Below are 57,671 nucleotides of genomic sequence, written 5' to 3'. Positions count from 1 at the left end.
TCGGCTTGGAAATCGCGGCTGTACCACTCCCGAAAGCGGGCAATAATATCGGCCATTACTTCGTCCATGTCCACGGCCAGGCGCGGTTTCTTGTTCATATAAAAGTGAGGATGCGGGAGCGCCGGCGGGTATTGTGCCACGTGCTGCCTGGTAAGCTAGAATAGGGCGTTAGGCACCCGTCAGTTCGCGCTCAATCTCTTCCAGCGACTTGCCTTTGGTTTCGGGTATGCGGGCGCGTACAAACAGGAAGTACACCAAGCACAACACCGCGTGCAACCCGAACGTGAAGGGCAGGCCCAGCGAGTCTTTCAGGACGGGAAAGGAGGTCGTGGTGAAGAAATTGGTCACCCACAGGGCCAGCGTGGCCAGTGCCATGGCGTTGCCCCGGATGCGGTTTGGAAAAATTTCCGACAGGGCCACCCAGGTCACCGGGCCCAGCGTGGCCGCATAGATGGCAATGAAGGCCAGCACGAAGCCGAGCACCCACGCGCCGGGCAGCCGCCAGTAGAACGCGGCCGCCAGCGCCAGCGCATCGAGACAGAGCAGGGCGGCGCCGGCTTGCAGCAGGCGTTTGCGCCCGATGCGGTCGATGGTGCCGATGGCGATGAAGGTGAACACGAAGTTGATGACCCCGATGATGATGGACTGCAAAAAGGCCGAGTCCCGGCCCATGCCCGCCTGCTGAAACAGCACCGGCGCGTACGAAAACAGGGAGTTTTGCCCCACGGCCTGAGAAAAAACCGCCACCACCACCCCAATAAACACCACCGGCCACAGCTCCCGGCTGAACAGGGAACCGACCGATTCGGTGGTAAGGTGCGCGAAGCTGGCCTCGATTTGGGCGGCCTCGGCCTGCGCGTATTCGGAGCCGCCGATGCGCGTGAGCAGCCGCTCGGCCTCGGCCGGGCGCTGCTTGCCAATGAGCCAGCGGGGGCTTTCGGCCACCAGAAACAGGCCGCCGAAAAACAGCAGCGCGGGCACGGCCTGCGAGGAAAACATCCATCGCCAGTTGTCGGGGCCGCTGTTGAGCAGCAAGTAATTGGACAGGTAGGCCAGCAAAATCCCGCTCACGATGGACAACTGGTAGAACGACACCAGCCGGCCGCGCAGCGGCGCGGGCGAGATTTCGGCCACGTACATGGGGCAGACCAGCGCCGCCGCGCCCACGGCCACTCCGCTCAGTATCCGAAACGCCACGAAGGCCGCAAAGCTGCCGGCCCAGCCTGTGCCGGCGCCCGTGAGGGCAAAGAGCAGGGCGCAGCCCATGAGCAGCTTTTTGCGGCCCAGCGTGTCGCTGAGCTTGCCGCCCACGAGGGCACCGAGGGCCGCGCCCAGGTTGATGCAGCCCACGGCCCAGCCGGTTTGCCAGCCGCTGAGTGCAAAGGCCTGGGTGAAAAACGGCACCGTGCCCGAAATAATGACCATATCGAACCCAAACAACACGCCGCCCAGCGCGGCAATGCCGCCGAGCAGGTACACGTACGCGCGGTTCAGGGAGGCAACCCGTGCGCTATCAACCGCCGAAACAGGAACAACCAGAGCCATGGGGGTGGGATTTTTGGGGGAGGATAATGAGAGTGGGGCCGGGCGGATAAGAACAGTCCTGCTGAGCTGGTCGAAGCGTTTCTACCGCGCAAGTATGCATTTACTAGTGCGGTAGAGACGCTTCGGCTGCGCGAACGCCGGCTGAGCAGGGCGTGCTGTTCAGCCGCTATTTCAACGCCACGTCGGCTTCTTTGCGCAGGAAGTCGGCGCCGTCTTCGGCCATGCCGTGCGCTTCGCGGCGCAGCAGGGCGTCGTCGGGCACGGTTTCAAGGGGCGTGATGCTGGAGTTGGAGGAGGCCGAGTCGTTGTAGCCGATGTTGGAGGCGCGGTTATAGCACGAAATCATCGACCAGCGCGGTTGGTCCGACAGGTTGGCTTCAGAGCGGTGCAGGATATTGCTGTGGAAGAAGAGCACGTCGCCGGCTTGCAGCTCCACGTACACCAGCGGCATGGTTTGCAGGGCCAGGTCCACGTAGCGCTGCGAGGCGCCCACCTGCTCACCGGCGAAGCCGTGCTCGACGCGGCCCATCTTGTGCGAGCCGGGCACCACCTGCAGGCAACCGTTGGCGCGGTTGGCTTCCGTAATGGCCACCATCACCGACATCATCTGTTCGGGCAGCAAAAACTCATTTTTGTACCAGTAGCCATAGTCCTGGTGCCACTCCCAGGCGCCGCCCACGCGGGGCTCCTTCTGCATGAGCTTGGAGTGGAAATGGCACACCGGGGCGTCGCCGTCGAGCAGGGCGTCCACGGCATCGACCAGGCTTTGGCGACGGGTGAGCAGGCCGTACACGTCGTCGCCGGGCTTGTACCAAAGCGAGAGCTTGCTCCGCTTACCGGTGCTGTCGTTCACGTTGATGGCGTGTTTGCTCATCGCACTGTCTTCCAAGGCCACACCGTGCAGCTTGTCGATTTCGGCAGGGCTCAGAAAGTTGCGCACAATCAGGTAGCCGTCCTGGTGGTACTGCTGGATTTGTTCCGGGGATAGTGCGGGAGTTGTCATGGCGAGAAGTGTTTATGAATGAGAAAAAGAAATGAGAGTGAAGGTCTGGTTCACTTGGTGTCCTCACAGCTGAAGCAGGGTTGTTCGTTTGGTGGGCTCAGCCAGCACAAACGCTTCGCTTAATGGCATTTTCGGGTGCGTGAGTCTGATGCAAATGTCTGGGGTTTGCATACACGGTAGATAAAGTATATTCGCCTAAATATGGACTATTCTGCTTATGGCGTATGAAGGAGGAAACGCACAAGAGCCGGGGCTTTGCCGGGGAGCGCATCATCGAAATTCCGGGCCAAACCGAAGAGAAGTGCTGGCAGCTGCCCGTTATCAATGGGTTATTTCTGACAAAAATCGGCTTCTATCCCAAAGCCCAACACCATTACTATCAGAGGCCCTCAGGCTTCAACCAAGCCATTTTACTTTACTGCACCGACGGGCAGGGCTGGATACAGCTCCCCCAGGGCCGGGTGGAGTTGCGCGCCGATGAGGTCTTCATTATTCGCGCGGGCGTGCCCCACGCCTACGGGGCCGACGCGCACAACTCATGGACAATACACTGGCTGCACCTGAGCGGCCACCAGTCCGATGCCTTGGCGGAGGCCCTGATGGCGGAGGCGCGAAGTCCGGCCCTGGGCTTGCCAGTGCCCTTCGCCGCCGAGCGCATGGCGCTGTTCGACCGGATTTACGAGACGCTGCTCAAAGGCTACAGCCCCGCCAACCTGCTGTTTGCCAACCTCAGCCTGGCTTATTTCCTGGCATCCTTCGTGCAGCCCGACAGCTTCCGGCCCTCGCGCGAACCCCTGGGCCCGGTGAGTGCCACCGGCAAGGCCATCACGTTCATGCAAGCCAACCTGTCGCGGGCCCTCACCGTGGCGGGCATTGCCGAAGCGGCGCACCTGTCAGTGGCGTTTTTCTCGCGCAAGTTTAAGCAGGACACCGGCTACGCGCCCATCGAGTATTTCAACCACCTGCGCATTCAGCGGGCGTGCCAGTTGCTGCATTTCAGCCAATTGCGGGTCAATGAAGTGGCCGCCGAGCTGGGCATCGACGACCCGCTGTATTTCTCGCGGCTGTTTCGCAAGCAGATGGGCGTGTCGCCCGCCGCCTACCGCCGGGGTGAGGCCCTGCTGCACGCCGCACCGCGCGGCTAGCCGTAGCGCGCTTTCAACAGGTTTAGCATGAACACATTGATGTCCCACTGGCTGGCTACTGGCTGCTGGGTGTAGGGCAGCAGCGGCAGGTAGGGCGCCGGGCCAAACTCGGTGGTGATGGTGAGCGGCGTGCCGGCCGCGCGGTGGCGGGCCACCACCTGGTCCCACCAGGCCAGGTGAGCGGCCAGGGCCGGGGCCCATTCCGGGGCGCGCGGGTCGCTCACCTGGGGCCCTTCGGGGTGGCCCACCCGGCTGTGCAGGTGGCCGGTGCGGCTCAGGGCCAGCCTCACGGCTTCGGGCTGGTCTTCGAGCAAGGATTCGTGCACGTTGCACCAGTGCGAGATGTCGAGCGTGAGGCGCAGTTCGGGCAGGGCCGTTAGGTACTGCTGGCACACGTGGGCGGCAAACAGCGCCTTGCCCCGGTGGGTTTCGTGCAGGATGGGCACGCCCGTTTCGGTCGAGATGCGCGCGGCCAACTCAAAAAGCTGCGTGTTGTTCGCCGTCGTGAAGAAGTCCTTGCCCGTCTGGCAATTGATGAAAATGGGGCGGGCAGCCGCGAGGTGGCGCAGGTATTTTTCGTAGCTGCGCGCGTGCTCGGCCGGGTCACGCTCCAGCGACTGGTAGTACTGGCCAATCAGCTCCAGGCCGTGGTCGCGTAGCGTGGCCAGCATCTCGCGGCAAGCGGGGGCCTGGAGGGGCAGCGCCATTTCTACGCCGTCGTAGCCGCTGGCCCGCACATTGCGGCAAAAAGTGTCGAAGGGCAGCGAGTTGCCCCATTCAGGCGCGTAAAATTTCAGGGTCATTCGTTTCGTAGTGGCAGTTCATGAAAAGCTGTTTGTCCGCAAGGGTCACCGGTCCTTTTGCCTCGCTTAGGCGCTGCCGCGCGCTGGAGCGCCAGCATTGGGGTGGCATAGTGGCGGCCTAGTTCGCTGGCTGAGGCCGCGTCGAAATGCAGCTTGTCGCCTTTGTCGGCGAGGCCTTCCGAGCTGACCAGGGCAGCATGCGGCACCAAGAGCAGCAGTTGCGGCAGCTGCGAGTTGAGGAGTAGGTTGGCTTCCCGGAAGCGGCCCAACCAGGCTCAATACCCAACAGGCCAGCAGGCTGCGGAAGATGCTATTATTTCTTGCGCAGTGTGAGTACCAGCGCATCATTAGCTCTGATGGATAGCGGCGCACCGGACGGCCTGGGACCATACAAGCTGTCCGTGATTTTCCATCCCTCGCGCAGCCGGGCGGTGGTCACGACATCGGCCGGGTTGTAATTGATGAGAACCACCACTTTCTCGGTGGCGCTGAGCGCATGCTCGGTCACGCCGATGGATGGGTTGGCCTGCGTGAGCACCCGCTCGGCGAGCTGCGGGCGAGCTATTTCGTGGTAAATGTTGGCGTAGGAGGGCTGGCCGGGGTCGAAAGCACCGGGCTGGCCCGCCAGGTTTTGCTCCAGTGGGAAGGTGAGCAGGTAGATACGGCCTTTGCCATAGGCGGTTTGCAGCAGCACCGGGTTGCCGTCAGCCTCGCGGGCCAGTACGGCGGCCTGCTTAGGGTTGATGCTAAGCTTGCGCTCGGCGGCGGCACTAAATTTTAGGCTGTCGCCGAGCAGCTTGGCAACGAATCTGACGTTATCGCGCCGCTTGGTGTTGGTGCGCACCTCCACGCCCAGCGGCTTGTTGAACGTGGGCAGGTAGGCGTCGTCGAGCGACAAGTACAGCGTGGCCCCGCCCTTCACCTTAGCCAGCAGCTTCAACCAATAGTCTTTGCGAAACGGGTCGATGCCCTTCAGCGACGGCAGCAGGTAAAGCGGCGCGTCGGGCAACTCCTGCCCGGCTTTGCTGAACCGGAAGTCGAAGCCGGCCTGCTTGGCCAGCACGAAGCTAGAGTAAGCCACGCCCCAGGTGTCTTGGCCTTCGGTAAGGATGCAGACGGCCTCGGTTTTGCGCGGTGGCAGGGCCAGGAATGGCAATTTGCCAACGAAATTGCTGAACGCTTTCAGCTCGCCCAGCACCGGTTTGGGAGTACGGTCTTCCCTGATGAGCCCGAGCTCGCCTTCCACGGAGGCGTAGTTGTAGGGCGGGTAGGCGAAGCTGAGCTGGTCGTAGGCGCACCACCAGAGCGTGCCCATGCAGTCGTGGACCCAATTCGAAAACAGGGCGGTGCGGGCGAAGGCAGCTTTCTCCTTTTCGCCGCCGGTCATGGGGCCCATCACGCCAGTTTCCTCGGTGAGAGCTGGCTTGCCGCCCAGGTCGCCGTAGAGTCGGGTTTCGGCCGCCGCGTGCAGGATGGTGCGCATCGTGTTGATACCGTCCTGACTAGCGTATTTGGTCCAGAGCGAGTAGGGGTGAGTGGTTAGTACGTCGGTAGTGGCGGCCTGGTCCTCGATGCGCCAGGAGGCGTTGTCCTCGGCGCTGAGGCTGTGCATACCCGAGACCAGGGGCCGGGTCTGGTCCTCGCTTCTGATGGCCCCGGCCAGCACCGCCGACCACACGTAGGCCTGGTGGTGATTGTCAACTTTGCCCATTGCGTTGCACTCGTTGCCAAAGTCCCAGGCCACGATGGCGGGCTGATTTTTAAGCCGACGCACGAACGTAGTGATGAACTTCTGCTGCCACGCCAGTGCCTCCGGGTCAGTGATGACATTGCGGCCTTCCAGCGCCGGCGGCACGTAAAGCTGGCCGCTCATCCAGCCCGTTATCAGGCCCACGACTAGCTTGAGGTTGTACTTCTGGGCCAGCGTCGCCAATACCTCGAAGTGTTGCAGCTGCTCTTCGCTCATGCCCGCGGCCCCCACGCCGGCCGGGGGTAGGGGCTGACCATTGGCCCAGGCAATGTACTTGACGCCTCCCTCGTTGGCGTATACCTTGTGAATGGGCTGAAAATCGGGCCACAGCGGAAACACTCGCAGCACCCGAATGCCATTTTCCGACAGCTGCTTGAAGTCCTGCTCAATCACCTCCGGGCGCCAGTTGCGCCACATGTGCGTACCCGCGTGCGAGGCCCAGTAGTTGCAACCCACTGCAAAAGTGCCCGGCTGCGTCAGCAGCTTCTGCTGCGCCGAAGCAGGGCGACTTAATAGCAGCAAGCAGCCGATAGCCAAATACTTAATTCGGGATGCTAGGAATCTGACTGCTGGCATGTTGTGTAAAAAAGCCGGGGTGGGAACGGAGAAGCTGCGGAGTGCAGTGGAAGCTAGCGTTTCAGGGCTTTGGGGGTGCCGGTGAGGCGCAGCGCCTGCGTGAGAACCTGCCCGGTTCGCGCGCTTTTAGTGGGCTGCCGGCCACCGACCGAAATCGTAAAGGCGTCGGGGTTGAGCACCCGCTGGCCGGCGTCGTCGATGGTCGAAAAGTCGGCCGCCGCGAGCTGGAAGGTGACGGTGCGCAACTCGCCCGGCTTGAGCGTCACGCGCCGGAAGCCTTTGAGCGTGCGCAACTCGGGCTGGTTTTTGCTAGTCGTGTTGGCCAGGTAAAGCTGCACGATTTCGTCGCCCGCCCGCGCGCCGGAGTTGCGGACCGTGGCACTCACTGTCACGGGCTGGCCAAGGGCCGCCGCGGCGGCCACTTTCAGGCCGGAGTAAGTAAAGCTGCTGTAACTCAGGCCGTAGCCGAACTCGTAGAGCGGCTGGCCGGCGAAGTAGCGGTAGGTGCGGCCCTGCATGGAGTAGTTGTCGAAAGCCGGCAGCTGCGTTTCCGAAGTGTAAAAAGTCACCGGCAGGCGGCCGGAGGGATTCACGGCGCCGGTCAGCACGTCGGCCAGCGCGTTGCCAGCCTGCTGCCCGCCGTACCAGGCCTCCACGATGGCCGGTAGGTGCTCGTTTTCCCAGTTCACGGCCACGGCGCTGCCGTTGAGCAGCACCAGCACCACGGGTTTACCCAGCGCTTGCACGGCTTTGATTAAGGCCAACTGGGTGTCCGGGAGCTTGAGTTTGGTGCGGTCGCCCTCGAAAAAGCCGTCCACGGCAAACCCTTTCATGGCCTCGCCCTCGATGCGGGGCGAGAGGCCCATGCACAGCACCACGGCATTGGCTTGCTTGCAGACTTCCACGGCCTGGGCCTGCAAGTCCTGGCCCGGCACTTCCCACTTGAGCTTGACCAGGGGCGCGGCCTTGGAGCTGGCAAAGCGCAGCTCCAGCTTGTAGGTTTTGCCGGCTTCAAGGGTCAGAACTTTGTAGCGCAACTGGGCTTCGTGCTCGTCGTTGATGTCCACCACCGCGCTGTCGTTGAGCAGCAGCTGGCCTTGGTCGTAGCCGTACACGCCCAAACTGTAGCGCCCCGACACGGGAGCCTTGAGGTAGCCGCGCCAGCGCACGCTGAAGTTCTGCCGGTCGAAGCCTTTGACCGGCAAGTCGTTAATCCAGTAGAAGTCAACGGTCTTGTCTACCCGGCTGAGGGTAGGTTGGCCCTCGAACTTGTTGTTGGGAAAGTACTCGGCGGTGAGGCCGTGCACGTTGGCGGCGGCCGTGGTGAACAGGTAGTCGGTGGGCACTAGGTTCAGCGAGGGCACCTCGGCCGTGTGGCGGCTGCCTTTGGCGTAGAGAATTTTGGTATTAGGCAGGCGGGTGCGCAGGCCGGCCAGCGGCGTCACCACCCGCGAGGGAAAGCCGTGGTAGTTGGCCAGCGGCACTTCCTCGTCGTCCGCGTTTGGGCCCACCACGGCCAGAGTTTTGATAGTTTTGGCCAGCGGCAGCGTGTTGTTCTCGTTTTTCAGCAGCACGATGGACTTCTGCGCCGTTTCCAGCGCCAGCCCCACGTGCGCCGCCGACTCCACCGTCGAGTAAGGAATGCGGGTGTAGGCATTCTCCTTGGGGTCGTCGAAGAAGCCGAGCTTGAAGCGGGCCGTGAACAGGCGCTCAAGCGCCACGTCCAGCTCGGCCTCGGTCACCAGCTTCTGCGCCAGGGCTTTATCGAGGGCGTTGAAGGTGCTGCCGCACTCCAGGTCCACGCCGGCCTTGATGGCCAGCGCGACGGCCTGCTCGGGAGTGGGCACCACCTCGTGCGTGCCCTTTTTGTGGAACATGCCCACCGCCCCGCAGTCCGTCACGATAAAGCCGTTGAAGCCCCACTGCTGGCGCAGCACGTCGTGCAGTAGGAAAGTACTGCCGCAGCAGGGCTCGCCGCGAAAGCGATTGTAGGCGCACATCACCGAGTAGGCTTTAGCGTCCTGAATGCAGGTTTTGAAGGCCGGCGTGTACGTCTGGTAGAAGTCCCGGTCGCTGACCACGGCGTCGAACCGGCTGCGCGAGGCCTCTGGGCCGCTGTGCACGGCAAAGTGCTTGACAGTGGCAATGGCCTTGAAATATTTCGGGTTGTCGCCCTGAATGCCCCGGATAAAGGCCCCGGCCAGTTGGCCCGTCAAGTAGGGGTCCTCGCCGTAGGTTTCCATGCCGCGGCCCCAGCGCGGGTCGCGGAAGATGTTGATGTTGGGCGTCCAGAAGTTCAGGCCCTGGTAGATGCCCCGTTTGTCGGCGCGGGAAAACTGCTCGTACTTGGCCCGCGCCTCGTCGGAAATGGCGGCGGCCACGCGCCCGGCCAGGGCGGGGTCGAAAGTGGCCGCCAGGGCGATGCTTTGCGGGAAGACAGTGGCTTTACCGGCGCGGGCCACGCCGTGCAGGCACTCGTTCCACCAGTTGTAGGCCGGCACCTTAAGCCCCGCGCTGTCGATGGCCGTGCTGGTGTACATAAGCAGCTTGATTTTCTGCTTCAGCGTGAGGCGGCTCACCAGGTCTGTCACCCGTTCCTCGGTACTGAACTTCGGATTCAGATATTTTGGTGAGTCAATGGGCGGGCAGTAGGCCGAGGCCATGAATACGCCAAGGAGCACAGCCAAGCAGCGCAGCGGATGAAGCAGTTTCATAGCAGTGAGGAAAGAGGCAGCCGGTTCAACCAGTCAAAGTTGCCGACGGAGGCTTGGCAGTGACTTGCAGTAGGATGCAAGCCCGCTATGGGTTGTCTTGGCTACTGCTCGTAAGCGCCCCGGTCGCGCCCCGCGCCCTGAGGCCGCTTCCTGCCGGTGAGGTCGGTGGGCTGGGGCAGTTCGTTGCCGCCCGAGTCCCGGGCCGCACTGCCGGGCACCAGCCGGAAATCAGCTTTGCTTAAATCAATCTGGGCATTTATAAACTTAGGGTCGGCCACGAGGTCGTGGGGGCCGGTCATCACCTGCTGGGCGTCGGGGTAGAGGTTGTAGTCCCAGCGCACATTGATATTGCGGTTATTACTGGTGACTTTGCCGCTGGCCTTGGGCACGATGATGTTGTTGAGAATTATCACGTCCTCGGACCGGTTGGCAAACAGCTCCTCGTAGCCAACCACCTGCCCGTTCCAGTAGGTGGTGTTGTTAATGATGTCGACGTGCTTGGTACGGAAGGTGTGAATGCCCGAGCCGCCGTTGTGGGCGCTCACGTTGTTGGCAATCAGGGCCCGGCCCTTCCATTCCGGCCGCTTGAACTGGGGGGCCTCAGGCTTAGGGATGGCGTTCACCGGGGCGTCGCCGTTGGGGTTGGTAGCAGCTTCGGGCTTCACGACGGCGTCGCCATTGGGATTGGTAGCGCCGGGCGAGGCCGTGGGTTGGTCCGTCACATCAAGCAGAATGCCGTTACCGTCGCTGAGTTTGCCAATTCTATCCCACGGCACCATGGTCTTGTTGTTCCACACTTGATTGCGCTGGATGACGATGTGGTAACCCGGGGCGTCGTCGAAGGCCCAATTATTGAGCAGCGTGATGCCCGAGCCGCCGTAGCGCATAAACCAGGCGTTGTCGTACACCTGGCAGTCCTCGATGGTGAGGTAATCGATTTCCAGCCCCGTGATGCCGCCGCCGGCACATTTGGCTACCACGCAGCGGCGAATAATGGCGTGGTGGGGCTTGGCCTCGGGACTGGCTTTACGGCCGTCAAAACAGATGCCGTTGGTGTTGAAATAGGGGTTGGCTTTAGGGTTTTTGGAATCAGCCAAGGCGTCTTCCAGCTTGATGGCGTCGTTGTTGCCGCGTATAGTCAGGCCCTCAAATACCTGATACGAAGCCCGGATTTGAATGCCGGTCCAGCCGACGGGTCGGATTTCGGGGCGCTGGCCGGGAGCGGCTTTCCAGGTAATCCAGGCGTCGGGTTGTCCGGAGCGCTCCACCGACACCACGGCCCCACCGTCGCCGATGTTATCATTGGTGTAAGTACCGTTACCGATGAGCACCACGTCGCCGGGGTTCACCACATTGGCAGCCTTTTGCAGGCTGCGGAAGGCCGTTTTCTGGCTCTTGCCGTCGTTATTATCACTGCCGGTGCCGGCCACATACCAGGTTGCGGCAGCTGCCGGCCTGAGCAGGAAAAATAGGAATAGAAAAAAGAGATGTTTCATCGTGAGTGGTCCGGAAGCAAAATCGAGGAAGCAATACATTACAGCATGGGTACCAGGCTTTTGTCGGCAATTAAAATGGGAGAGTCGTAAATAGGAATACCGGTGAACGTGTACACCTCGCCGGCTTTTTTCCACTGAGTGGCCGGAATTTCATATACCCCGCCCGTGAGGATGTCCACGTACACAGGCTGGTTGAAATTGCCATTGCGCAGGGTCAGGGTGCGGAGCCGGGTTTTGTTGGACTCGCTGGGAATGTAGTCGTCGGCCCAGATGGTGAAAACCTGCTTCTGTGTGCTAGCATGCCGGTAGCCATACACGGCCACGCCGCGGTCGGTATCCAGGTTGTACACCACATCCTGCGCATTCTGAGGGGCATAATCCAGGTTGTGCCGGAATTCCACCTTCGCGATGCGCCGCAGGGAATGGTCGAAGACGGCGGTGACGTGCTGGATGGCGTAATAAGCCATTTTAGGTCTGGTGACCCGCTTGGTAGAATCTGACTTGAGAAGGCCCTTGTAGTTGAGTCGGTTAATGGGGCCGTTGGTATAGGCCATCTCAACGATGCCGAATACGCTCGACTCAATGTCGTGCCCTAGGTCGCCGAGCATGCGGCGGGTGTCCCACTTGGCTTGGGTCAGCTCGCTCCAGTCGTAATCCCACAGGGCTCCGCGCCCGCTGCCGCCGGCCGAGGGGCAGCCGTTTTCGCCCTGCCGCAGGGGCATGATGGGGGCGTACCTGTGCAGGATTTCGCGTAGCGCCAGCACCTTGGGGTAGTGGGAGTCGGGGTTGTAGGTGTAGTCGTGGTAGGTGATGTTGTCGAAAAGTTTGAGTTTGCCTTTCTGGGCCATAATCTTAAAAAATGCCTCGGCGTAGGCCAGGTCGATGTGGCCGAGGGCCAGGCCCGACACCTTGGCGGCGGGCTGCACGCGCTTGATGATGTCGATGGTGCGGATGTGCAGAGCCGCGCACTTGGCGGGCGTGTTGTCCAGGTTGTCACCAAAGTTGGGCTCGTTCCAAATTTCCCAGTCCGTTACCTTGCCCTTGTAGCGGGTCACCAAGGCTTCTACCCACTGGTCCCAGGCGGCCAGGGCCTCGGGCGAGGTGGGTACGCCCGCACCTAGATTGGAGCCGCCGCCGCCGGGGTAGAGGTGGTTGCCGTAGGAGATTTGGAGCCATGGCCGCAGGCCCCGCCCAGTAGCGTCATTGATGATGTTATCCAGCCAAGTGAAGTCGTATTGGCCCTTTACTTTCTCGGTTTTGTCCCAGCCGGCCTGCATGCGCAGGCGCTTGATACCCAGGGGCGCGAGGTAAGTTTTGTACTGCTCGTAGTCGGCAAAGTCGCGGTCTAGGGTTTCGCAACCCAGCAGCCAGTTCGAAGACTGGATAACGTTAGCGGGGCGCGGCTTCACCGTGCCCAGGCGGGGCAGGTCTATCACCAGGTCTGTCTTTATTTCGCTACTGTGGGCGACGAGTTGCTGTGCCCTCCCGCGGAGGCTGCCGACGGCCAGCAGTATGAGTAACACGCTCCAGTTCAGCCAGCTTCTTTTCATGCAGTCGAATAGGTCGGTGCCTAGGGTAAAAGTTTGAAGAATGTATGCACAAGCTAGGCCTGCCCAACAACGCCACTGCAGGGTTGCAAGGGCCAGCAAAGTCCCACCAAAGCTGCCCCTTTGCAACCTGCTCCGCCGGCTGATTCGCTCCGACCCGCTACAGAGGTTTTTGGTGCGGCAGCGCTGCTGGGCAGGCCTAGCCTGAGCATCTAGTAACCGCGTTAATAGCCGGGATTTTGTGAAAGCTTAGCGTTCAGGTCAGTCTCGCGCTGAGGCACCGGATACAGGTTCTGAAAGGGTTGGATGGTAAAGCCCTTGGCCTGCATCACAGGTACGTAGCGGTTAGTGCGGATGAGGTCGGGCCAGCGTTGGTTCTCGAAGGCCAGTTCCACGCGGCGCTCCTGCTCGATGGCGAGCTTGGTATCGGCCTGCGTTAGGGTGAGGGACTTAGCAGGTAGGCTGACCCGGGTCCGGATGCGGTTGAGTTGAGCAATGGCAGCGCTGGTCTGGCCTTGCTCGTTGAGGGCCTCTGCGTAAAGCAGGATTACATCGGCCAGACGCAGGATGGGGAAGTCTACATCGGCGTCGCCGTTTACTGCGCCCTGCTGGCGGAATTTAACCACGTAGCGACCCGGGGCACTAGCGGTATTGCTGAGTGGGTAAGTTTCCAGCAAGGAGGCTGCTTTGCGCGGGTCACCCGTTTCAAAGGCGTTGGTTAGGTCAGCCGTGGGCGTATTGAAGCCGCCGCCACCGCCGCCGTTGGTGCCCAGCATAAAGCCCGAGCCGACGGGCGCCCAGTTTGACCATACGTCGCTGCCCTGCGTAACGCCCACGCCCCCGGAGGAACCTACGGCACTGGCCCCCTGCGCTAGCAAGCCTGACTTGTACTGCACCGCAAAAAGATACTCGGTGTTGGCCGTGTAGGTAGTAGTCGCCGCAAACACGGCAGGGAAACTGGCCATCAGCGACCTTCCCGAATTGGCATTGACATCCTGCAGCACCGGCAAGGCTTTGGTGTAATCCCGCATTTGCATGTACACCTTGCCCAGCAGGGCTTTGGCGGCCCATTGCGAGGCCCGTCCGGCTTCGGTAGCGGGAATGGCAGCAATGGTCGGCAGCTTGGCCGCCGCAATAGTCAGGTCGTCGATGATAAGCCGGTAAACATCCGCCTGCGGTGAGCGGGGTACGTTAGCCGTGGCATCGGGGCCGGCCACCGGCTCGGTAATAAGCTGCACGTCGCCGAAGAGCCGCACCAAGTTGAAGTAGTACAGGGCCCGCAAGAACCGGGCTTCCCCCTCGAAACGGTCTTTATCAACCTGCGTAAGGGTGGCGTCCGGCAGTTTTTGAATGATTGGGTTAAGCCGCCCGATGGCGAGGTAGTGGTCACGCCAAGCGTCCTGAACAGCCGTATTACTTTTTGTAAAGAATAAGTCGTCAATCTCGAAGATAGAGTTATTGACGGGCTGGCGAGTTGCGCCGAAAGTGGTGTTGTCGGAGGCAATTTCTTCCAGCACCATCAACGCGCCCGAGCCGCTGGCGTAAACGCCAGGCAGTTTCAGACCGGCGTAGCCGCCAAGCAATGCATTGTAAAAATCCGACCGAGTTTGATAGAAAACAGTGGTGGTGCGGGTTGACTCCGGCAGCTGGTCCAGAAAGCTGCTGCAGGAAGTCAGGCTCAGGCCGAGGCCCAGGGTTAGGGTAAAATAGTATTTCGAGTTCATCGGAGTAAGGATTAGAAGGTGGCGTTGAGGCCGACGGTGATGACACGGGACACGGGGTAGGTGCCGAAATCGACGCCCAGTGCCCGCTGGTCATTGCCGGCGTTACCCACTTCGGGGTCATAGCCAGGGTAATCCGAGAAGGTGAACAGGTTAGTGCCGGTTACATTCAGGCGCACAGACTGCATGCCCAGGCGCTTGACCACGGCCGGCGGCACCGTGAAATTGAGCACCACGTTGCGGATGCGCAGGTACGAACCATCGAATACGTAGAGGTCGCTGAACAACGTGTTGTTGTTACGGCCACCGCGAATGGCGCGGCCCCAGTGGCCATCACCGGGCTGCTCTGGGCTGCGCCAGCGCCGGTCGTTTACGTAAGTGGTGTTGTTAACTGTGCCCGTATTGTTAAAGGCGAAGAGGGCGTTGTAAATCTTGTTGCCAACCACCGCGTTGGTAAAGATGTCCAACGAGAAAGCCTTGTAAGTGAAGTTGTTGTTGAAGCCCAGCGTGTACTTGGGCAGTGGGCTACCCAACACGGCTCGGTCATCGTCGTTTACCGTACCGTCGTTATTTGTGTCGGCCCATTTCACGTCGCCAGCGCGGGCGAAGGGCTGCTTGCCGTACTCCGAGGCTTCCTTGTCACTTTGAAACACGCCAATGGCTTGCCGTCCGTAGAAGGAGCCAATAGGCTGCCCAACCTGCGTAATGTTGGTATTGCCGCGGCCGCCGGTGTTACCGAAAATCTTGTCGGCGTCGGTGCTCATCTCCAGCACGCGGTTCTGGTTGAAGGAAATGTTAAAGTTGGTACTCCAACCGAAGTTGGGCGACACAATATTTTGGGTGCCTAGCGCAAACTCCAGTCCCCGGTTACGCACGGCGCCCAGATTCACGGTGGCCGTGGTCAGGCCCGTAGCCGCGGGCGTTTGAATTTCGAACAGCATGTCGCGGTTCACCCGGTTGTAAGCATCGGCAGTCAGCGTGATGCGGTTCTTAAACAGGGCTATGTCGAGGCCCAAGTTGAGCTGCTCCATGGCTTCCCAAGCCAAGTTGGGGTTAGCAAACGAGTTGGGACTCAAGCCTGTGGCGTTTGCGTCGCCAATAATGTAGTTGGTCGAAGTCAACTGCGACAGGAAGCGGTAGTTGCCAATGTTATTATTACCCGTCAAACCGTAGCCTACTCTAAACTTAAGGTCATTAATAGCGGGCACAACCTTCATGAAATTCTCTTCGGTGAGGCGATAAGCAAACGAGGCCGAAGGAAAATTGCCCCAGCGATTGTTGGGTCCAAACTTCGAAGAGCCGTCGCGCCGGATGGTGGCCGTGAACAGAAAGCGCCGGTACAGCGTATAGTTGACCCGCGCTAGGTAGGACATGAGCGTTTCGCGACCAATGGTTTCGCCACCGCCGTTCACCGTGCCGCCGTTGATGTTGGGCAGCAAATCGTTGGCAAAATTGGCCGCGCTGGCGGCCAGCCGGTTGGTGTAGAACTTTTGGAAGGTGACGCCCGCTACCACATTCAGCACGTGGTTGTCCGAGAAAGCCTTGTTATAGGTCAGGGTATTTTCGTTGGCCCAACTGGTATTCAGTTGGTTATAAGCGTTGGCCGAAGCCGCCTGGGTGTAGTTGCTGCCGCCGGCCAGGGTGGAGGGCACAAACACGCGGTACTGGTTCTGAAAAATGTCACCACCGATAGTGGTGCGCAGCTTCAGGTCGCGCAGGATGTCGTACTCGATGTACGAGTTGGCCAGCATGCGGAAGCTGTTGTTGGTATTGTTGTACTCGTCGGCAATGCGCAGTGGGTTCTTGATGTCAATCTGGTTATCACCGTCCTGATAAGTATAATTGCCGTCGGCATCACGGGGCTGCAAGTGGGGCGAAATGCCCATGGCGGCCTGAATCACACCATAAGCGGCGTAGTGCTCAGCAGTTTGCAGGCGCTTTTGAGTGGAGTAGGTTGGCAGCAGGCTAACGCCCACTTTGATTTTGTCGTTGAGGCGCGAATCCAGGTTAGCTTTAAAGTTGAAGCGCCGCAGATACGTATTGATGACCGTACCCTCCTGACTGAAAAACCCACCGCTGACGCTGTACTTTAACGCATCGGTGCCGCCGCTGAGCGTCGCTTTGTAGTTGGAGATGGGCGCGGTCCGGAAAATCTGGTCTTGCCAATCCGTTCCTTCGCCCAAGGCCGCAGGGTTCGATAAGGCCGCTGGAATGTCGTAGTTACCGCCAGGGCGCACAGCGTTGCTGTCGGTAATCCGAGGCGTGAAAGTGGGGGTGCTTGGCGTATTGTCGAGGTAGCCCGCGTTGCGGCCGTCAATGGTGTATTGCGCAAACTCTTGCGCGTTCATCATCTCGATGCGCTTGACCACCTGCTGCACCCCGCCATAAATTTCCAATCCTACCCGAGACTTGCCCAACTTGCCACGCTTGGTCGTGATAAGAATGACACCGTTGGAGCCGCGCGAACCGTAAATGGCCGTAGCCGAGGCGTCCTTGAGCACGTCTAGCGACTCGATGTCGCGGGGGTCGAGGGCGTTGAGCGGGTTGGAACCGTCGGCGTTGCTCACGGGGAAGCCGTCAATCACAACAAGCGGCTGTGCCCCGCCGGTGATGGAACTCACGCCGCGGATAAGGATATTGGGGCTGCCGCCGGGCTCGCCCGAGGTAGTGGCAATCTGCACGCCCGCTACTTTGCCCTGTAGCGCCTGGTCCACGCTGGACACGGGTAATTTTTCAATTTCATCGGCTTTCACACTTGCGACCGAGCCGGTCAGGTCCTTACGGTTCTGGGTACCGTAGCCCACCACTACCACCTCGTCCAGGGCCTTGTTATCGGCGGTCAGTTTCACATTCAGGGTGGTTCCGCTCACGGCTACTTCCCGGCCCTTGAAGCCGACGGAGCTGAACACCAGCACCGCATTATCGGGCACGGTCAGCGTGAATCGGCCATCTGTATCAGTGGCAGTCCCATTACTAGTACCTTTCACCAGCACAGTTACGCCGGGCAAGCCTTCGCCTTCCTCCTCGCTCGTCACCCGTCCCGTGACGGTAATGTCAGCAGTGGAGCGAGTCTGTACTGTGAATGGCGGCCGGAAAATCGCTCCCTGTGCGGAGCTTAGGCTCAGTGCCGGTAGCAAGAGCAACGGTCCGGCTGCTCGACGAAGCAAGAGAAATTGTAATGGTGCAGACATGGTGGGACTTGTTAAGTGGTAAAAGTGAGGTAGTTATTTCAGCCGGCCATTGTGCTTTAAGGTAGCTGGAAGCGATTGAGCTATTCTATAATTGATAAGCCGGTTGCTTGCGCAGCTTGTCGTAGCGGAGTAGGGCTTCCAGGTAGTAGTAGTCGGCGTAGACCAAGGGCACATCCACTTCGGATTTGCCCGGCTTATTTCCCACCGAGTGTTTGAGCAGAAAGTTGTTGTTCTCGCCCAGCTTGGCCCGGTACGCCGGGCTGCTTAAGCTGGTGAGCATGGCCACAGCCGCTTGGTAATAGGGCTTGCCATCCTTACCCAGATAGGTACACAGTTCCAGCAGGCCCGAAGCGGCTACTGCCCCGGCGGAAGCGTCGCGCTCCTCTTTGGGAATACCCGGGGCGTTGAAATCCCAGTAGGGAATCTTATCAACGGGCAGATTCGGATGCTTTAGGTAGAAATCGGCAATGCGGCGGGCGTGTTGTAAATACTTAGGGTTTTTGGTTTCGCGGTACATCACCGTGTAGCCGTACATCCCCCAGGCCTGCCCCCGGGCCCAAGCCGACGCATCGGCCGCGCCCTGGGCGGTGATGCGGGCCAGCACCTTACCTCTCGGCGCGTAGCACACCACGTGATAGGAGCTATGATTGGGCCGGAAGTGGTTTTTGAGCGTGTTGTTGGCGTGCGAGACACAGAGGTTGTAGAGCTTTCTATCGCCCGACACCTTCGCGGCCCAGAATAGGAGTTCCAGGTTCATCATGTTGTCGATGATGACCGGGTAGTTATAGCCTTTGAACTCGTTCCAACTCTTAATTACCCCGTACTCGGGGTGGAAGCGCGTGGCCAGTGACTTGGCTCCGGTAAGCAGAATGGGTCGGTAGGCCGGGTTTTTGGTGAGCCGGTAGCCGTTGCCCAGCGGGCAATAGAGCATGAAGCCTAGGTCGTGGGTTTCGGTGTTGTGCTGCTGCCCGGCCACGGCCATGCTCCAGCGGTCGGCGGCGGCTTTCCACTTCGGGTCTTTTGTTTGTTCGAACAAGTACCAGAGCGAGCCCCCGAAAAAGCCGCTGCACCACCACGAAGCGTCCCGGTTGCCCATCGAGCCGTCGGGGTTGCTGGATTGGGGAAACTGCTTCGTATCGGAGTGGGTTTGCAGCATCAGTTCGTACTGCTGGGCCGCTAAAGCAAATTCTTTTGTCACGTCAAGCGACGCGGCCGGGCGCACTGACTGGCTTTGCGCCAGCAAAGGCCCGACCAGCAACAACAGAAACAAAAGGCTGAACTGTTTATACATACAAGGTGCTTGTCAACAAAGGGTAGCGTTTAATTCAAATCAGCAAACCAAGTAGAATGCAGTCGGGAGTGCGGGTTGGTTTCGAGGATAATAGACGAAGCTATTGTGCGTTGGCGGGCCACTTCGGTACCCTCAGCACAAGCCCGGTTCAAGCATTCAACTGGTGGCTGGTCTTGGACCCAGCTAGCTAGCAGTCCCGCCAGAAAACCGGCACCATAGCTCTCCAAGTCTTTGATGGTGGCATCGAAATCTGCGCTGTGCCACCAAGTCCCGCCTTGATAAAGCGAGGCGCTAATCGTCCCGCGGGTTAGGCACACTGCTTGCAAACCGTACTTTTTAGCTAGCCAAGGCACAGCTACCTCGGCAGGGGCGGGTTGGCCCTGCCAGGCCATGATTTCAGCTAACTCAGCTTCATTCAGCTTGACCAAGTCAGCCTGTTTCAGCAAGTACTTGACTACCTCGTGAGAGCAATGGGCGGCATGCAGGTTTACGTCCAGCACCTTAAAAGGCGCGTGTGGCAAAAGCCGGTACAATGTTTCGCGGCTCACCGGGCTGCGGGCCGCCAGCGTACCGTACACTAACATCTGACTCTGGGCCACGGCCTTGCACAAGTCCTCCGTGTAGGGCATGTAGTCCCATGCCAGAGGCTGCACAATCTTATGACGTTTTACCCCGTCGGCCGGCTCGGGCGACTTCACAAATCCGGTCAGGTGAGTAGCACTAAGTTGCACTAAAGCCGGGTCGAGGCCGTAGGCTGTCAGTACCGCCAGGAGTTTATGGCCCAACTCATCATCGCCCACGCGGGTGATGAGCTGCACGGGCTGCCCCAGTTGCTGCAGGTGCAACGCTACCCGGCACGGCATGCCACCGGGCCGGTGGCCGCCGGCCAACAGGTCCCAGAGGGCTTCTCCAAAGCAGACGATGGCAGCAGATGAAATCATGAGTGGCAGCGGATTTCAACAAAGGTCTGTTGTCCACTAGCGTCTGTGCGCGCTGTTTTCGCACAAAATCCATCACTATTCCTTCACCTGCAATATTTATTATAACAAACTAATTTTCAATATTTAACCACACGGCTTGCGTTGGCAAACAAGGCCGTTTTATCAATTTTGTATCACTTATCCCAAATTTGTGCGCGCATGATGGACGCTGCTCGGCCCGAGGGTCGGGGAAATGAGCGGGAGAGCAATTTCCCTTATAGACAGTTTGCTATCCAAGGCTTTAATAGAGTAAGGCAAGTAACCGCTCACCCACTCTAATTTTGTTGAATTCACTGCACGAATTCAGTACTTACAGGCCTCAGGGGTAGAGTTTGCTTTGCAAGGAATTTTTCCAACATACGAAGGCGCTATGGATGTGGCGCTGACACGCGCTTAGCTCTCGGCAGTGGGCTGTAGCGCTCGAAATTCTGAAGGCGACACCTGGTATTTAGCGCGAAAAGTTGCGGCGAAATAAGAAGGGGATGAGAAGCCGAGTTCATACCCTACTTCCGCAATAGTTAGCGAGTCATCCAGCAGCAGCTGGCGGGCCTTAGTTAGGCGAATGTTCTGAATGTGCTCGGTGAGGCCCGTGCCCAACAGCGCCTTAACCTTGCGGTAAAGCTGCATGCGCGACAGGTTCAGGCTGCGGCCCACGTCATCCACGCTTAGCTCGGGCCGGCTTAAGTTGGCTTCGATAATCGCCGTCAAATCAGTTAGGAAGCGCTGGTCGGGGCGGGTAGGGGCCACCGTCGTTTTGTCGAGATTCAGTTCCCGGCGGAAGTGTTCGCGCTGCCGGGCGCGGTTGGCCAGCAGCGTGCGAATGCTTTCCAGTAAGAAGGCCGGGTTGAAGGGCTTGGTCAGGTAAAGGTCGGCGCCGGCCTGCACCCCTTCGAGCTGCTGCTCAGGAGCCCCACGGGCCGTGAGCAGCACCACGGGAATATGTGAGGTGCGCCAGTCTTCACGCAGGCGCGCCACTACTTCCAGCCCGGTCAGGCCTGGCATCATCACGTCGCACACCACTAGGTCTGGAATCAGGGCAGTGGCCATCTCAACACCCGTGGTGCCGTTGGTGGCAGCCTGCACCTGAAATGCGGGCCGCAGCTTACGCACCAGAAAATCATTCACTTCCGGATTATCTTCAATGACCAGCACCAGCGTATCACTGGCGGACGCATCGACGGTGGGCGCGGCTTCGGTGGGCTGTTCGAACACATCGACCGCGAGCCGGCGCTGCCTTGGCAGCGGGGACTGGTCGGCCTCGGCCGCCAATAGGGGAATAAGGGGCGCGTGCAGCGCTAGGGGCAATTCGCAGGGCAGAGTTAACTCGAACGTGGTGCCCTGTCCGGGTTCGCTTTGCACCGTGAGTTGGCCGTGGTGCAGCCGGGCAAGCCCCAGGGCCAGTGCCAAGCCCATACCCGACCCTTGAGCAGTGCCATCGGCTTGTCCCTGGTAGAACCATTCGAATATATGCGCTTGGTCGCGAGGGCTAATGCCGGGCCCAGTATCGGCTACGCTGATGCGTACCATGCGACCGGCGGCCTTATCTTCGGGTAGCAAGCGCACCACAATCTCGCCGCTTTCCGGAGTGAATTTAAGGGCGTTAGAGAGCAGGTTGAACAGAATTTTATCTAATACGTTCGGGTCGAACCATGCGCTAACTACCGTTGCGGCCGGCAGCCAGTGCAGCCGAATGCCTCGCAATATGGCGGGACGTTCAAACACGTCCACGATTTCGCCCACGAACTCCACCAGGTTGCCTTCCGAGGCCTGGACATTCATTTTGCCTACTTCGATACGGCGGAAATCCATGAGCTGATTGACCAGCTTGAGCAGGCGCTGTGTGTTACGGTGCACCAACCCCAGGTCGTGCCGCTGGGCCGCCGTAAAGCCGGATTTGGTGGCCATCAACTCGTCAATGGGCCCCTGAATGAGAGTAAGCGGCGTACGCAGCTCGTGCGAGAAATTGGTGAAAAAGCGCAGTTTTGCTTCAGTATCCGCCTGAGCCTGAGTAGCCAGGGCTTCAAGTTGATTACGTTGCCGCCGGATTTCTTCGTTTTGCGCAGTCAGTTGCTCATTGATGTGCACATTTCGCTCGTTCTGCGTTTTGAGTTCTTCGTTGATGCGCGCGTTTTCCTCGTTTTGCGCAATCAGCTGCTCATTAATGCGCACGTTCTCTTCATTTTGGGCCTTTAGTTGCGCGTTAATTGATGTATTTTCCTCGTTGCGCTGCGCCAGTTGCTGGTTCAGGTGACGCTGCTGGCGGCCCGACTGCCATGCTTTGGCGGCGAATCCGGCCATGGCCAGCAAGGCTACGAGCAGCCCGATTAGCAAGTTGCGCTGCGTGACATAGTTGGCCTGCAGGTCGTCCATAAGCGTCAATTGGCGCTCGATGTCTTGTTGTTGGCTGGCCAGCCGGTCGGCCTGCTGGCGCATCATGGCCACGTTGGTGGAATCTATAACCGTAATGCCAAGCAAGTTCTCGCGTTCATACGATTCCTTGTTGAGGATGCGCAAAGCCAAGCGCATGGCCTCGGCGCCGCCCGGCAGGTTGCTAATAGAAGCTGCCAGTACTCCGTCCTGCACCAAGCCGATGCCTTCGCCCGGACCGGGCAACCCGTTGACGCCAATGATGCGAATTTGCTTTTCCCTTCCCAGTTCTTTGCACACCCGGTAGGCATCTAGCGCAAGCAAGTCGCTATGCGCAAAAATTAAGTTTGTTTCGGGGTGGGCGCGAAGCAGGGCTTGCAGTTCGGCTTTGGCCGTGAATGATAGCCAATCGCTGGCCACTTTTCCCACCAACTTCATTCCCGGGTATTCTGCCAAACCCTGCGCAAATCCCTCGTGTCGCTTGATGGCGGTTTGATTCCCCAGCCAGCCCTGAAGTTCCACTACCTGGCCTCGTTGGCGCAGCAAACCGGCCGCGCAACGGGCCGCTGAAAGCCCTATTTCCGAGTTAGAGCTGCCCACGTAAGCTGTATAGCGGCGCGAATCAACTGGCTGATTCAGAATGACTACGGGTAAGCCGCGGTCATAAATTTCTTCCACCGCCGCAGCCACCGTAAGTAATTTGGTTTCGCAGGGCGTAACGATGAGCAGGTCGGTTTCCTTTTTGGTAAGCGCTAGAATTTGAGCCTGTTGAAGCTTGATATCGTTTTGAGCATCCAGGGTTGTGAACTGAACTTCCGGGTGAAAGCTTAGCTCGCGCCGCATACCCTCGAGCATCGCCTCGCGCCATTTTCCCACCGAATTGCACTGCGCGAACACAATGCGGTAGGACTTAGCGGACTGTGTGGGGGAACTACAGCCCGCCAGCAGCAACCAAGGCAGCAGCCAATACCCAAACACACGCAGCCATTGGCTCATTGGTATAATATGAAGAGAAGAGGACACAGCCAAAATAACCATAGAGGCAGTGCGGTCAGTAAGATAACTGCTTCACTTCGCGAAGCGGAGTATCTTTTTTTCTGCCTCATAATGAAGAGTATAGTTTATAGGCCTTCCGTTACAAGCAAGTCCTTAATAGGGCTGATATAGTTGAAAACTCAAATTTAATCAAAATAATCTTCAACTAAGCCGGCCTCTCGAATCAGCGGTGAGTGAGCGGATACTTTCGTTAAGCATCGAGTTAACGTGCAGAATCTCTTCTAGCGCAAGCAAAGAACGGGGGCGTCAGAACTCTTGTCTTCAATCGGCCCAAACTGGCCAGGCCGCCAAAGCCATTTAGCGCAGCAATTGCATTAGTCCCGAAGAGAAAAGCAATTGCTTTTCTCACAAAAGCAAGCAGAATTACTCGCTATCATTGTTCATCGCAACTAATTGATTGTTAAAGAGTGATGAGTGGGGCGAACGGTTAAAAAGCTCAATAATATCACTTTTGCATCAAGTATCCCAAAAATGCGCGCAGCCAAAGGGTAGTTGTCGGCATTCAGGCGCTGAAGGCAGTTTTTAAGCCTGTTTTATCTTCTCTACTTTCGCAGGGCAAGCTAGCACAAGCAGCAAGAAAGCTGGTCTGGCTGAGTAAAGGAAGCTTTACCCCTGCTTCACCCGCGGCCGCTGTTTCGGCTATTGCCAGTCCTTATGGTAGGGGTGTTCGCCCGATAACTGAGGCAGTACCGACCTATTGAACCTAATTCCCGCCGGTCGTTGGGGCACGTCCGACGATTTTAAGGGTCCGACGGTTTTCCTGGGCTCGGCGGCTTCCGACTATGTGCACGGCACTTTCCTCACCGTCGATGGTGGCTGGATGGGCCGATGAAAGCAAAGCTAAGGGCTGCTACTTACACAGTCCACCAGTTGATTGCCCCGCTACTTTTTGCCCCTCCCACTCAGTTCCTCCCATGCCGCACCGTCACGCCAGCCACCTGCGCAAGAATTCTTCCACTCAGCACCTCTTGCCAGCTGTTCATTCAGAATTAGGCAACAGGCTAGCGCCTCGGGCATCTGGTCTGTGTCGGTGGGTCGCGCTATGCATCGTGCTCTTTGCCGGACTAGGGCAACCTACCCTAGCCCAGCAACTAGTCGCCTCATCAAATTCAGGTGCCTCAGCGGTCAACCAGAGAGTATTCGAAGTAGTTAAGCCCAATTTTAAAACCAGTCCGCTGACGGGCGTCACGCGCCGGCACTGGCAGGATGCCGCCCGTTACCTGCTTACCGGGGCGTTCAGCTACGTGCACACCCTCGACGACCCGCTGGTTTTTCCCAAGCAACCGGGCCGTACCTACCCCCGCAACGGCGACGCCGCGCAGTTGCGCAACGAAAAGCTCGAAGGCTTGTGCCGGACGCTGTTCATGGCCATGCCTTTGCTTAAAGAAGACCCGAACCTGACCATCAACGGCATCAAGTTGAGTGATTACTACCGCCACCAGTTGAGTCAGATGGTGGACCCAGCCAGTCCAACGTACGTACGACTGCGTCCGAAACAAGAAGGACAGAGCCAAACGCTGGTCGAATTTGGCGGTTTGGCGGTCAGCTTGTTCGCTGCTCCGGAGATATTGTGGGACCCGCTGCCCAAGGCGCAAAAAGATGCTTTGGCCGCCACCATGCTCAGCTACGGCGATGGGCCGACGGTACCGTCCAACTGGCGGTTCTTCAACATTTTCGTGCTGAGTTTTTTCAAAAGCCAGGGCTACGCCGTCAACGAGCCCTTGCTGGACGAGTACCTCAAGCTCTGCCTGGAGGCTTATCGGGGCGCGGGCTGGTACAGCGACAATGGGGCTTACGACTACTACAGCATGTGGGCGTTTCAACTGTACGGCACGCTCTGGTCGCACTACTACGGCCAGCAACACTTGCTACAATACGCCCAACAGTTTGCGGCACACCTGACCGATGCCCGTGACAACTACCCTTACATGTTCGCCCGGAACGGAGAGATGATTATGTGGGGCCGCAGCATGAGCTACCGCTTTGGCTCTGTCGCGCCCTTCCCCCTCATGGGACTCAACCCCGCACCCGGTACCAACTTCGGCTGGTTACGGCGTATTTCTTCGGGAGCGATGCTTCAGTTCTTGCAAAACCCGGATGTGCTGAAGGACCAGGTGCCGACTTTAGGCTTTTACGGACCCTATGAGCCGGCGGTGCAAGCCTACAGCTGCCGGGGCAGCGTGTACTGGCTAGGCAAGGCCTTTCTTGGCTTACTCGTGCCGGCCAGCAGCCCCTTCTGGACCGCTACCGAAAACGAAGGCCCTTGGGCAAAGGAACTTAGACCCGGCACCGTGGCCAACCGCTTTCAGCCGGGCTCCAACATTCTGCTCACCGACTATCCCAACAGTGGCACCGCCGAAATCCGGGCGCGTTGCAACGCCCGCGTGGAAGGCGAGGCTGACCCATATCGGGGCAATGAGAATTACAACCGCCTCAGCTACAATAGTGCTTTCCCCTGGCAGGCCGATGGCCCCAACGGGGAGGTGGCCATGAATTACCTTTTCCAGGACCAACCCCACAAGTGGCACGCCCTGAACCTGTACACGTTCCGGCGCTTTGAAGATGGTGTCTACTACCGCGACGCGGCGCTGGAAACCGACTCCACCATACGCGTGCGCCTGGCCGACATTCCCCTGCCCAACGGCATCTTGCGTGTGGACCAGGTGGCGGGCCCCACAGGGACGCCGTTGCGACTGGGCCATTACGCCCTGCCCGCCCGCCAGGGGCCCATCCGGCGCCAAACGCGGAAAGTAAAGGGGTACACCGTACAGTTACTCGACAATGGGGCGTACCAGTTGGCCCTGGTCCCACTACGCGGCTGGGAATCAGTAAAAGTGTATGAAACTAAAGGGCTGCATCCGGCCAGTTCGGAAAGCGCCGTCATCAACGCCTCCGGTAAGCTCACGGCGCTCCCGGCCCGCCCAACGCTCTACGCGACACTCCTGCTCTGGAAGAAGTCCGGCACTGCCTGGACTGACGAGGAACTGCTGCCCGTCAGTAAGCTCACTTACCCTAAGCAGACTACCAGCGTGCGGGTAGACTTCGCGGATGGCAGTCAACGGAGCGTCAACTTCAAATAATCTGCCGGTTCACTTAACATCCTCTACGCTATGCGTTTCCCTCTTCTTTTGGTAGCTACTCTGGGCTTACCACTAGCTGCCGGCCTGCTGGGTGCAATGCCGCCTGCTGCTCCTGGAGTGTCGGTCGCCGTGCGCAACCGGCTCAGCTTGAACCGCCGAGCGGAAACGGTTAGTCTACCGGTCAACCGCTTGACTGCCCTGCTGCAGAAGTATGGGGCGCAAAACTTACTGGTACGCGACGAAGCCGGCAAAATCCTCGTGAGCCAGACCTTGGATAACAACGGCGACGGGCAGGTGGATGAGCTCTTATTCCAAACCGATATCAAAGCCAAAGCCAGCCGGAAGTTCACGGTATCTGGCGCCCCTAATGGCGCTGTGCAACAGCCGAAAAGCCCTTACACTACCTTCTCGCGCCTAGTACCCGAACGCATCGATGATTACACCTGGGAAAACGACCGGGTGGCCTTCCGCACTTATGGCCCTAAGGCTGAGCAGCTAGCTGTAGCTAAAGACCCCAACGGCACCCTTACCAGCGGCATGGACTGCTGGCTCAAGCGCGTGCCTTATCCCGTTATCAACAAATGGTACGCCGGGCACGTGGAGCACCCCGGCTATTACCACCAGGACCACGGCGAGGGCTACGACCCGTACCACGTAGGCGACAGCCGCGGGTTTGCGGGTATCGGCGTGTGGAACAAGGATTCTTTATACGTCTCGCGCAACTTCACGAGTTGCAAAACCCTGGCCGCGGGCCCCATCCGGACGCTATTTGAGTTAACATACGCGCCCTGGCAGGCTGACGGGTGCACCGTTACGGAGAAGAAAATCATCAGCCTCGACCTAGGCTCGAACCTAACCCGTTTCGAGGAGCACATTTCGGCCGACCAGCCGCTGCCTAACGTCACCATCGGCACCACGCTGCACGCCGAGCCTAAGGGCGTGCAGGGCCAGGTGAAAGGTGAACCCAAACAAGGCTGGTTTCGCTACTGGGAACCCCTGGACGACGCCTACGTGGGCACGGGCGTGGTGCTCGCTCCTGAGCAAGTGCAAGGCTGGCAAGACCACCGTACCAAAGCCAAGGAGCAGAGCCACCTACTGGTAATGGCCACGCCCCGGGACCACAAGCTGGTGTACTACGCTGGCTTCGGCTGGACCAAGGGCAGCCAATTCAAAACGGTGGCAGAATGGGACCACTATCTGGCCGAATATGCCCAACGTCTGGCTTCCCCGCTGGAGGTGACGCCCTAGTTAGTATGACTAGCGAGCGCCGGCCAATCCCCACTATCAATCCAAAAATCATTTTCCAATCCCACCCATGAGCCAGCCTAGTACCACCCGGTCCCGCCGCGAGTTCGTGCAGCAGTCTTTGTCTCTGATGGCTTCCATGGCCATCACCAGCTGCGTGGGCAAAAAGTTTAACGCTAAATCCAAGACCATTCTCCTGCGTTCCTCCTGGCAGACCGTCAACATCGGGGACATCGGGCACACCCCGGGCGCCCTAGAAGTGTTCAAGCAGTCCCTGCCCGGCAACACTCGGCTTATTCTCTGGCCCTCGAGCGTGGACAACGGCGTGGCGGAAATGCTCAAGGCCTACTTCCCTCAGCTGGTCATCGCTGAAGGCACACTGGACGCGACTGGCAACCCGTCCACGCCCGCCTTGCGGGCCGCTTTCAAGGAAGCCGACATTTTTGTGCACGGGTCCGGGCCAATGGTCTTAGCCCAGAGCCACATGGAAGCCTGGCGTAAGCTGACCGGCAAGCCCTACGGTGTGTTCGGCGTAACCATTGGCGGGGAACTGGACGAGCGGCTGACCGATTTGCTTAATGGCGCCGCCTTTATCTACCTGCGGGATACAGTATCGCTGAAGCAACTGCAACAAAGAGGAATCAAGTCGCCAGTGCTGGCTTTTGGTCCGGATGCCACGTTTGCCATCCCGCTGCGCAATAAGGCAAAAGCACAGGCCTACTTAAACTCGGTTGGCTTGACGGACAAGCAGTTTATCTGCGTAATTCCGCGTTTGCGCTACACCCCGTATTTCAAGATTCATAACACCACTCCTACGGACGAAGAACTGCGCCGGGCGGCCATCTCCGCGCAGTTTGTGGAGCAGGACCACGCCAAGTTACGGGAGGTAATCATCGAATGGGTGCGCAAAACAGGCCTGAAAGTGTTGGCCTGCCCCGAAATGACTCACGAGATGGCCCTGGCCAAGCAGTACCTGGTGGACCCTTTGCCTGACGATGTGAAGAAGAACGTGGTGTGGCGCGAAACCTATTGGCTGCCCGACGAAGCCACGTCGGTGTACGAGCGGAGTCAGGTGGTAGTGAGTTTGGAAATGCACTCGCCCATCATGGCTTTCCAGGCCAACACGCCCGCCATTCTGGTCCGGCAGCCCACTGACACCAGCAAGGGCCAGATGTGGCGCGACGTCGGCCTAACCGACTGGATTTTCGAAGTCGACCCCAGCACAGGCGCTCAAATTGCCAGCCGGGTGCTGGAAATCCACACAAACTACCCGGCTGCCCTGGCCAAGCTGGGGGCAGCACGTGGCTTCGTCAAGCAGCGGCAGCAGGAAATGGCCGGCGAAGTAGCCAAAGTCATTCAGACCTAGCCAGCGGCGGCACTGCTGCGAACTCACTAGCTCCCTATTATTATGTCCGTTAGCCAATTGCCCAAGAATACGGAGGTCATCTCCGGCGAGAAACCATCCACCGCCCCGACGAAGCTGTTCTCAGCCGTCGTCGTCGTGGCAGCACTGGGCTACTTTGTCGACATCTACGACCTGATTCTATTCAGCATCGTGCGGGTCGCCAGCCTCAACGAGTTGGGCGTCACGGCGTCGACCGAGCTCACCAACCAGGGCTTGTTTCTCATCAACATGCAGATGGGCGGCATGCTGCTCGGCGGCATACTGTGGGGCATCCTCGGGGATAAGAAGGGAAGGCTATCGGTCTTGTTCGGGTCCATTTTGCTGTACTCGCTGGCCAACCTGGCTAACGGATTTGCGCAGACGGTGGACCAGTACGCCTGGCTGCGGCTCATTGCCGGGGTGGGCCTGGCGGGCGAGTTGGGGGCCGGCATCACGCTCGTGAGCGAGAGTCTGCCTAAGGAAAAGCGCGGCTACGGCACCATGATAGTAGCCACTATCGGGGTGAGCGGGGCTATGCTGGCTTATCTGGTGGGCCAGAAGCTGGGTTGGCGCAACGCCTACTTCGTGGGGGGCGGGTTGGGGCTGGCGCTGTTGCTGCTGCGCGTGAGCGTGTTCGAGTCGGGCATGTTCCAGCAGGTGCAGGCCCAGGGCGAAATAACGCGCGGCAATTTTCTAAGCCTTTTCACCAACGGGCCGCGGCTGGGCAAGTACCTGCGCATCCTGCTCATCGGCGTGCCGCTGTGGTTTGTGGTGGGCATTCTCGTCACGCTGGCCCCGGAGTTTGGGCGGGCGCTGAGCGTCACCGGGGAAGTCACGGCCGGGCTGGCGGTATTCTGGTGCTACTTCGGACTGGTGTTCGGCGACTTTATGAGCGGCGCGCTGAGCCAGCTCTGGCGCAGTCGCAATAAGGCGCTGCAAGTGTTTCTGGCGTTTTGCGCCACGTTGGTCGCGGTATACCTGTTTGGCTTGAAGGGCGCTTCGCCCACCACTTTTTACGCCGTGTGCTTCGTGCTGGGCATGTCGGTGGGCTTCTGGGCCTTATTCGTGACCGTGGCGGCCGAGCAGTTCGGCACCAACCTACGGGCCACGGTGGCCACCACGGCCCCCAACTTCGCTCGGGGGGCGGTAGTGCTGTTGGTGCCCGCTTTCAAGTACCTAAGCGGAGCTTTTGGCTTCGTGCCGGGCGCGGCAATGCTGGGCGCATTCACGCTAGTGGTGGCCTTTTGGGCGGTCAGCACCCTGCCTGAGAGTTACGGCAAAGACCTCAATTACGTGGAACAGTAGCAAACAGTAGCAAACAGTAGCACGAAGCTAAGAGCTACTACGGGGTCCTATTTGACAACGATTTATTGATTTTTATGATGCCTTCTCTCCCAAGCCGCCGCCAATTCATCAAGGCCTCAACCGCTTTATGTGGCATGTCGCTGCTGCCCATCAATGCCCTGTTAGCGGTAGCTCCCCGGTCCCGCCACATTCTGTTGCGCTCGGGCTGGCAAACGGAAAACATCGGCGACATTGCCCACACGCCCGGTGTGCTAGTTCTTCTGGAGAAGTATCTACCCGACGCCATCGTCACCTTCTGGCCGTTTTACGATTATCTGCCGGACCAGGAGGTAAGCATGCTAAAGCAGCGGTTCCCGAAGCTGCGCATCGCGCAGGGCAAGCTCGACGCCGCGGGCAAGGCTTCTACCCCCGAGCTAGAGGCAGCCGTTGCTTCCGCCGACTTCTTGCTGCACAACTCCGGGCCCTACATGCTAGCCTGGGCCGATGCGGAGGCCTTTCACAAACGCACGGGCAAACCGTTTGGGGTGTACGGCGTCACGTACGGTCACTGGGTCTTCGGAACCCAAGAAAAGGAAACGCTCAGCAAAGCGCAGTTCGTGTATTTCCGCGACTCGGTGTCTTTGGCCAAAGCCAAGCAAGACGGTGTCCACGCACCTATCATGGAGTTTTCTCCAGACGCGGTGTTTGCCCTGGATTTACGAAATGAACCGGCGGCAGACGCTTTCCTGAGGGCTCAGGGACTGGAGGCTGACAAGTTTCTGTGTTGCATACCCAAACAGCGGTACACCCCCACGTGGCTTCACGTGCGGAAAAACCGGCCGCTCGATGGGGGCAAAAACAACCGTAATGAGGAGATGAAGGACCACGACCATCTGCCCCTGCGCGAAGCCATCATCGCCATTACCCGCGGAACGTCCATGAAGGTACTAATCTGCCACGAGGACGAAACGGAAATGAGCATCGGCAAGGAATGGCTACTCGATAAGCTGCCGGCAGACGTGCAGAAAAAAGTGGTGTGGCTTAATCGGCCCTGGACCCTGGATGAGGCCGTTGGTATCTACCGGCGTAGCGCCGGGCTGTTCGGCAACGAGATGCACAGTCCCATTATGTGCATTGCCAACGGCATTCCGGCTATTGTAGTCCGTTGGGTCGAGCAGAGCAGCAAGGGCGTGATGTGGGAAGACATCGGCCTGAAGGAGTGGCTGTTCAATTTTGATTGTGAAGACGATACCAAGCGCTTCGTCCCTACCGTGCTAGCCTTGGCAAAGGACCCCGTCGCGGCCAAGGCCAAAGCCGTGAAGGCGCAGGCGTTTGCGCTCAACCGATTGCGCCAAACGATGGGGGAGGTGGTAAAGGCCAGCCAACCTGCTTAAAACGCCGCCGTCGCTGGCGCTTGGGCGGCGCTTGTCTCAGTAAGGTTAACCCACTTGGTAGCAAGCGCGGATTTCTATTAGTCAGCGCTGGTAATGGCTGCGGCAATCAAGCTCGGGTATATGACTTCCTACAGGAGGTTCATCTAATAATCGAGATATAAAAAAAATCCATTTTAAATCCAGCATTTCGCTTTCGGGTCAACTCTCCTGTGACCGGAACGGTGGGCTATTCTGCTTAAAAACGAGCCAGCCAAAGCCATAACCGGCTAGGCATCGGCAGCTCACCTCCACGCTTCTGCTCCGTATTTCCATGCAATCCCCACACTTCGCAACTCTGATGGCCACCGCTTTGGTTTGCGCCATAGCCACTACGAGTGTGGCGCAAACCAAGGTGGCTGCTCCCGCCAAGACGCCCGCGTCAGCCTCTCTTACGGCTCATGAGGCTAAAATCGAAGCCCTGCTCAAGCAGCTAACGCTAGAGGAAAAGGTGCACATGATTCACGCCAACTCAGCTTTCGCGGCCGGCGGCGTGCCACGGCTAGGCATTCCCGAAATTATGACTTCGGACGGGCCCCACGGCGTGCGCCCCGAGCAGGGCCGCAGCTGGAAGCCGGTGGACAGTCCCAGTAACGCCGGCACGTACATGCCCACCAACAACACGCTGGCTTCGACCTGGAACCCGGCTCTAGGCTATGCCTACGGCACCGTTTTGGGCCAGGAAGCCAATTTTCGGGGCAAAGACATCATCCTCGGGCCTGGTATCAACATCATCCGCACGCCGCTAAACGGGCGCAACTTCGAATACTTGAGCGAAGACCCGTTTCTGGTGTCGAAGATGGTTGTGGGCTACATCAAGGGCGTACAGGACCAGGGCGTGTCGGCCTGCGTGAAACACTTCGCCGTTAACAACCAGGAAACCCATCGCAGCGACGTCGACGTGAACGTGAGCGAGCGAGCCATGCGCGAAATCTACCTGCCCGGGTTTCGGGCGGCCGTGCAGCAGGCGGGGGTATACACGCTCATGGGGGCCTACAACAAGTTCCGGGGCCAGTACACTACCCACAACGAGTACCTGATGAACGCCATTCTCAAAGGCGAATGGGGATTCAAAGGCTTGGTGATAAGCGACTGGGGCTCGGTGCACGACACCCAAGAAGCCTTGCGCAACGGCACCGATCTGGAAATGGGTACCGACCTGGCCCTGGCGTTGCAGGGCACCGCACAAGGCGGGCAAGTCGGCGGGGGGCCCAAGCCTGTGTACACCCCCGCCCTCTACGAGCGATTTTACTTGGCTGCTCCCGCGCTCGAAGCCACCCGCCAAGACCCCAAGCTGGTGCCGCTCATCGACGACAAAGTGCGCCGCATTCTGCGGGTGATGTATGCCACCAACATGCTGGGCGGAACCAAGCGCCAGACCGGCTCTCACAACACCAGAGAACACCAGGCCACTGCCCTGAAAGTGGCAGAGGAAGGCATCGTGCTGCTGAAAAACGACGGCATCCTGCCCCTGAAGAAGACGGTGAAATCAATTGTAGTCATCGGCGCCAACGCCACGCGCGAAAACGCGGGCGGCGGCGGCAGCGGGCAACTTAAAGCCAAGTATGAAATCACCCCGCTGCAAGGCCTAAAAAATGCGTTGGGCACTGCCGCGACCGTCACCTATGCGGCCGGCTACAAGGTTGCCCGCGGCCAGCAGGCTGACCCGGCCCTAATTGCCGAAGCCGTGGCCGCGGCCAAAGCGGCGGAGGTCGTGGTGTACGTGGGCGGCTCTTTTCATGGCTACGACTACACCAATTGGAGCGACAACGCCTACGACGCCGAGGACACTGACAAGCCCGACATGAATATGCCATTCGGCCAGGACGAGCTGCTGCGCGCCGTGCAGGCCGCCAACCCCAACACCGTGGTGGTCCTGCTCGGCGGCGGTCCCATCGACGTGTCGGGCTGGATAAAGCAAACCAAAGGCCTCATAGAAGCCTGGTACCCCGGTATGGAAGGCGGCAATGCCCTGGCACATATTCTCTTTGGCAACGTGAATCCATCGGGCAAGCTCCCCTTCACTTTCCCCGTGAAGCTGGAAGACGCGCCCGCTCACAAGCTGGGCGAGTACCCCAGCACGCCCGGCAACCCGTTGAAGCAGACCTACAAGGACGACATCTATGTGGGCTACCGCTACTTCGATACCTATAAAGTGGCTCCGCAGTTCGCCTTTGGCCACGGCCTGAGCTACACCACTTTCAAATACGACAAGCTGACGGTGACGCCCGGCATCAAAAGCGCGACGGTGAAGCTGACCGTGACCAACACCGGCAAAATGGCCGGCGCCGAGGTGGTACAGGTGTACGTGCACGACCAGCAGGCCTCGCTTAAGCGGCCCGAAAAAGAGCTCAAGGGCTTCGAGAAGATATTTCTCCAGCCCGGCGAAAGCAAAACGGTGACCCTGACGCTGGATTCCGACGCCTTCCAGTTCTACGACGAAGGCAAAAAGCAGTGGGTGCTGGAGCCCGGCAAATTTGACGTGTTGGTGGGTAGCTCTTCGCGCGATATCCGCTTGACCGGCAGCGTGCTGTTGTAGGGCCCCGCTTTCTAGGACAGCCCACTTAAATCGACTGTAAATAATTGTTTGTCAGCTTCATTTCACCCAATCCATGAACCGTCCCATCTTAGTTATTGGCAGTGCCAACACCGACATGGTCATCACCACCAAGTACTTCCCGCGGCCGGGAGAAACGGTGTTGGGTGAGCAATTTCTGATAAACCCCGGCGGCAAGGGGGCCAACCAGGCGGTGGCTGCGGCCCGGCTGGGCGGGCAGGTCACGTTCATCACCAAGTTCGGCGCCGACCTGTTTGGCGACCAGGGCCGGGCGCAGCTGCTGCGTGAGGGCATCGTCACCAACTACATTCTATCGGACCCTGACCACCCCTCGGGCGTGGCCCTGATTACGGTAGACGAGCACGGCGAGAACAGCATCGTGGTGGCCCCAGGGGCCAACGCCACTCTCTCGCCCGCCGACCTGGACAGCGCCAACCAGCCATTTGCCGAGTGCGCGCTGGTGCTGATGCAACTGGAAATCCCACTGCCCACCGTGCTGGCCGCGGCCCGGATGGCCACTACTCTGCAGAGGCGCATCATCCTGAATCCGGCGCCCGCCCAAGCCCTGCCCGATGAGCTGCTCCGGCAGCTGTTTCTCATCACGCCCAACGAGTCGGAGGCTGAAATCCTCACGGGCATTGCCATCACCGATGCGATGTCGCTGGAAGCGGCGGCCCAAGCCCTGCTGGCTAAGGGCGTGCAAAACGTCGTGATTACGCTGGGCGGGGAGGGGGCGTACCTGCGCACAACTGCTGGGGGCCAACACCTGCCCGCGGTGCGCACCCAGCCCGTGGACACGACAGCCGCCGGCGACGTCTTTAACGGCGCGTTGGCCGTGGCCCTGACCGAGGGCGATGACCTCGCGGCAGCGGTGGCTTTTGCCAATCAAGCCGCCGCCATTTCCGTCACGCGGCTCGGGGCCCAAGCTTCGGCGCCGTACCGCGAGGAGCTTTCTGCCGAACGAGCCGTGCCAAGCGCAGCCGGAGCGCCCCACCCGCAGCTGTAATCAATGCCAACGCAACAAAGCGGTAGCGATGCTTCGGCAAGCTCAGCTTGAGTAACGCTTTCTCCCTTCAGCCCCCAGCACTCCTAACCCCCCTCATGTTCATCATCCAAACTTACCCGACAGCTGTGGCTTTTTGCCTGGTCACGATGCTGTGCTGGGGCTCCTGGGCCAACACCCAGAAGCTGGCCGCCCAGCAGTGGCGCTTCGAGCTTTTCTATTGGGACTACGTGCTGGGCATCGTGCTCACGGCCCTGCTCTTCGGCTTGACGCTGGGCAGCACCGGAGACGCCGGCCGCGGTTTTCTGACTGACTTGCGCCAGGCGGATATGGCGTCTGTGGGGCAGGCCATGCTGGGAGGCATTATTTTCAACGCGGCCAACATCCTGCTGGTGGCTGCCATTGCCATTGCCGGTATGTCGGTGGCGTTTCCAGTGGGCATCGGCATTGCGCTGGTGTGGGGCGTGCTGGTCAACTACTGGGATAACCCACTGGGCGACTCCGGGCGGCTATTTCTGGGGGTGGGATTGGTGGTAGTGGCCATTCTGCTCAACGCTTTTGCCTACCGACGGGCTGCGGCGCAGGCGCAAAAAGTATCGAGCCGGGGGCTGGTGCTGGCTGTGGTGGCGGGCCTGCTGATGGGCTTTTTCTACAAGTACGTGGCCGCGTCCATGTTTCCGGATTTTACGGTACCAGAGGCCGGCAAGCTCAGCCCGTATTCGGCGGTGTTCTGCTTCGCCGGGGGCGTGCTGCTCAGCAACTTTCTGTTCAATACGCTGCTGATGCGGCGGCCGTTTAGCGGCGCGCCGGTGAGCTACGCCGATTACTTCCGGGGCAGCGCCCGCAGCCACCTAATGGGCGTGCTGGGCGGGGCTATCTGGTGCGTGGGCATGGCCTTCAGCATCCTGGCTTCGGGCAAGGCTGGGCCGGCCATTTCCTACGGGCTGGGGCAGGGCGCGACGGTAGTAGCCGCCATCTGGGGCATTGCCATCTGGAAGGAGTTTCGCAACGCGCCCAAAGGCACGCCCTTGATTTTGAACGGCATGCTGGCCTGCTACCTCGCGGGCCTGATGCTCATCATCGCGGCTCACTAAGCTAGCGCAGCTTCTACCGACGGCCTTTTACTGCTGACTCCTACGCTGAATAAATTTCAATTTATCGCATGAAAACCTTACTATTCAAAGCCACTGCCATGGTGTTTGGCCTGGCCTGCATCGCCACTGCTTCCGTGGCCCAAGCGCCGGCCAAAAAGGTGGCCAAGCCCGCTGCGGCCCCGGCAGCCAAAACCCTAACCTTGACCAAGGCGGCGCTGCAAAACAAAATCAAGGGCGGCTGGGCCGGGCAGACCATCGGTGTGACCTACGGCGGCCCCATGGAGTTCAAATACAACGGTACCATCATTCAGGAGTACCAGCCCATTGAGTGGAACAAGGGCCTGCTAAAGAAAACCATGACCGACGACCCGGGCCTCTACGACGACATCTACATGGACCTGACGTTCGTGGAAGTGTTTGAGAAAGAAGGTCTGGACGCGCCAGTTGCCTCCTTTGCCAAGGCCTACGCCAACGCCGGGTACTACCTTTGGCACGCCAACCAAGCGGGGCGCAACAACATCCTGCGCGGCGTGATGCCGCCGCAGTCGGGCCACTGGCTCAGCAACCCGCACGCCGATTGCATCGACTACCAGATTGAGGCCGACTTTGCGGGGCTGATGTCGCCGGGCATGCCCAACGCGGCGTCGGCCATCAGCGACAAAATCGGGCACATCATGAACTACGGCGACGGCTGGTACGGCGGCGTGTACCTGGGCGCCTTGTACACGCTTGCTTTCACTTCCGACAACATTCCCTACATCGTGGAGGAGGCGCTGAAAACCATCCCCAAGCAAAGCAAATACTACCATTGCATCAGCGACGTCATCCGCTGGCACCAGCAGTACCCCAATGACTGGAAGCAGACCTGGTTTGAGGTGCAGAAGAAGTGGAGCGCCGACCTGGGCTGCCCCGATGGCGTGTTCAAGCCCTATAACATCGACGCGACCGTGAACTCGGCCTACGTGGTTATTGGCCTGCTCTACGGCAACGGTGACTTTACCAAGACGTTGAACATCAGCACCCGCTGCGGCAACGACGCCGACTGCAACCCCTCATCGGCGGGCGGTATTCTGGGCACCATCCTGGGCTACGACAAGATTTCGGCTTACTGGAAGCAAGGCCTGCAGGACGTGGAGGACATCGACTTCAAGTACACCACCACCTCGTTGCATAAGGTCTACGACATCGGCTTCCGGCACGCCCTGCAGATGGTGCAGCGCAACGGCGGCAAAGTGGCGGGCGAGCAGGTGACCATCAAGCTTCAAACGCCGGTACCGGTTCAGTTTGAAGAAAGCTTTGCTGGCCATTTTCCGGTGAAGAAAATAGCCGTCAATAAGCCGCTAAAAGACGAATACACCTTCGACTTCGAGGGCATTGGCTACGTGATGAAAGGCGAAACATCGAAGTGGTCGCAGAAGTCGGATTACGTGTTCCGAACCGAAGTATCCATTGATGGGCAAGCCCCCGTGCTGGTGGAGCTGCCCACCAATTTCACCACCCGTCTGCAGGAGCTCAACTACAAGTACCAATTGCCTAAAGGCAAGCACACTGTGAAGGTGAAGTTGCTGAACCCCAGCGCTGAATTCCCCTGCAACATTGGCGAGGTGATAGTGTACTCCGACCAGCCGGCCGGGCGCGTGGTAGTCAACTAAGACTTTTCAGGCCTGCCCCCACCCTGATTGGCAACCTGCTTCTGCTTAAAATTAAGATAATCTCACTGATGACCAGCCGTTTCGCTGTTTTTTTCCTGCTGATGGTCGGGTTGCTCCTGGCCCCGGCAGTCCGTGCCCAATCTGAGGCCTCGTGCCCCGTGGCTCTGCCGACTGACCCGAAGATGAAGCCGTTCATCGACGCGCTGATGACCCGGATGACACTGGAAGAAAAAATTGGCCAACTTAACCTCGCGGCCACCGGCTTCGACGTGACCGGGCCGGTGGTGAATAAAGACGTGCGGGGCAGCATCTCGCAAGGCCGCATGGGTGCCCTGCTCAACCCCAACACCTACGCCGCCACCCACGAGCTGCAGGCCCTGGCCTTGAAAACACGCCTGAAAATTCCGCTCATCTTCGGCTACGACGTCATTCATGGGTACCGCACCATGTTTCCGATGCCCCTAGGGCTGGCTGCCACCTGGGACCTAAGCGCCATCGAGCAGAGCGCGCGAATCGCGGCCGAGGAAGCCGCCGCCGCCGGCATTAACTGGGTGTATTCGCCCATGGTCGACATTGGTCGCGACCCGCGCTGGGGTCGCGTGGTAGAAGGCACCGGCGAGGACCCTTACCTGGGTTCGCGCATCGCCGAAGCCATGGTGCGCGGTTACCAGGGCCCGGATAATGACATGACTAAGCCCGCCCGCGTGATGGCCTGCCTCAAGCACTTTGCTCTCTACGGAGCGTCCGAAGCAGGCCGTGACTACAATACGACTGACATGAGCCGGCAACGCATGTTCAACGAATACCTGCTGCCCTATCAGGCTGCAATTAACGCCGGGGTGGGCTCGGTCATGTCGTCCTTCAACGACATCAACGGCCGGCCCGCCACCGCCAACCGCTGGCTGCTAACCGACCTGCTGCGCACCCAGTGGGGTTTTCAGGGCTTCGTGGCCACCGACTACGACGCCATCAATGAGTTGATGGCCCACGGCCTGGGCGACGAACAACAAGTAACTACGCTGGCCCTGAAAGCGGGCGTGGACATGGACATGGTGGATGAGATGTTCCCAAAACACCTGCCTGGCCTGCTGCAAAGCGGCCGCGTGACGCAGGCGGAAATTGACCAGGCCTGCCGCCGCGTGCTGGAAGGCAAGTATCGCCTAGGCTTGTTCCAAGACCCATACCGAGGCACGTCACAGAAGCGGGCTACTACTACAGCCTTGAAGCCAGAATTCCTGGCCGCCAGCCGTGACTTGGCCCGCCGCAGTTTAGTGCTGCTCAAGAATGACAAGCAGACGCTCCCGCTGAAAAAGTCGGGTACCATCGCCTTGATTGGCCCGCTGGCCCAGAGCCAGCGCGACCTGATTGGCTCCTGGAGCGCCGCCGGCGATTGGAAGAAGGCCGTATCGCTGGAGCAGGGCCTGCGCAATGTGGCTGGGCCCGCCGTGAAAATCACCTATGCCAAGGGCACCAACCTCACCGATGACCGCCGTCTGTTTGAGCAGCTGAATTCCAGCGGCGGTCAGCTCACTTTTGACCCACGCTCGGCCGAGGAGATGATACGCGAGGCCGTGCAGGTGGCGCAGCAGGCCGACATCATCGTGGCAGCCGTGGGCGAGTCAGCTGGCATGACTGGCGAGGCCACTAGCCGTGCCGACCTCGGCCTACCCGGTCAGCAGCTGGCGTTGCTCAAAGCGCTCAAAGCGACTGGCAAGCCGCTAGTACTCGTGCTCATGAATGGCCGGCCACTGACGCTGAGCTGGGAAGACCAGAACGCCGATGCCATTCTTGAAACGTGGTTTGCCGGCAGCCAGGGCGGCAGCGCCATCGCCGACGTGCTGTTTGGAGCCTACAACCCGGCCGGCAAAATTACGATGACGTTCCCGCGCGTGCTGGGTCAGGTGCCCATTTACTACAACTACAAAAATACCGGCCGCCCGGCCCTCGGCGACGCCAACGACAAGTATAAGTCCAGCTACCTCGACGTGCCGAACTCGCCGTTGTATCCCTTTGGGTATGGACTGAGCTACACCACGTTTGAGTACGGCAAGCCGGAACTCAGCACGACCACCCTCAAAAGCGGTCAAGGGCTAGAATTGCGGGTGAGCGTGCGTAACACGGGCGGTTACGATGGGGAGGAAGTGGCGCAGCTCTACCTCCGTGACATAGTGGGCTCCAGCACCCGGCCGGTAAAAGAGCTTAAGGGCTTTCAAAAAGTGCTGCTTAAGCGCGGGGAAAGCCAAACGCTCACCTTCCGCTTGTCGCCCCAGGACTTAAAATTCTATAACGACGACCTGCAATTCGTGGCCGAGCCGGGGGCCTTTCAGGTCTTTGTGGGCGGCAATTCGCGCGATGTGCAGCACGCCGCTTTCACGCTGGAGTAGGTCGAGTTCGTCCGATGCCTCCCAAGTCAACTACTTCCTACAAGCTTCCATTCACTTCACCAAACCCACCCACTGCATGAAAAAGTTGCTACTGCTTTACCTGGCGTTGAACTGGTTTTCCAGTGCCTGGGCCACTAACTACTACGTTTCCGGTGGGGCTAACTCGCTGGTGACGGGTGCCGACAATACCACCGCCGGTCGGGGCCTGAGCCCGGCGCTGCCGTTTGCCACCGTCCAGTACGCCGCCAACCTGACCTTGCCCGGCGATACCGTGTTTGTACGCCAGGGGACCTACCGGGGCCAGTTTTCCTTTTCGCCCACCCTCGACGTGACCCGGCCCGGCACGGCCAGCGCTTGGATTGTGTACACTAATTATCGCCGCGACGCGCAACGGCCCTTGTTCACACTGCAAACCAACACCTTCCAAGGCGTGCACGTGTACAACACGGCGGCGTACGTGGAAGTCAGCGGCTTCCGCGTGCAGGGCAACAACCGCAGCGTGACGCTGGGCGCCGCCCTCAACCAGCCTAGCAGCTGCGCCAACCCCACGGGCAGCCCCTTGGGCCTGTACAACGCCAACGGCATCTCGACCGACGGCACCTCGGCGACTGGTTACCCGCACCACCTGCGCTTTGCCAACAACGAGGTGTTTGAATGCGGTGGGGCCGGCATCGCTATGGGCCAGTCTGATTACGTGGCAATTGAGAACAACCTGGTGTACAACAACTGCTGGTACACCCGCTACGGCACCAGCGGTATTTCCATCAACAGCAGCGTGGCTTTCGACAATGCGCCGGGCTACCATATTGTTATCCGCAACAACCGCAGCTTCGGCAACCGCCTCTACGTGCCATGGCGCAGCGGCACCGTCTGCCGGGGCATCACCGATGGCAACGGCATCATCCTGGACGTAAATCCCGGCTATTCCGGCAAGTTTTTGGTGGCCAACAACCTGTGCGTGAACAACGGCGGCAGCGGTTTCCAGTGCTTGCGCACGTCGAATATCGACCTCATCAACAATACGTTTTACCAAAACTCGCGCAGCCCCGACCGCGCCAGCCCCGGCGACCGCGTCGAAGTACTCACCAACCAATCGGCCAACGTGCTAGTGCAGAACAATATCCTGGTCACGGACAATGAAACCCGGATTAACGTCAATTTCGCGACAACGAACCTCACCTACACCAACAATCTCTTTTTTGGCGGCATCGGCACCGGCGTGGCCGGCACCAATACCGTAACGGCCGACCCGCAGTTCGTAAGCGCCAGCGTGGCCCCCTTCACGGCCGACTTCCGCCTGCGGCCGGGCAGCCCGGCCATCAACGCGGGTGTCAACAACCTGCTTCCGGCTACCGACTTGGCCGGTAACCCGCGCGTGGTGGGTGCTACCGTGGACATTGGCGCCTACGAATTCGACGCCGCACTCAGCCCGTCCTTCACCACCTGGGTCGGCGGGGGCAGTACCGATTGGAATACGAGCGCCAACTGGTCGGCAGGCGTGCCCTCGGCCGCCCTCGATGGCTACCTTCCGGCCGCCACGGCGCCTTACCCTGTCATTACCGCAAATACTACCATCCAGTCGCTGGTCATCGGCAGCGGCGCTTCGCTGACCCTCAACGGCGGCGTGCTCGACGTGAAAGGCTCGCTAAATAACAGCGGTACCTTCACCGCGGCCTCAAGCGCTGGCATTACCCTGACGGGTACGACGCCGCAGGGCCTGGGCGGCCCCAGCACCATTGAGGTGTCGACGCTCACGCTAAACAATCCGGCCGGAGCGAGCCTGGGTGGCCGCGTGCGCATCCGCGGGGTGTTGACGCTTACGGCCGGTTCGCTCACGGCCAATGACCGACTGACGCTGGTTTCCGATGCCACGGGAACGGCCCTGGTCAACAACGCGGGCACCGGCACGGTGAGCGGCATCAGCACCGTGCAGCGCTACATCGACCCCAGCCTGAACCCCGGCCGCGGCTACCGCCATTTCAGCTCGCCCGTGGCCGGCACCACCGTGGCTGATTTGACCACCACGGGCTTCACGCCGGAAATCAGCCAGGCCGCCGCGTACAATGCCTCGGCCACGCCCGGCACCACTACGCCCTTCCCCACGGTGTTCGGCTACGACCAAAGCCGCGTCAGCCTGAATAATAATTACACCCCGTTTGACCGCGGTTTCTTAGTGCCGGCCACCACCGCCACTACCCTCGCCGTGGGCCGCGGCTACGCCGTGAATATTAACGCGCCAGCTCTGGTCGATTTCGTGGGCGTGCTCACCAACGGCGACCAATCGGTAGCGCTAACGCGCGCTGCTACCGGCACAGCCAACGAGTCTGACGCCGGCTGGCAGTTGCTGGGCAACCCCTACGCTTCGCCGCTGGATTATAGCTTGGTAGCCCCCACCGACCGCCTCAACCTCGACGCGGCTATTTATGTATTCAGCAGCACCAGCCAATATGGTGGTCAGTACCGCAGCTATGTGAGCGGCATCGGCAACCCAATACTGTCCTTGGGACAGGGCTTCTTCGCCCGCGTAAGCAGTGGCCAAACCACCGGTACGCTCACTTTCCGCAATAGCCAGCGCCTGACCGCACCCAATGCCACCGCCTTCCAGCGAGCTGCCGCCGACCTACGCCCGCAAGTACAGCTGGAGTTGCTGGGCGCCAACGGGCTAGCCGACGCCTTCTACGCTTACGCCGAAACCAGCAGCACCCCCGATTTCGACGCCCAGCACGACGCCCAGAAACTGACCAACCCCAGCGGCCTTAACCTGGCTTCGGTAGCCGGCACCGGCGAGTCGCTCTCCATCGACGGCCGCCCGGTCTTTACCGTAAACACCACCCTGCCGCTGACCGTGGGGGTGCCCGCTGCTGGCTCCTACTCCCTAACAGCCGCTACGCTCAGTAACCTGCCCGCCAGCCTCGACGCCGTGCTCACCGATGCTCTGACGGGTCAGACCGTAAACCTGCGGCAGCAGCCTGCCTATGCCTTCAGCGTGAGCCCAGCGGCTGCCGGTGCCCTTATCATTGGGCGCTTCACCCTGCACTTTGCCGCCCGCACGACGCTAGCCACAGCGCCAGCGCTCTCGGCAGCCGAAGTGTCGCTCTATCCCAACCCCGCCACGAGTGGCTTCACTGTGCTGGTGCCAGCAGTGGCTGGAGCTACGCAGGTGCACGTCGAATTGCTGAACACGCTGGGCCAGGTAGTGCACCGCCAGCAGGCCACTCTGCCCGCCGCGGGGGCTCGGCTCGCGGTGGACGCTATGGGCCTAGCGACTGGCGTCTACACTCTGCGCTTGCAAGTGGGCACCGCCACGCTGGTCAAACGCGTGGTCTTGCAATGAGTCACAAAGCCCAGTCCGGTGCGGAGTGGGCTTTTTTCACGCTGGCTGTGGCCGAGCTGGGCCACCACACCAAGCAGGCTTCGGGGCTGCTGTGCACAGCCATCTTGGGCGAGGCGGTAATGCCGATGCTGTTTGGCTTGGTGGCCGGCCACAATGGGCTGCGCTGGCGCTATTGCTGGCGGTGCTCTGCTACGCCTACATCCTGTGGCACGGCCTGCTGAGTAGCTGCTCAAGCGTGCCACAGCCGGCCCAGGCCCGACCGGCTGAGCCGAGAATGCAGGCCAGCTAATTGATTCAAGGCCAAACCCGCCACCCGCTTCCTGACTTTTTATGACCCTCCGTTTCCTCTGCTGCCTGCTGCTGGCCCGTTTCACCACAACTTGGGCGCAAACCGTCCCGCCGCCCATTGCTATCGAAACCGCACACGTAAGTCTTGTGCTGACCGTAGGCGCTAACCAGAAGCTCTACCAGACTTATCTCGGCTCCAAGCTCATGGCCGCTGACCGGCAGGCCTTGCCTCAGCCCGGCCCCTTCAATGGCTACATGCCCGCGCCTGATGAGGCTTATACCTCCGCTGGCACTGACAACCTATTCGAGCCGGCCATTGGCCTGGTACACGCGGATGGTAACCCCTCGCTGGCCCTGCAGTTTGCCGACGTGCAAACTCGCCAATCGGGTGACAGTTTGACGACTACCACTGTGCACCTGCGCGACCCGGCCTACCCCGTGGATGTGCTGCTACACTTCGCCGCCTATCAGCGAGAGGACGTCATCAAAACCTGGACAGAAATCCGCCACCGCGAGAAAAAGTCCGTTATCCTCACGCAATACGCCTCGGCCATGCTGCGCCTGCACGCCCCGCGCTACTGGCTCACCCAACTGCACGGCGACTGGGCCTCGGAGGCCAAAGAAGCAGAAGGCCAGCTCACCAGCGGTCTGAAAGTCGTGGATTCTAAACTCGGCGGTACCCGCGCCGGCTGGTACCAAACGCCCTCGTTCTTCTTGGCCCTGGACCGGCCCGCTACTGAAACCAGCGGCGAGGTGCTGGCCGGCACCCTGGCCTGGACGGGCAGTTTCCGGTTGGCCTTCGAAGTAGATAACCTAAATACCTTGCGGATGCTGCCGGGCATCAACCCCTACGCCTCGGCCTACACGCTGCCAGCCGGTCAGCCCTTCGTTACGCCCGAGTTCATCTTCACTTACAGCAGCGCCGGCAAAGGCCAGGCCTCGCGCAACCTGCACCGCTGGGCCCGGCGCTACGGCATCCTAGATGGCACCCAGCCCCGCTTGACAGTGCTCAACAACTGGGAAACGACGCTCTTCAATTTTAACGAAATCAAGCTCGATTCGCTCATGGGCGACGCGGCCAAGTTGGGGGCCGACGTGTTCCTGCTTGACGACGGCTGGTTCGGCAACAAGTATCCGCGCAGCAATGAGCAGGCTGGCCTTGGCGACTGGCAGGCCACCAAAACTAAGCTGCCTCACGGCCTAGGCCACCTCGTGGAAACTGCTCAAAAAGAAGGCATCAAATTCGGCATCTGGGTAGAGCCCGAGATGGTGAACCCCAAGAGCGAACTCTACGAGAAACACCCAGACTGGGTGTTGAAGCTCCCCAACCGCCCCGAGGACTACAGCCGCAATCAATTGGTGCTCGACCTAACCAATCCTAAGGTACAGGACTTCGTCTTTAACGTGGTAGACGAGCAGCTGAGCCAGGGCGTGGCCTACGTGAAGTGGGACTGCAACCGCATGATGACCAGTGCCTACTCGCAGTACCTAGGCCGCGACCAGTCGCACCTCTACGTCGACTACGTCCGCGGCCTCTACAAAGTACTTGACCGCATGCGCGCCAAGTACCCGCACCTGCCCATGATGATGTGCTCCGGCGGCGGCTCCCGCGCCGATTACGGCGGCCTAAAGTACTTCAACGACTTCTGGGCCTCCGACAACACCGACGCGCTGGAGCGGGTCTTTATCCAGTGGGGCTTCCTCAATTTCTTTCCTTCCAATGCGCTAGCCAGCCACGTCACCAACTGGAACCGCCAGCACACCCTCAAGTTTCGCACCGACGTGGCGATGATGGGTAAGCTCGGCTATGACATCGACGTGGCCAAGCTCAGCCCGCTCGAGCAGCAGTTCAGCCGCCAGGCCGTGCAGGAATACAAGCGCCTGAACGCCGTGCTGGCGCAAGGCGACTTATTTCGTCTGCTTTCGCCCTATGAAGGCAATCAGGTGGCCCTACTGTACGTGGACGAGGCCCAGCGCCACGCTGTGGCCTTCGGCTACAACCTGCACACCCGATTTCACGAGGCCGTGCTGCCGGTAAAGCTCCAGGGCCTCGACCCCACCAAGCGCTACCGCATAGCTGAAATTAACCTAATGTCCGGCCAGAAAGCCGAGCTGCCCGCCCACGGCCAAACCTACTCCGGCGACTACCTCATGAAAGTGGGCGTGCTGCTGAGCGACCCCGAGGCTAAGCAACTAACCAGCCACGTGCTGGAATTAACGGCGGAATAACTTTTCTATTTAGGCCGCTGCCCCGGTCACCATTTGCTGCTTTCAAACTAATGAATATGAGCTTTTCAAACCGCAACCTATTTCTAGCCACTGTGGTGGTAAGCCTGTCATTTACTGCCTCGGTGGCAGCTGCTCAGACCAAGTTGACTTACGCGCCTAAAGCAGCGCAGCTTCGCTTGCCGAAAGCGCAGGCATTTTCCGCAGAGAACGTGAGGTTGCTGGAAAAGGGGAGTTTTAAAGAATCGCAGGACGCCGAAGCTCGGAACATTCTGAGCTTGAACCCCGACCGGCTGTTGGCACCGTACTTAAAGGAATCGGGCCTCACTCCTAAAGCCAGCTTGTATCCCGGCTGGGAAACCGGCGTGCTGCCCGGCGTGGCGTTGGAGTTTTACCTGTCGGGCGTATCCCGGCTGTCCGTGGCAACCGGACAGAAGGAGTATGCCAGCCGGCTCAGCTACGTGCTGGACCAGCTGGCCTTGTGCCAGGAGAAAGTTAGTGGCTCCTTCAATAACTGACTAGAGCAACCTGAGTCATTTGAAGAGCTTGGTTCAGTAAATGTTAAAAATCGAACTCGAGCAGCTAATGAGGTAGCCGGTATCGTTCAGGCTAGATAAGTAGTGATAAGGAAAACGAGTCGCTACCTACTCAGAAGAATAAGCACTGATAACACGCAATTTTTGCCTTTTCACACTTGTGAACAATTAGCGCCGATAATCAATGGAAACGGTACCCAAATAGCCAGTTTCGCTTAGTTCGGACAGATAGTGATAAGTAAAGGATTTCGCTAGCTATCTCTGCTTCTGAGCATCGACCGAATCAGGTCTCGCCACGCAGTATTTTAAGGAAACCAGGTTAGTTCGGTAGCTCGGCCAAATTCCCGGCCAGTGCTTGTTCTAGTGCTGTGCGGTGGGTATTCCCCCACTGCTCCATCACCTCAATCACCGGCAGCAGCGACCGCCCCAGGTCCGTGAGCTCGTACTCCACTCGGGGCGGCAACTCGGCAAAGATGGTTTTGCTAACCAGACCGTGGTGCTCTAGTTCCGTCAGCTGGACGTTGAGTACGCGCCGCGTGGCGCTGGGAAGCATGCGTTGCAGCGCGCTAGGCCGCTGAATACCCTGGGCAATGCCCACGAGCAGGGTGGATCCATTTGCCATGCAGCACTTCCTTGGTGAGCACCGAGCCGCAGCTCAGCGTGTTAGCAATTTTCTTCCGGTACATAGGAAAGGCAAGTGGAGGAAAGAGCTGTCGGAGGGAGACAGGGATAAAAACCGCCCTAGGGGCTAAAAGTATCGGGTGCCGAATAACTTTTCCGTACTTGCCAGCCCTCCCCATGCACCGGAATTTTGCGCTATGGATGACCCCTTAAATGCGTCGCAAACGCCCCGCACTTCAACCAAACAAGTCAACAGCATGGGAAAACTCACCGGAAAAGTAGCGGTTATTACGGGCGCTACCTCAGGCATGGCCCTGGCCACCGCCCAGTTATTCGTGGCCGAAGGGGCCTGCGTTTTTATCACGGGCCGTAGCCAAGCGAAACTCGACGAAGCGGTGCAAGCCATCGGCCGCAATGTGACGGGGGTGCTGGGTGACGCGGCCAACTTAGCCGACCTCGACCGCCTCTACGAGACGGTGCAGCGGGAAAAAGGCAGCATCGACATTCTGTTCGCCAGCGCCGGGGCAGCCGACTTCGGTAAACTAGGGGAGATTACGGAAGCGTTCTTCGATTCCGTCTTTGAGCTGAACGTGCGCGGTACGCTCTTCACCGTGCAAAAAGCCTTACCCTTGTTCGCAGCCGGCGGTGCCATCGTGCTTAATGGGTCGATGGCCTCCATCAAAGGCTATGCCGCCAATAGCATATACAGCGCCAGTAAAGCCGCGCTTCGGGCCTTTGTGCGGGGATGGCTGGTGGACTTGCAAGACCGCCACATTCGGGTCAACCTCTTGAGTCCAGGGGCCATCGACACGCCTTTGATGGCGGCCTCTGGGACCGAGTTTAAGGCGCAGATTGCCCCCCTGATTCCACGCGGAGAGATGGGTCGTCCAGAAGAGGTGGCCGCTGCTGCTTTGTTCCTGGCTTCGGAAGAGGCCAGCTTTGTGAATGGCATCGAACTCTTCGTCGATGGCGGCATGGGCCAGATTTAGCTGCGCAACTACTAGCCCCTTGCGGAGGCAGGTAGTTGCCCGCCAGCTCTAAAGCACCTAGTGTCTGCTTCCTTTGAAATAAGGCCAGCGTGAGTCGGAATCTGATAGCCGAAGCGAGGCTAAACGCAGCACTCCTTGCCTCGGTATTTTCCCTTCAAAGAGTCATAGCGTCGGGAGGCCAGATAGGCAGCAATATGGAAACATTATTCCTACTTACCTGAAGTGTGCGCTTCCCACTTAAGTGAGCCAGTTAGCACTAAAGGAAAATCTTCCTTAGTGTTGAGCAGACTGCCTGATTTTACTCAACCCAGACAGGTAGCGATAAGTAAGTAGCGTCGTTACTTAGGTATAAGGACGTTGACGACGTGCCCTACCCGTATAGCAGGGCGTGACTTCAAGCGGACCTACTCTACTGCCGTCCTTAACGTTATCCTTTCGCGCGGTCTGCGCCCCGGCCCCGCTAGGCCGGCGCTATCCCGGCGCGCACCTGCCCAGCGCGCAGCCACGCCATAGCTTCTGCCTCGCTCTCAAACAACTTCGGAAAAGCGTCAACGGCGGCTTCGCGGCGAAAGTAGAGTTCCATCGCGTCGCTCTCGGCCGCCGGGCGTTGGTGCGGGCCCGCCAGGTAGGCCGTGAACAAGGGTCCGTTAAGTGCGGCCGCGATACGGGGCGAAAATTGGTCGCGGAACCACGCGTTCAGGTCGGGGCCGGCCACGGGGCGGCGGCGCAGGTCTAGCAGCCAGAAGCGGCAGTTGCCGTGGGCTTGCGCGGCGGCCAGCATGGCCTCGTAGGTGCCTTGCAGTTCCGGGGGCGGCAGGTCCTGTAGCCACCGGCCAATAATGAGCCCCAAATCGGCGCGGTACTCCAGGGAAAAGGCATCGGAAGGGAAGACGGACATCGGTACGCAGGGAAGTAGGGCGGGTGCCCGCCTATACGGGCTTAGCGGATTCGTAGCCGTTTTCGAGTGCTTGTCACAATAAGGGTGGGACTAGCTCGCCCGCCACTAGTCGGCGGCGGTAGGCGGAAGGACTTTCCCTCATCAGCTGGCGGAAACTGCGGTTGAAATACGATAAGTTCTGAAAGCCACTGGCGTAGCCGACCTCCGTTACGGACTGCGCGTGCCGCAGCAACTGACAGGCTCGTTGCACGCGACATTCTTTCACGAACTCAGTCACCGTGCGCTGGGTCATCTTCTTGAAAAACCGGCAGAACGCCGGGACGGAGAGGGCGGCTTCGGCAGCTAGCTCGGGTACGCTGACCGGGCCGCTCAGGCGCTGGTGCAAGCGGGTGAGCACTCGGCTGAGTTGCGCCTGAGCTGCTGGGGAGGCGTGAACGGGCGGGCTAGGCTCCAGCACGGTATAAGCCGACTCCGGGTACTGAGCTAGCTGCTGCAGGATAGAGAGGAAGGAGAGTAACCGCTCCCAGGGCGGTAGGGTCAACAAGTGCTGCACCTGAGGCCCGATGGCGTGCCGCACCGCGGCCCCAAAGACGAGACCCGTGGTGGCGCGAGCCAGCAGGGCGCGCACGGGCGCTAACTCTGGCCACGCGCCCGGCGCGGGACTACTGAGCTGCGCCGGAAATAGCGCCCCAAACTCCTCAAACGTGTCGTCCTGCCCATAGCCGTAGCTGAGGTGCGGCACATTAGGCCCCAGCAGCAGCAACTCGCCCCCCGCATAGGACGAAACTGTGCGCCCGATGTGGCGACGTCCCGCGCCCCGCGGCAGGTACAAAAGTTCTAGTTCGGGGTGGTAATGCCAGAGCACCGGACAGGGGTTGGCCGCATCGTGGTGAAAGACGGACACCGAACTGTCCAGGGGCGGGGCCAGGGGTTGACGCGTTAATCGCATGGGAAAGCGTAGGCTATTGCAAGAGAACAGCCCTAAAATACGGTATTCGGTTAATGGCGTACGGAAAGTAAGCAAGCCCTGCGTAGTGGCAGCCGGCGCGCACCCGGACCTTTGCCCCGCCATTCACCCCTGGGCGGCCCGCCGTGGCTTTTCGGCTGGCCGCTGTTTACCCTTTTCCCCACCGCCTCTTATGACGATTGAACACGTGGCGCTCTGGACGCCGGACTTGGAACGGTCGCGCCAGTTTTACAGCGAATACTTTAGCGCGCTGGCGAGTGCGTGCTACCGAAATCCAAGCCGGCAGTTCTCTTCTTATTTCCTCTCGTTTGCCGGTGGCGCCCGCTTGGAACTGATGCAGCAGCCGCAGCTGCTGGCGGCGGGCACTGGCCCCGCGCAGGGGTACGCTCACTTGGCCTTTGCCAGCGGCAGCGTGGCCGCCGTCCAGGCCTTAACCGAGCGGCTGCGTGGGGACGGCTACCCCATTGTCAGCGAGCCGCGGATCACTGGGGATGGCTACTACGAAAGCATCGTCGCGGACCCGGACGGGAATCTGGTAGAAATCACTGTCTGACCCCTCGGTCCTCCTCCCTATCACCCCCCTTGAGCCGGTGCTTTGCCGCAGCTACAAGCGGGGACGGCTGCCAAACGCAGCAGTCTCCCCCAAGGCCCTTGACCAATAACCAAGCGCCGGGTTTGCGGCCTCTTCCTACCTCGCGCCGGGTTTGCCTCCTCTTCCTAATCTAACGGCGCGCGTGCCCGCCGAACTAACTGCTTCTTATGCCTACTACCCTGCTGCCCACCCCCGCGCCCCCCGGCAAAGCCGAACAGGGAGCGACCCGACTCGTTTTTTTTGTCATCGGCCTAAGCGGCGCCGCCTGGGCACCCCTAGTACCCTTCGCCAAAATCCGCAACCAGCTTAATGAGGGGCAGTTAGGACTGCTGCTGCTCTGCCTGGGCATTGGCTCCATTCTGGCGATGCCCGTGGCGGGGGCCCTGGCCGCGCGTTACGGGTGTCGGCGCGTTATTCTGGCGGCTATGGGGCTCGTGTGCCTGGCCTTGCCGCTGCTCTCTTTGGCTGCCCCGCTCGCGCTACTCGCGCCAGCCTTATTCGTCTTTGGGGTTGGCCTGGGCTCGGTGGACTGCGTCATCAATATGCAGGCCGTTCTGGTGGAGCGGGCCAGCGGCCGCACGCTCATGTCGGGTTTTCACGGCTTCTTTAGCGTGGGCGGGATGGTGGGAGCGGGCAGCCTGAGTGCGTTGCTGAGTGCCGGCGTCTCCCCCGTGGCCGCCACGGGGATACTGACTGTTGTCAGTGCCGGCGTCCTGCTGTATGCCGCACCGCATCTGCTGGCGTACGGCAGTTCCAGTACGGGGCCGGCCTTCGCGCTACCCCGCGGCGTGGTGTTGTTTATTGGACTGCTGTGCTTCATTTTATTTTTGACGGAGGGCTCTATCCTGGACTGGAGTGCCGTGTTTCTGAGCACGGAGCGGGCCGTAAAACCCGCCTGGGCGGGCTTGGGCTACACGGTCTTCTCCCTGGCCATGTTGCTGGGCCGCTTCACGGGGGATGTCCTCGTGCGCCGCCTGGGGGGGAGGGTCATGCTGAGCTTCGGAGGGCTGTTGGCAGCCCTGGGCTTGACGCTGACCGTGCTGGTGCCTAGCTGGCAGGTGGGGCTCGGAGGCTATGCCCTGGTGGGGGCCGGGTGCGCCAATATGGTGCCGGTGCTGTTTTCCGCCGTGGGCCGTCAGCAGGTGATGCCTGCCCACCTGGCCATTCCAGCCATCTCCACCATTGGCTACGCCGGCATCCTGGCGGGGCCCGCTTTGATTGGCTTTGTGGCCCAGGCCACCAATTTTACCACGGCTTTTCTCTGCTTAGCCGCCTTGTTAGTAGGGGTGGCAGCCAGCAGTCGGAAACTCGCCGTCTGACGGAGTGGTCGTAGGTAACAAGGCGGCCTAGCGCTTACCGCAGTCCAGCATCACTACCTGTTTCGCCTTCTGAGCACCAGCCAACTTAGTCTGAGTTACACAATATTAAACAGAAGTCACTCGGAGGTCATGCTTTTGCTGACTACTGGCAGCCGTTCGTGCAGGGGCTAAACTTACTTCTGATTGAAGTTCCCTCCGCGCGGGGCGGTAAAGCCCAGCGCGTTCAACTCCCCCGCTAGCTGGCGAAAGCTTATCCCCTGCGCCCGGCGGGAGGCAATAAAGGCAGCCGTTTGCCGCAGGCCCGGGTGCTGCTACTGCAGATGGGCTCGCTGCAAGAGCAGGCTCTGTTCCCGAGCGTCATTCGTGAGGTTGGCCGGGGTGTTTAATTGGGCTCCGCGCGCCTTCTTGGCCGCAAGCGCATTCTTGGTCTACTTCGAGAATAGTCTCGCGCTCATGCTGAGCGAGCACCGCGAATAGGCCCACGGTAAGGGTGTTCGCATCGGGCATGTCGCAACAAACAAAGTCTACTCCCGAATCGCGTAGCGTCAAGATGAAACTCGCATTGCGACTGAGTCGGTCGTGCTTGGCAAGCAGCAGCACCCCACCCACGGCACGGGCTGCTGCCATCGCCGCTAGCAACTACGGCCGCTGGTTCTTCTTCCCACTCTCCACCTCGGCGTACTCGCCCTGCGGCTGGCCACCTCTCAGGAAGCTGACCACCGCGGCCTGCTGCGCTTCGAGGCCGAGAACGGAGGCGCCTTGCGTCTGAGTGGAGACGCGGTAGTAAGCAAATTAGGCGGGCATGAGAATTAGGTGGGCAGTCGAGCAAGAATCTGGACGAAGATGCCTTCTATAGTAATTTGTTAAACGTGCGTCGTGGAAGGGGCACCGTTAGCGATTTGCGCGTGGCGGGACATATTCTGGCCACTGGCGCGGCAGCCAATGCCGTCGAGGCGAGGGCTGGTGGGCGCATGCCCCTGGCCAACGTGCGCGCCTGCGCTGAAGCCGGCGAAACCCTACTCAATACGAGCGGCACCATCACGGACCAGACCGACTTTGCGCAAAAATAAGCGGGCAGTCGGCGGGCGTTTTGTTGCAAATTGCGTGGAATACGGCGCATGGGGCCGGTGGCTCTGGTACCCGCTCCCCCTCTTGTGCTATGCTTGAGCTACCCATCACTCGGCGCGCGGTGGTTTGACCAAGCAGCCTGCTCCTCGCCGGATTTTCTCTGGCCCCTGCGCCTAATCACCTACCCATGCTTTCGTCTCCTGAAATGGCCGATTTCCTATCTCCCCTGACGCAGCCGTTCGTGGCACAGGCGCCCGCGGCGGCGCTGGATGACCTTAGCGTCCGCCTCGCCCGTACGCGCTGGCCCACCGCGCTGCCCGGCACGGGGTGGGACTATGGAACAAGCCGTCCCTTTTTGCAGGAGCTAGTCACGTACTGGGCGCAGGAGTTCGACTGGCGCAAAGTAGAAGCTACTGGCAACGCCTACCCTAACTTCACGACCGACCTCGACGGGCACCGCATCCACTTTCTGCACGTCAAGGGCAAAGGGCCCAACCCCATTCCGTTGCTGCTCACCCACGGCTGGCCCGGCTCGTTTTTAGAGATGCTCCCTATTATCCCGCTGCTCACGGCAGCCGGGCCCGTATCCTTTGATGTAGTGGTGCCCTCGCTGCCGGGCTTTGGTTATTCCGCGCCCTTCAGTACCCCTGGTGGCAGCTCGTTCGCGGTGGCGGATTTGTGGCACCAATTGATGGGGCGCCTTGGCTACCTGCGCTACGGCGCGCAGGGCGGCGATGTGGGGGCCGGCGTGAGCACCTGGCTCGCACTCAAGTACCCGGCTAATGTTATCGGGCTGCACCTGAATTATATTCCCGGTTCCTACAAGCCCTACCTGAAGGCGGGGGAAGTCCTTTCGCCCGAGGTCCTGGCATTCCAAAAAACCGTCGCGGACTGGTCGGCCCGCGAAGGTGCCTATGGGGCGATGCATGGCACCAAACCGTTGACCGCCGCCTATGGGCTTAACGACTCGCCCGTGGGGCTGTGCGCCTGGATTGTGGAGAAGTTCTACGACTGGAGCGACCGGGGTCCCGCCGACCACTTGGTGTTTACCCCGGACGAGTTGCTGGCCAACGTGACCCTGTACTGGCTTACCCAGAGCATCTATTCCTCGATGGCCATTTACAAAGAAAACGCCGCCCGCCCGCTCGCCTTCGGCCCCGATGACTACGTGCGAGTGCCAGTGGCGTTTGCTCAGTTTCCGAAGGAGTTGCCCACGCCGCCGCGCGCCTACGTGGAGCGAGGGTTCAACATCCGGCGCTGGACCCCCATGCCCGCCGGCGGGCACTTCGCGGCCCTAGAGCAGCCCGCGCTGTTAGCCGCGGATTTAAAAGCCTTTTTTGCCACACTTACCTGAAGGACCAAACAGTACAGTTCGCCCGGTTGGTTTTGATTTTTACTAGCCGCACAGGGTTCAACTGTCTCTTTTAGCTACCCAACAATGCGAAGTAGCCGGCTTCCCAGACTTATTTGGCAAGGCCCGCGCCAGCCGATGCTGCGCTAATCTGCCCGGGCCGTTTTACCTGTGCCAGCGCTTCGTGCGGCATCGGCTGGCGCGGGGCAGGCCGAAGAGCTATTGGTCGGTTCACAGTGGCCAACTATTCGATAAAAGGTAAGCATATAGTAACAAATGTTACCTAACTCGGAAAATAGAATAGCTGTTAATAGATACTTCCCTGAACTCTAATTAAGCTAACTAGCTCATGTAGCGAACGTTGCATCGGCCGGCGCGAGCCAGGTGACCGGTGCAATGCCCGTTACATGAGCTAGTTAAGTTGTGGCGCAATACGCCGCAACTTGAGTTAGCAAAGTAAAACGCCCAGCTAATGACTCCTCTTTCTCGAATCGCCGCTTCAATACTCACGGCTGGCCTGCTAACGGTAGCCAGTACCCTAACTGCCCAGGCCCAAACCGCACCCGCTGGCATCCGCAATATCTTGCTGGTGCACGGGGCCTTTGCCGACGGCTCGGGCTGGCAAGGGGTATACGATATCCTGGTGAAAGACGGCTACACGGTGAGCCTGGTGCAGGAACCGCTGACCTCTCAGGTCGAGGATGTGGTCGCCGTCAAGCGCATGCTGGCCCGTCAGACGGGTCCTAGCATTCTAGTGGGGCACAGCTACGGCGGGGCCGTCATCACGGAGGCTGGTACCGATGCGCGCGTCGCCGGGTTGGTCTACATCGCCGCCCACGCCCCGGATGCCGGCGAGAGCCCCACTTCCAACAAAAACAAAATGCCCGGCGCCACCAAAGCCGTAGCAGCCACGCCAGACGGCTTTCTCTTTATCGACCCGGCCCACTTTGCTGCGGACTTCGCCGCCGACCTACCCCCCGCACAGGCCGCATTCATGGCCCACGCTCAAATGCCGGCCGCCGTGGTAGCCATGACGGCCCCCATTAGCGTGCCCGCCTGGAAAACCAAGCCCAGCTGGTACCTCGTGGCCGGGGCCGACCACATGATAAACCCCGACCTAGAGCGCATGTACGCCACCCGCGCTCACAGCCACCAGGTGGAGATTGCGGGCGCCAGCCACTCGGTCTACATCTCTCACGCCAAAGAAGTCGCCGCTCTCATTGAGGAAGCCGCCAAGCAAGCGAGTAAGTAAATGGGATTGCGTTTTAGTTGCGCCCTCCAACGTCCCGACGAGCCTTTTAATGATGGGTACGGCTAGCCTCATGGCGGCTTTATTTTCGACTGGCCCGCGCAAATCCCAACCCACTCCTAAAACCAAGCAATCATGAGCAATCTAGAAACTGATTTGGCCACCTCAACCTATGGCGGGGGAACGCTTCCCAAGGGGCTCCGCTCGCGCATGGTCCAGGGGGTCAACGGCCTCGCTGTCCATCTGCTCGAGGCCGGTTACGAAACCCCCGGCCGGCCGCTCGCGCTGCTGCTACACGGCTTTCCGGATTTGGCTTACGGCTGGCGCCACCTGATGCCCCTGCTGGCGGACGCCGGGTACCACGTCGTGGCGCCCGACCAGCGGGGTTTTGGCCGCACCACTGGTTGGGTGAACAGCTACGATACCCCGCTCGCGCCCTTCGGCCTCTTGAACATGACGCGCGATGCCCTCGGCTTGGTTTCGGCCTTGGGGTACCAGCGGACGGCGATGCTCGTCGGCCACGACCTCGGCTCGCCTATCGCTGCTTATTGTGCGCTCGCCCGTCCGGATGTCTTTCCCTCGGTGGTGCTGATGAGCGCCCCGTTCCCCGGTCCGCCGGCGCTGCCGTTCAACACGGCGGATAGTGAGGCATCACCGGTTCCACCGAACACGGACAGTCAACAGTTAGCGGCCGTACTGGCGGCGCTCAATCCGCCGAGAGCGTATTATCAGCAATACTTGAGCACCCGGGCGGCGAACGAGGATATGTGGCACCCCCCGCAGGGCCTACACGCGTTTCTTCGGGCATTTTTCCACGTCAAGAGCGCAGACTGGCCGGGCAATAAGCCGCATCCATTGCAAGCACGAACCGCCCCGGAATTTGCCCAGATGCCTACCTATTACGTCATGGACCTCGGCCAGACAATGGCCCAGACCGTCGCGCCCTTCCACCCTTCCGCCGCCGAGGTCCTGGCCAGCAACTGGCTCACCGAGCCGGAACTTGGCGTGTATACGGCGGAGTATGGCCGCACGGGGTTTCAAGGCGCCCTGCAGGCGTATCGCGTTTATTCCGACCCTGATCTAACCGCGGAACTGCGCCTGTTTTCAGGCAGGACACTCGATGTTCCTTCGCTTTTTATCGGCGGCAAGAGCGATTGGGGGCCCTATTCGGCGCCGGGCGCGCTCGAAATGATGAGAACGAAGGCGACGACGAGGATGGGGGACATCAAGCTCATCGATGGTGCCGGTCACTGGATTCAACAGGAGCAGCCGGTTCGACTCAGCGCTCTCTTACTCGCCTTCAGCAAGGGGTTGCCCGTTAGTAGTTGAATAAAGAACTACCGTAATAGCGTAAGGGGGCAGGAGTCATTGACGAGTACTTCGGCTGGCAACTGTGGCCTGGAGCCGGTTGGAGAAAATGGTAACTTGGTGGCATTAGAAAGCGGTGGCAACGCCCGCAACCTTGACCTTACTTAAGCCCACTAACTCCCGCTCGTGGTCGGGGGGGCGCGCCAACTCGGCTAGATTGCCGTCCTCATTTTTGGTGTCCAACAACGGCCGGGGTAAATACCCAAATGTACTCCGAGTTCCCGCACCCGCTCAAATGCCTGGCGCACCTCACCTACGCCATCGGCACGGTACACCAGAATGGGATTTGAGAAAAGGCAAAAAGGTGGACAAACTCGTCTTATAAGCCCAGCTTCTGAGCGGCATTGTGCTGGCGAATGTTGTCGAGGCGGGTGTAGCGGCGAATCATCTCGCTGGTCTTGTGCTTGGTCTGGTTCATGACCTCCGAGTCGTCCGCGCCGGCTAGTTTCGCCACCGTCACAAAGGAAGCGCGCAGGGAGTGCGCCGAATACTTGGGCCCGAGGTAGCGCTGCACAATCAAGTTCAGGTGCTTGTCCGTCAGCCGCCGCTCGGTGAGCCGTTCACCTT

41 protein-coding genes and 1 pseudogene (2 of these 42 running past the window's edge) are annotated in these 57,671 nt (G+C 59.9%); 23 read left to right on the top strand and 19 right to left on the bottom strand.

Annotated features, from left to right (window positions below; all coding sequences use genetic code 11):
- The 3 genes from ACFSDX_RS24465 to ACFSDX_RS24455 form a co-directional block, all read right to left on the bottom strand.
- Positions 1-98 carry the start of a 5' nucleotidase, NT5C type gene (locus ACFSDX_RS24465; RefSeq protein WP_382318499.1) on the bottom strand. The gene continues 496 nt to the left of window position 1, outside the view, so only the first 98 of its 594 coding nucleotides appear in the window; it begins with the start codon at positions 96-98; its stop codon lies off the left edge, out of view.
- A 70-nt stretch (positions 99-168) separates the two neighbouring features.
- Positions 169-1,545 carry a sugar porter family MFS transporter gene (locus tag ACFSDX_RS24460; protein WP_382318497.1) on the bottom strand — a complete coding sequence of 459 codons (1,377 nt, stop codon included), beginning with the start codon at positions 1,543-1,545 and terminating at the stop codon, positions 169-171.
- Between the two features lie 166 nt (positions 1,546-1,711).
- The gene (locus tag ACFSDX_RS24455) at positions 1,712-2,548 is read right to left on the bottom strand and encodes a phytanoyl-CoA dioxygenase family protein (protein ID WP_382318495.1); all 837 of its coding nucleotides are present in this window, start codon (positions 2,546-2,548) and stop codon (positions 1,712-1,714) included.
- A gap of 224 nt (positions 2,549-2,772) precedes the next feature.
- Here ACFSDX_RS24455 and ACFSDX_RS24450 point away from each other — a divergent pair, with 224 nt between their 5' ends.
- Positions 2,773-3,693 (top strand): AraC family transcriptional regulator, encoded by a 921-nt coding sequence (locus tag ACFSDX_RS24450; RefSeq protein ID WP_382318493.1) that lies wholly within the window; start codon positions 2,773-2,775, stop codon positions 3,691-3,693.
- On the opposite strand, the gene ACFSDX_RS24445 is transcribed toward ACFSDX_RS24450, so the two are convergent.
- The 11 genes from ACFSDX_RS24445 to ACFSDX_RS24395 form a co-directional block, all read right to left on the bottom strand.
- Positions 3,690-4,496 carry a sugar phosphate isomerase/epimerase family protein gene (locus tag ACFSDX_RS24445; protein WP_382318491.1) on the bottom strand — a complete coding sequence of 269 codons (807 nt, stop codon included), beginning with the start codon at positions 4,494-4,496 and terminating at the stop codon, positions 3,690-3,692. The two genes, ACFSDX_RS24450 and ACFSDX_RS24445, sit on opposite strands and share 4 nt — an antisense overlap.
- Complete coding sequence (locus ACFSDX_RS24440; RefSeq protein WP_382318750.1) at positions 4,493-4,705, bottom strand: sialate O-acetylesterase; 213 nt, start codon at positions 4,703-4,705, stop codon at positions 4,493-4,495. Before ACFSDX_RS24440 ends, ACFSDX_RS24445 begins: the two co-directional genes overlap by 4 nt.
- Positions 4,706-4,809: 104 nt before the next feature.
- On the bottom strand, positions 4,810-6,768 hold the full coding sequence (locus ACFSDX_RS24435; protein WP_382318489.1) for a glycoside hydrolase 5 family protein: 1,959 nt from the start codon (positions 6,766-6,768) through the stop codon (positions 4,810-4,812).
- Between the two features lie 107 nt (positions 6,769-6,875).
- Positions 6,876-9,536 (bottom strand): glycoside hydrolase family 3 C-terminal domain-containing protein, encoded by a 2,661-nt coding sequence (locus tag ACFSDX_RS24430; RefSeq protein ID WP_382318487.1) that lies wholly within the window; start codon positions 9,534-9,536, stop codon positions 6,876-6,878.
- A 101-nt stretch (positions 9,537-9,637) separates the two neighbouring features.
- A complete protein-coding gene (locus ACFSDX_RS24425; RefSeq protein ID WP_382318485.1) occupies positions 9,638-11,032 on the bottom strand; it encodes a right-handed parallel beta-helix repeat-containing protein in 1,395 nt (464 codons plus the stop codon).
- Positions 11,033-11,070: 38 nt separating this feature from the next.
- Positions 11,071-12,582: a GH39 family glycosyl hydrolase gene (locus ACFSDX_RS24420; RefSeq protein WP_382318483.1), complete on the bottom strand. Its 1,512-nt coding sequence runs from the start codon at positions 12,580-12,582 to the stop codon at positions 11,071-11,073.
- Positions 12,583-12,803: 221 nt separating this feature from the next.
- Positions 12,804-14,303 carry a RagB/SusD family nutrient uptake outer membrane protein gene (locus ACFSDX_RS24415; protein WP_382318481.1) on the bottom strand — a complete coding sequence of 500 codons (1,500 nt, stop codon included), beginning with the start codon at positions 14,301-14,303 and terminating at the stop codon, positions 12,804-12,806.
- 11 nt (positions 14,304-14,314) lie between these two features.
- On the bottom strand, positions 14,315-17,491 hold the full coding sequence (locus tag ACFSDX_RS24410) for a SusC/RagA family TonB-linked outer membrane protein (RefSeq protein WP_382318479.1): 3,177 nt from the start codon (positions 17,489-17,491) through the stop codon (positions 14,315-14,317).
- Between the two features lie 85 nt (positions 17,492-17,576).
- Positions 17,577-18,782: a glycoside hydrolase family 88 protein gene (locus tag ACFSDX_RS24405; protein WP_382318477.1), complete on the bottom strand. Its 1,206-nt coding sequence runs from the start codon at positions 18,780-18,782 to the stop codon at positions 17,577-17,579.
- 29 nt (positions 18,783-18,811) lie between these two features.
- Complete coding sequence (locus tag ACFSDX_RS24400; RefSeq protein ID WP_382318475.1) at positions 18,812-19,723, bottom strand: PfkB family carbohydrate kinase; 912 nt, start codon at positions 19,721-19,723, stop codon at positions 18,812-18,814.
- A 432-nt stretch (positions 19,724-20,155) separates the two neighbouring features.
- Positions 20,156-23,167, bottom strand: a complete 3,012-nt coding sequence (locus ACFSDX_RS24395; protein ID WP_382318473.1) for a hybrid sensor histidine kinase/response regulator transcription factor — start codon at positions 23,165-23,167, stop codon at positions 20,156-20,158.
- 715 nt (positions 23,168-23,882) lie between these two features.
- Between ACFSDX_RS24395 and ACFSDX_RS24390 the strand changes: the two are divergent.
- From ACFSDX_RS24390 to ACFSDX_RS24320, 15 genes and pseudogenes are all read left to right on the top strand, one after another.
- A pseudogene (locus tag ACFSDX_RS24390) lies at positions 23,883-24,017 on the top strand (2-deoxy-D-gluconate 3-dehydrogenase); the annotation flags it as partial.
- 217 nt (positions 24,018-24,234) lie between these two features.
- A complete protein-coding gene (locus ACFSDX_RS24385; protein ID WP_382318471.1) occupies positions 24,235-26,265 on the top strand; it encodes a DUF2264 domain-containing protein in 2,031 nt (676 codons plus the stop codon).
- Positions 26,266-26,295: 30 nt separating this feature from the next.
- Positions 26,296-27,513 (top strand): DUF4861 domain-containing protein, encoded by a 1,218-nt coding sequence (locus ACFSDX_RS24380; protein ID WP_382318469.1) that lies wholly within the window; start codon positions 26,296-26,298, stop codon positions 27,511-27,513.
- 67 nt (positions 27,514-27,580) lie between these two features.
- A complete protein-coding gene (locus ACFSDX_RS24375) occupies positions 27,581-28,876 on the top strand; it encodes a polysaccharide pyruvyl transferase family protein (protein ID WP_382318467.1) in 1,296 nt (431 codons plus the stop codon).
- Between the two features lie 42 nt (positions 28,877-28,918).
- A complete protein-coding gene (locus ACFSDX_RS24370; protein WP_382318465.1) occupies positions 28,919-30,199 on the top strand; it encodes an MFS transporter in 1,281 nt (426 codons plus the stop codon).
- A 74-nt stretch (positions 30,200-30,273) separates the two neighbouring features.
- A complete protein-coding gene (locus ACFSDX_RS24365) occupies positions 30,274-31,572 on the top strand; it encodes a polysaccharide pyruvyl transferase family protein (RefSeq protein WP_382318464.1) in 1,299 nt (432 codons plus the stop codon).
- A 310-nt stretch (positions 31,573-31,882) separates the two neighbouring features.
- A complete protein-coding gene (locus ACFSDX_RS24360; RefSeq protein WP_382318462.1) occupies positions 31,883-34,147 on the top strand; it encodes a glycoside hydrolase family 3 C-terminal domain-containing protein in 2,265 nt (754 codons plus the stop codon).
- 73 nt (positions 34,148-34,220) lie between these two features.
- A complete protein-coding gene (rbsK, locus tag ACFSDX_RS24355) occupies positions 34,221-35,171 on the top strand; it encodes a ribokinase (RefSeq protein WP_382318460.1) in 951 nt (316 codons plus the stop codon).
- 95 nt (positions 35,172-35,266) lie between these two features.
- A complete protein-coding gene (locus ACFSDX_RS24350; RefSeq protein ID WP_382318458.1) occupies positions 35,267-36,262 on the top strand; it encodes a GRP family sugar transporter in 996 nt (331 codons plus the stop codon).
- Between the two features lie 68 nt (positions 36,263-36,330).
- On the top strand, positions 36,331-37,914 hold the full coding sequence (locus ACFSDX_RS24345) for an ADP-ribosylglycohydrolase family protein (RefSeq protein WP_382318456.1): 1,584 nt from the start codon (positions 36,331-36,333) through the stop codon (positions 37,912-37,914).
- A gap of 101 nt (positions 37,915-38,015) precedes the next feature.
- Positions 38,016-40,298, top strand: a complete 2,283-nt coding sequence (gene bglX / locus ACFSDX_RS24340; protein ID WP_382318455.1) for a beta-glucosidase BglX — start codon at positions 38,016-38,018, stop codon at positions 40,296-40,298.
- A 76-nt stretch (positions 40,299-40,374) separates the two neighbouring features.
- Positions 40,375-43,632, top strand: a complete 3,258-nt coding sequence (locus tag ACFSDX_RS24335) for a choice-of-anchor Q domain-containing protein (RefSeq protein WP_382318453.1) — start codon at positions 40,375-40,377, stop codon at positions 43,630-43,632.
- Positions 43,629-43,853 (top strand): hypothetical protein, encoded by a 225-nt coding sequence (locus tag ACFSDX_RS24330; RefSeq protein WP_382318451.1) that lies wholly within the window; start codon positions 43,629-43,631, stop codon positions 43,851-43,853. The genes ACFSDX_RS24335 and ACFSDX_RS24330 overlap by 4 nt, the downstream gene beginning before the upstream one ends.
- A gap of 109 nt (positions 43,854-43,962) precedes the next feature.
- Positions 43,963-46,149, top strand: coding sequence for an alpha-galactosidase (locus ACFSDX_RS24325; protein WP_382318449.1), 2,187 nt, complete (start codon positions 43,963-43,965; stop codon positions 46,147-46,149).
- Between the two features lie 50 nt (positions 46,150-46,199).
- The gene (locus tag ACFSDX_RS24320; RefSeq protein WP_382318447.1) at positions 46,200-46,664 is read left to right on the top strand and encodes a beta-L-arabinofuranosidase domain-containing protein; all 465 of its coding nucleotides are present in this window, start codon (positions 46,200-46,202) and stop codon (positions 46,662-46,664) included.
- Positions 46,665-47,001: 337 nt separating this feature from the next.
- Here ACFSDX_RS24320 and ACFSDX_RS24315 read toward each other — a convergent pair whose 3' ends face one another.
- The gene (locus ACFSDX_RS24315; RefSeq protein ID WP_382318445.1) at positions 47,002-47,304 is read right to left on the bottom strand and encodes a winged helix-turn-helix transcriptional regulator; all 303 of its coding nucleotides are present in this window, start codon (positions 47,302-47,304) and stop codon (positions 47,002-47,004) included.
- Between the two features lie 196 nt (positions 47,305-47,500).
- On the opposite strand from ACFSDX_RS24315, the gene ACFSDX_RS24310 reads away from it, so the two are divergent.
- Complete coding sequence (locus tag ACFSDX_RS24310; RefSeq protein WP_382318443.1) at positions 47,501-48,292, top strand: SDR family NAD(P)-dependent oxidoreductase; 792 nt, start codon at positions 47,501-47,503, stop codon at positions 48,290-48,292.
- 460 nt (positions 48,293-48,752) lie between these two features.
- On the opposite strand, the gene ACFSDX_RS24305 is transcribed toward ACFSDX_RS24310, so the two are convergent.
- Positions 48,753-49,190 carry a hypothetical protein gene (locus tag ACFSDX_RS24305; protein ID WP_382318441.1) on the bottom strand — a complete coding sequence of 146 codons (438 nt, stop codon included), beginning with the start codon at positions 49,188-49,190 and terminating at the stop codon, positions 48,753-48,755.
- A gap of 73 nt (positions 49,191-49,263) precedes the next feature.
- Entirely contained in the window at positions 49,264-50,139 is an 876-nt protein-coding gene (locus ACFSDX_RS24300) for an AraC family transcriptional regulator (protein WP_382318439.1), read from the bottom strand.
- A 190-nt stretch (positions 50,140-50,329) separates the two neighbouring features.
- On the opposite strand from ACFSDX_RS24300, the gene ACFSDX_RS24295 reads away from it, so the two are divergent.
- Together ACFSDX_RS24295 and ACFSDX_RS24290 are read left to right on the top strand one after the other, a co-directional pair.
- Positions 50,330-50,710 carry a VOC family protein gene (locus tag ACFSDX_RS24295; protein WP_382318437.1) on the top strand — a complete coding sequence of 127 codons (381 nt, stop codon included), beginning with the start codon at positions 50,330-50,332 and terminating at the stop codon, positions 50,708-50,710.
- A gap of 206 nt (positions 50,711-50,916) precedes the next feature.
- Positions 50,917-52,068, top strand: a complete 1,152-nt coding sequence (locus ACFSDX_RS24290; RefSeq protein ID WP_382318435.1) for an MFS transporter — start codon at positions 50,917-50,919, stop codon at positions 52,066-52,068.
- A gap of 357 nt (positions 52,069-52,425) precedes the next feature.
- Here ACFSDX_RS24290 and ACFSDX_RS24285 read toward each other — a convergent pair whose 3' ends face one another.
- Positions 52,426-52,695, bottom strand: coding sequence for a recombinase family protein (locus tag ACFSDX_RS24285; RefSeq protein ID WP_382318433.1), 270 nt, complete (start codon positions 52,693-52,695; stop codon positions 52,426-52,428).
- 242 nt (positions 52,696-52,937) lie between these two features.
- Here ACFSDX_RS24285 and ACFSDX_RS24280 point away from each other — a divergent pair, with 242 nt between their 5' ends.
- From ACFSDX_RS24280 to ACFSDX_RS24265, 4 genes are all read left to right on the top strand, one after another.
- Entirely contained in the window at positions 52,938-53,138 is a 201-nt protein-coding gene (locus ACFSDX_RS24280) for a hypothetical protein (protein ID WP_382318431.1), read from the top strand.
- A gap of 185 nt (positions 53,139-53,323) precedes the next feature.
- Positions 53,324-54,490 (top strand): epoxide hydrolase family protein, encoded by a 1,167-nt coding sequence (locus ACFSDX_RS24275; RefSeq protein ID WP_382318429.1) that lies wholly within the window; start codon positions 53,324-53,326, stop codon positions 54,488-54,490.
- Positions 54,491-54,959: 469 nt separating this feature from the next.
- On the top strand, positions 54,960-55,739 hold the full coding sequence (locus ACFSDX_RS24270) for an alpha/beta hydrolase (RefSeq protein WP_382318427.1): 780 nt from the start codon (positions 54,960-54,962) through the stop codon (positions 55,737-55,739).
- 132 nt (positions 55,740-55,871) lie between these two features.
- The gene (locus ACFSDX_RS24265; RefSeq protein WP_382318425.1) at positions 55,872-57,065 is read left to right on the top strand and encodes an alpha/beta fold hydrolase; all 1,194 of its coding nucleotides are present in this window, start codon (positions 55,872-55,874) and stop codon (positions 57,063-57,065) included.
- Between the two features lie 358 nt (positions 57,066-57,423).
- Here the strand turns inward: ACFSDX_RS24265 and ACFSDX_RS24260 are convergent, their stop codons facing one another.
- On the bottom strand, positions 57,424-57,671 hold the 3' end of the coding sequence (locus ACFSDX_RS24260; RefSeq protein ID WP_382318423.1) for a tyrosine-type recombinase/integrase. It continues 715 nt past the right edge of the window; 248 of the gene's 963 nt are visible here — the last part of the coding sequence; its start codon lies off the right edge, out of view — the gene reads right to left on this strand; it ends in the stop codon at positions 57,424-57,426.

The organism is Hymenobacter bucti (assembly GCF_042681145.1).
Lineage (GTDB): Bacteria > Bacteroidota > Bacteroidia > Cytophagales > Hymenobacteraceae > Hymenobacter > Hymenobacter bucti.
The sequence above is the reverse complement of the archived record's forward strand: the minus strand, read 5'-3'. Positions and strand labels throughout refer to the sequence as shown.

Excerpts from the sequence above, each read along its gene's own strand:
- ACFSDX_RS24460 (WP_382318497.1), bottom strand. The coding sequence starts at position 1,545 with ATGGCTCTGGTTGTTCCTGTTTCGGCGGTTGATAGCGCACGGGTTGCC.
- ACFSDX_RS24455 (WP_382318495.1), bottom strand. The coding sequence starts at position 2,548 with ATGACAACTCCCGCACTATCCCCGGAACAAATCCAGCAGTACCACCAG.
- ACFSDX_RS24450 (WP_382318493.1), top strand. The coding sequence starts at position 2,773 with ATGAAGGAGGAAACGCACAAGAGCCGGGGCTTTGCCGGGGAGCGCATC.
- ACFSDX_RS24445 (WP_382318491.1), bottom strand. The coding sequence starts at position 4,496 with ATGACCCTGAAATTTTACGCGCCTGAATGGGGCAACTCGCTGCCCTTC.
- ACFSDX_RS24430 (WP_382318487.1), bottom strand. The coding sequence starts at position 9,536 with ATGAAACTGCTTCATCCGCTGCGCTGCTTGGCTGTGCTCCTTGGCGTA.
- ACFSDX_RS24425 (WP_382318485.1), bottom strand. The coding sequence starts at position 11,032 with ATGAAACATCTCTTTTTTCTATTCCTATTTTTCCTGCTCAGGCCGGCA.
- ACFSDX_RS24420 (WP_382318483.1), bottom strand. The coding sequence starts at position 12,582 with ATGAAAAGAAGCTGGCTGAACTGGAGCGTGTTACTCATACTGCTGGCC.
- ACFSDX_RS24415 (WP_382318481.1), bottom strand. The coding sequence starts at position 14,303 with ATGAACTCGAAATACTATTTTACCCTAACCCTGGGCCTCGGCCTGAGC.
- ACFSDX_RS24410 (WP_382318479.1), bottom strand. The coding sequence starts at position 17,491 with ATGTCTGCACCATTACAATTTCTCTTGCTTCGTCGAGCAGCCGGACCG.
- ACFSDX_RS24405 (WP_382318477.1), bottom strand. The coding sequence starts at position 18,782 with ATGTATAAACAGTTCAGCCTTTTGTTTCTGTTGTTGCTGGTCGGGCCT.
- ACFSDX_RS24400 (WP_382318475.1), bottom strand. The coding sequence starts at position 19,723 with ATGATTTCATCTGCTGCCATCGTCTGCTTTGGAGAAGCCCTCTGGGAC.
- ACFSDX_RS24395 (WP_382318473.1), bottom strand. The coding sequence starts at position 23,167 with ATGGTTATTTTGGCTGTGTCCTCTTCTCTTCATATTATACCAATGAGC.
- ACFSDX_RS24380 (WP_382318469.1), top strand. The coding sequence starts at position 26,296 with ATGCGTTTCCCTCTTCTTTTGGTAGCTACTCTGGGCTTACCACTAGCT.
- ACFSDX_RS24375 (WP_382318467.1), top strand. The coding sequence starts at position 27,581 with ATGAGCCAGCCTAGTACCACCCGGTCCCGCCGCGAGTTCGTGCAGCAG.
- ACFSDX_RS24370 (WP_382318465.1), top strand. The coding sequence starts at position 28,919 with ATGTCCGTTAGCCAATTGCCCAAGAATACGGAGGTCATCTCCGGCGAG.
- ACFSDX_RS24365 (WP_382318464.1), top strand. The coding sequence starts at position 30,274 with ATGATGCCTTCTCTCCCAAGCCGCCGCCAATTCATCAAGGCCTCAACC.
- ACFSDX_RS24360 (WP_382318462.1), top strand. The coding sequence starts at position 31,883 with ATGCAATCCCCACACTTCGCAACTCTGATGGCCACCGCTTTGGTTTGC.
- rbsK (WP_382318460.1), top strand. The coding sequence starts at position 34,221 with ATGAACCGTCCCATCTTAGTTATTGGCAGTGCCAACACCGACATGGTC.
- ACFSDX_RS24350 (WP_382318458.1), top strand. The coding sequence starts at position 35,267 with ATGTTCATCATCCAAACTTACCCGACAGCTGTGGCTTTTTGCCTGGTC.
- ACFSDX_RS24345 (WP_382318456.1), top strand. The coding sequence starts at position 36,331 with ATGAAAACCTTACTATTCAAAGCCACTGCCATGGTGTTTGGCCTGGCC.
- bglX (WP_382318455.1), top strand. The coding sequence starts at position 38,016 with ATGGTCGGGTTGCTCCTGGCCCCGGCAGTCCGTGCCCAATCTGAGGCC.
- ACFSDX_RS24335 (WP_382318453.1), top strand. The coding sequence starts at position 40,375 with ATGAAAAAGTTGCTACTGCTTTACCTGGCGTTGAACTGGTTTTCCAGT.
- ACFSDX_RS24330 (WP_382318451.1), top strand. The coding sequence starts at position 43,629 with ATGAGTCACAAAGCCCAGTCCGGTGCGGAGTGGGCTTTTTTCACGCTG.
- ACFSDX_RS24325 (WP_382318449.1), top strand. The coding sequence starts at position 43,963 with ATGACCCTCCGTTTCCTCTGCTGCCTGCTGCTGGCCCGTTTCACCACA.
- ACFSDX_RS24320 (WP_382318447.1), top strand. The coding sequence starts at position 46,200 with ATGAATATGAGCTTTTCAAACCGCAACCTATTTCTAGCCACTGTGGTG.
- ACFSDX_RS24315 (WP_382318445.1), bottom strand. The coding sequence starts at position 47,304 with ATGGCAAATGGATCCACCCTGCTCGTGGGCATTGCCCAGGGTATTCAG.
- ACFSDX_RS24310 (WP_382318443.1), top strand. The coding sequence starts at position 47,501 with ATGGATGACCCCTTAAATGCGTCGCAAACGCCCCGCACTTCAACCAAA.
- ACFSDX_RS24305 (WP_382318441.1), bottom strand. The coding sequence starts at position 49,190 with ATGTCCGTCTTCCCTTCCGATGCCTTTTCCCTGGAGTACCGCGCCGAT.
- ACFSDX_RS24300 (WP_382318439.1), bottom strand. The coding sequence starts at position 50,139 with ATGCGATTAACGCGTCAACCCCTGGCCCCGCCCCTGGACAGTTCGGTG.
- ACFSDX_RS24295 (WP_382318437.1), top strand. The coding sequence starts at position 50,330 with ATGACGATTGAACACGTGGCGCTCTGGACGCCGGACTTGGAACGGTCG.
- ACFSDX_RS24290 (WP_382318435.1), top strand. The coding sequence starts at position 50,917 with ATGCCTACTACCCTGCTGCCCACCCCCGCGCCCCCCGGCAAAGCCGAA.
- ACFSDX_RS24285 (WP_382318433.1), bottom strand. The coding sequence starts at position 52,695 with ATGGCAGCAGCCCGTGCCGTGGGTGGGGTGCTGCTGCTTGCCAAGCAC.
- ACFSDX_RS24275 (WP_382318429.1), top strand. The coding sequence starts at position 53,324 with ATGCTTTCGTCTCCTGAAATGGCCGATTTCCTATCTCCCCTGACGCAG.
- ACFSDX_RS24270 (WP_382318427.1), top strand. The coding sequence starts at position 54,960 with ATGACTCCTCTTTCTCGAATCGCCGCTTCAATACTCACGGCTGGCCTG.
- ACFSDX_RS24265 (WP_382318425.1), top strand. The coding sequence starts at position 55,872 with ATGAGCAATCTAGAAACTGATTTGGCCACCTCAACCTATGGCGGGGGA.